The organism is Aliidongia dinghuensis, assembly GCF_014643535.1.
Taxonomy (GTDB): domain Bacteria; phylum Pseudomonadota; class Alphaproteobacteria; order ATCC43930; family CGMCC-115725; genus Aliidongia; species Aliidongia dinghuensis.
This window is the reverse complement of record NZ_BMJQ01000021.1, coordinates 57,031-113,938: the sequence shown is the minus strand read 5'-3', so window position 1 is coordinate 113,938 and position 56,908 is coordinate 57,031. Positions and strand designations below refer to the sequence as shown.

Here is a 56,908-nt window from a genome sequence, read left to right as displayed (position 1 = left end):
CAGCTCGGCGCCGCGGCACTCGACCAGCTCGGGGCGGGGAGCCTGCTGATCGGCGGCACCAGGAGCCCGACCAGCACGGGCGAGACGATCCATGCCACGGCGAACAGCGTCGTGGTCGCGAACGACGTCGCCGCACCGCTGACCGGTCCGGAAGTGATCCTGGTCACCAAGGCCGACTCCACCGGCACCGACCCCACCGGCACCGATCCGAACGCCGCGACCGGCCTCCTGGTCAAGAGCGGCAGCGTGATCACGGCCGCGGGCGGTTCGCCGGGCAAGCCGGTCGCGATCACGATCGGCCAGAACGCCGACAGCACGACCGCGAACAGCACGACCGGGGCGGCGGCGGTCAGCGGCGACGGCGCGCTGCTCGCGGTCTCCAACGGCGGCCCCCTGCAGATCAGCCGCAACGACCTGCCCGCCGCGGCGCAAGGGCTGCTGACGGTCGAGGGCGGCGTGACGCTCGCGGGCGGCCAAGGGCTGACGCTCGATGCCGCGGGCAACACGCGGGTCGACCCGAGCGCGACCTTGAGCGGCCAGGCGATCGTGGCGGACAGCGGGCTCATCACCTTCGTCGCCGGCAGCGCGGCGCCCAGTCTCTCCGGCCCCAGTCTCTCCGGCCCCAGTCTCTCCGGCATGGTGATCGGCGCCGCGACGCTCGCCCAGTTCGCGACCGCGAGCCAGGTGATCCTGCGCAGCTACGGGGCCATCGACTTCGAGGGCGGCATCGCCATCGACGTGCCGAACAGGCTGACCTTGAGCGCCGGGGCGTTCACGAGCGGGGCGGCGGGCCATGCCGGCAACGTCTCGATCCATGCCGGGGTGCTGACGCTGTCGAACGACCTCAGCGCACCGGCGCCGGCAGCACCCGTCGCCGGGGCGAGCGGCCTGACGCTCACCGCGGACGAGATCGACTTCGGCACGGTCGGGCAGGGTGCCGGCACGGCGGCGTTCTCCGGTTTCGGCACGGTCAAGGCCACGGCCGCGAACGGCATCGTCGGGCAGGGCGCCGGCACGTTCGACTTCGGCGCCCTGCCGGTGACGCTGACCGCACCGGTGATCGTGGCCGGGGCGGGCGGCAACGCGACGCTGAAGACGACCGGGGCGCTGGTGCTGAACGCCGCCCCTGCGGCGGGTGCCACCTCGGCGGCGGGCGCCTTCGGCGGCGCCATCACGCTGATCGGCGGCGCGGTCGCCGACAACACGCTGATCCAGGTGCCGGCCGGCAATGTGACGCTGGACGCGACCACGGGCGATCTCGCCGTGAATGCCAATGTCGACGTGTCCGGGTTCGCAAAGCAGTTCTTCGACACGGCGGCCTACGCGCCGGCGGGGAACATCGTGCTGAAGGCGGATGCGGGCACGGTGACCGTCGCCTCCGGCGTGGTGCTGGACTTCGCGGGCGCCGCGGCGGGCGGCACGGCCGGTGCGGTGACGTTGAGCGCGCCCAAGGGGGCGGTGAACCTGGCGGGCACGCTCGAGGGCGGGGCGCTGCCCGGCTATCAGGGCGGCTCGTTCACGCTCGATACCGGTGGTGCGGTCAACCTCGATACGCTCGCGGCGACGCTCGCGTCCAGCGGCGTGAACACGCTGATTTCCGTCACCACCGGAACCGGCAATCTGGTGCTGTCCGCGGGCAATACGCTGCGCGCGGCCAATGTTTTGCTGACCGCCAATGGCGGGGCCAGCCCGAATGCCGGCAACGGCAATCTGGTCATCGACGGCGTGATCGACGTCTCCGGCCCTGCGGCGGGCGAGATCGCGCTCTACGGCAGGAGCGGCGTCGATATCGAGGGCAGCTTGCTCGCGCGCAGCGCGACGCCGGCGCAAGCGGGCGGCGTCGTGGTCATCGGCACGACCGGCACACCGGACGGCACGCTGAACGCGACCTACGGCTATGAGAATGTGCAGGCTGCCGACAGCGGCACGATCCATGTCGGGCCCGCGGCGGTGATCGACGTCTCGGGCGGCGCCGGCGCGCTCTATGGCGGCACGATCAGCTTCCGGGCGCCACTGCTGGCGAATGGCGACGTAAAGATCGGCATCGACAGTGGTGCCACGCTGACCGGAGCCCGCACCGTCACGATCGAGCCTTATGCAGTGTGGAGCACCACCGACGCCTCCACCGATGCCGCCAAGCACTTCGACGGCATCATCGATCCCTCGGGCTATTACCAGGACGGCAATGGCGGGGCGCCGCAATATGTCTCCGGCACCTGGGTCGACGCGTCGGGCAATATCCTGCAGGCACCCACCGACGCGGCGACGCTCGCGAGCTATCAGAGCAACGATTACTTCGTGCCCGATACGGCCAATGCCGATCATCAGACCTTCTATGGCTATGTCGGCGGGAATTCGGCGAACGGCCCCGGCACGCTGATGGCCTATGTCGAAACCCCCGGCTATAGCTTCGGCAACCGCTATGCCGGCATCGCCAATGCGCAGGTGGCACCCGGGATCGTGCTCGAGAACCCCGATCTCAATAACAACAAGGGCGCCATCTCGGTGCTCACCAACTGGAACCTCGGCGCGGGGACCGACGACGGCCAGGGCCATGTCACGCAGGTCTTCCGCTACAACGGTGCGGCCCCGGTCCTCTCCGTCCTCGCCGCCGGAAATCTCAACATAAAGGCGTCCATCACCGATGGCTTCTATCAGCAGAACGGCGGCGTCGGCCTGGCCGATCCGATCGCTGCGCCAACGTCCAGCTATAATGCGGCCTTGGATGCCTATAACGGGGTCATCAATTATCTTGTGAACGGCGCGTTCTATTCGGGAGATATCTTGTGGACTGGCACTATCTATGACCAGAACGCCAATCTTCTGGCGGATATTTCATCGAACGGCGATCCCTATTTTCAACAGGTGCAAGCGCCTCTGCAGAACCAGGCGCAGGCCTATTATAACAACTACATGAAGTACATGGCCGACTTCGGCTCCGGTCAGAACGGCACGTTCGCTTATCTTTACAACTGGGGCGACGAATTCGGCTTCAAGGGCTATACCAATCCCGCGACGGAGGCGGTGACTGCCACCGCGCCGCAGCCCTCGAATTTCGCCTCCTATGCCCAATATGCCAGAGCCTATCAGACTTGGCTGGCGGCGAACTTCAACGCGACGACGACAAACACGCCGCCGCCGCTGCTGCAGCCCACTCTCAACGGAAGTTACTACACGGCCTATTCGTCGGATTACGCGGTCTATGCGGGCGACTATCTCACCTATATCAACTATGTCGCGTTCCAGACCGGCAACATCACGCAACAGGGCGTGGGCTCGCAGCTCTTCTACGCGCCGTTCGCGCCCTATGCCGAGCCTGGCAAACTGCCCGGCAACTCGGCGTATGACCAAGCGCTGCAAAATTACAATGCGGCATTGGGGCTGATTGCCCAATACAACATCAATCTTACCGGCTTGGTGATCAATCTTAACGGGGGCGGTACCGCGAATATCGCGGCCGATCCTTATTACAAACCGCTCCAGGCGCCGCTCGAAAATCAGTCATCTGCGTATTACGCAAATTATGAGGGTTACATTACCCAATGGGGTCAGCCCAGCAACACTGGTTGGATAGGTATCTTCAACCGACAAGACCAACCTTTTGGCCAATATTATGGTTGGCTGGGCTACAAACCGACGGATTCGGATCCCAATGTTCCAGTTGCGCCGCAGCCTATCAATTATCCGAGCTACGCAGCTTATGCCGCAGCCTATTATAATTGGCTGCAGGGCGTTTACGGCTACACGATCCTTCTTAATACACAAGGCCATCCCGATACGCCGTCACCCCTGTTGCTGCCGCTCGACAATGGCACTTATGCCAATTACTCGTCGGACTATGCTCAGTATATTACGGATTGGGGCACATATTATTCGGGCTATGTGAGCAGTGAGAGATGGAACAGCACATTCCCGTTCATCTATCCGCCATACGCTCCAGCCAGCAATCCCGCCACCGTTATCCTCCCCAATCTCGGCACTTTGCCGGTCGTGGATTTCGGTCCCAACAACAATCCGGACAATCAGCCGGTCGCGGGCAATCCGATCCCGCTCTACGCCGCGACGCTGCTCGGCGGTTCCAGCTCCAGCTATCGGCTGGTCGCCGGCGCGAATTTCACGAGCGCCGATCCGCTTGCGGTGAATCCCGGCTCGACCGGCAGCGTCAACCTCGACGGGCATCTCACGGTCGCCGACACGGCGACCAAGGACTTGGACGGCAATCCGCTTTCGTCCGATTTCATCAGCGGCAGGACGCTGCTCTTCCCGACGACGGTGCGGACAGGCACGGGTTCGATTGACATCGCGGCGGCGGGCGATGTCGACTGGCTTGATACGGCGGCGCCTGCGGCGGTCTATACGGCAGGCGAGCCGGCGCCCGGAACGACCGCCGACACCTCGGCGTCGGTGCTCCGGCCGTCCACGAGCAGTGCCTACCAGGGCGAACTGCTCGTCACCGGCCCCGTGCAGCCGGTGAATGCGGGCAACATCACGATCAGCGCGGGCAGGAACATCAACGGCATCGAACAGGTCTACGACACGACCGGCAATGTGACCGGAACCGCGGGCACCTATGTCGCCCAGTTCTGGTGGCAATGGATGGAAACCAACAATGTCACCAATAGCTCCGGCCAAGTCACGCAAAGCTCGATCAATTTCGCGGCGTTCGACCAAGGGGTGATGTCGGCCGGCGGCAACGTGAGCGTGACGGCGAAGGGCGATATTAGAGAGCTGTCCGTCGCGCTGCCGACGACCTGGAACATTTCCAATGGCGCGGTGAATACATTGGGCGGCGGCAATCTCGCGGTCAGCGCCGGCGGCGACATTCTAGGCGGCGCCTATTTCGTCGCGAACGGCGCCGGATCATTGACCGCCGGCGGCGAAATCGGCTCCGCCTTCACCCTCTCGACCACCACGAGCGGGATAGCCGGGGCCGTCAGCGTCTCGACACCGATGGCGCCGCTGCTCGGCTACCAGAATACGAACTGGACGGTGACCGCGCGTCAGGACGCCAATATTGGCGGCGTCTATGACCCATCTTACTTCAGTCTCTTCGGGATAGGCGCGGGCGATTCCCAGAGCCCCAGCAGCACCTCGTCCTTGTCGATCCTCTCGACGGTCGGCAACGCGAAGCTCGGCACCATGACCGCGTCGAACGCCCCGTTCTTGGGTTCGACCGATAGCGGTACCCTTCTGCCCGCCTCGCTCAGCATGACGGCGCTCGGCGGCGGCATCGAGATCGACAATGCCGGGGAACTCTATCCCTCCGTGAACGGACAGCTCACCCTGCTCGCCGATCAATCGATCAGCTTTGCAGATGATGTCGCGGGCGGTTCCTTCTTCAGCAGATATTTCGGTCTGCTCGACGTCGACCCGTCGCTGCTGCCCTCGCCGCTCAATCAGCAATCGCAGTTCTATGCAGGCATCGGTGCTACGGACCCGCTGCAGCCGACCTCAAGCGGCCTTCCGCGCTACGAGCACACGATTTCTCACGCGCAGAATGCCAATCCGGTGCGGGTCTACGCACTGAACGGCAATATCACCGACGGAGCCCAGGACAGTCTCGGCTTCTATTACGACGAGCTCGTTCTGGAGCCCAACAAGCCCGCCTTCATCCAGGCCGGGAATGACATCGTCAACCTGTCCTTCCTGGGCGAGAATTTCTATGCCTCGGATGTCACGCGGATCGTCGCCGGGCACGACATCTACGATCCGGTGCTGGGTACGGCGCCGCTGACCGATCCGAGATGGGCGAACTATCTGACCCCGGCGCTGGAACTGGCCGGCCCCGGCTATTTCGACATCCAGGCGGGCCGCAACATCGGGCCGCTCACCTCGGCCAATCAATCCTATCTGGTCTTCCAGAATGGAGCCGGCGGTTCGAGCCTGAACGGCACGATTGCGACCGGCATCGAGACCATCGGCGACCTCGATAACGCCGCTCTGCCTGCAGAGAGCGCCCACATCTCGATCCTGTTCGGCGTCGGCAAGGGCATCAACGATACGGGCTTCGCCGCGACCTACATCGATCCGGCGGCCGCGCCGATCCCGGGCATCCCGAACCTGTCGCCGCAACTCGTCGCCTATGTCGAGCAGATCGCGGCGGACAGTCTCAAGCGGAGCGGCGGGAACGGTGGCATCGCGCCGCTGACGCCCGATGAAGCCTGGACCCTGTTCGAGACGCTGCCGCAGTATCAGCAGCAGGCCTTCATCGATCGGCAGTTCTTCGCGGTCCTGACCCAAGTCGGCGCCGACTACAACAATCCAGCGAGCCCCTACTACCACCAGTACATCCGTGGCTATCAGGCGATCAACACGCTGTTCCCGGCGAGCGACGGCTACACGCAGAACAACCTGGAGGGCGGCACCAACGGCGCCAATCAGCTGGTCGGCACGGGCTATTTCGACATGCGCGGCGCCACGGTGCAGACGCAGGAGGGCGGGAACATCGACATCCTCGGCCCCGGCGGCCGCATCCTGGTCGGCAGCGCGTCCGCACCGCCCTACGTCGTCGACAGCAATGGCGACACGGTCATCGGGCCGAACCAGCAGGGTATCCTCACGCTGGAGACGGGCAATGTCTCGATCTTCAGCGACCAGAGCCTGCTCCTGGCGCAAAGCCGCATCTTCACCGAGCAGGGCGGCGAGATGACGATCTGGAGCTCGAACGGCGACATCAACGCCGGCGAGGGCGCCAAGACGACATCGGACGTTCCGCCGCCCCTGTATAAGGAAGACCCGGACGGCTACTTCACGGTCGACGCGAAATCCGAGGTGACCGGCGCCGGCATCGCCACGCTGCAGACCATCCCCGGCGCCCCGCGCGGCAACGTCTACCTGATTGCGCCGCGCGGCACGGTCGATGCGGGGGCGGCCGGCATCCGCGTCTCGGGCGACCTCGCGATCGCAGCACTCCATGTCGAGAACGCCTTCAACATCCAGGTGCAGGGCACGGCGTTCGGCATCCCGACCGCGGTGGCGCCGAATCTGGGCGCGCTCACCACGGCGTCCAACGCCGCAGGGGCGGCCGCGACCGCGGCGGAGGCCGCCGGCCGGACCCGCAACCGGTCGACCGCCCAGGACTTGCCCTCCATCATCACGGTCGAGGTCCTCGGCTACGGCGGTGGCGATGCGACGCCAACGCAGCAGCCGCAGAAAGGAGATCAGCGGAAGAAAAACGTGCAGCAAAGCTACGACACGAACAGTGCAATCCAGGTCGTGGGGTATGGCGGACTGACGCCGCTGCAACGGCAAAGCCTGACGGATGAAGAGAAACGAAAGCTCTGGCAGCCGTAATTGCCCGGAAGGCGTGCGGCAAGACCGCAAGCGGGTGAGGCCGGGCGACACTGTGTTCGCGATCGCCCGGCGCCCCACTCTCCGAAGCGGCTGCCCAATGGGCATGGCGGCCTATATGGGGGCCGGGCCAAGTGCTATGTATAGTGCTGGGTGTTAGTGCGGGCCGTCGCTGCCTACGGCCAGTTCGCGGGCAAGACGGCCGCCGAATAACGGCACCGGCGCGGAGGGCGAGGCAATGCTTCGGACAACGGCGCTCTTCTGGCTCCTGTCCCTATCCCTGGCGGGCTTTGCCGCCTCCGCCGGCGACCTCACCCGCGCCGACGTCCAGTCGATCCTGGCCGCGGCGCAGCCAGGTGCGGGTGCCAATCTCGCCGGCAAATCGCTGGCCGGCCTCGATCTCCACGATCTGGATTTCAGCGGCGCCGACCTCTCCGGTGCCGATCTCTCGGATGCCGATCTGCGCGGCGCGAAATTCGTCAAGGCCAAGCTCGCCGGCGCCAAGCTCATGCGCGCGAAGCTGAACCTGGCCTGGATCATCAGCGCTGATTTTTCCCATGCCGACCTGTCGGACGCCGTGCTCGAGACGCTGGTCGTCTCGCGCGGCCTCGAGACCCAGCCGGCCGAGGCGGCGAGCTTCGTCGGCGCTAACCTCTCGGGTGCGAAGGTCACCGCGCGCTTCAGCCTCGACGACATGCAGGGTGCGAACCTGTCGCATCTGCGCGCCTCGGCGGATATGCGCAACCAGTCGATGGGCTTGATCCGCACGGACTTCTCGCGGGCGAACCTCGCAGGCGCGAATTTCGACGGCGCCGGGCTCGGGCGTGTCACCTTCGAGTTCGCCAAGCTACAGCATGCCCGGTTCACCGGGGCGGACCTGTCGAATGCCGATTTCGCCGGCGCCGATCTGACCGAGGCCGATTTCACGGGGGCGAACACGACGGCGGCGAGTTTTACGAGCGCCATCCTGACCGGGGTCAAGGGGCTGGCGCGGCCCTGACGGGTTCGGCCTCACTGCAGATGATCTTGAGCCGCTACGGATAGGCTTGTACCGTTTCACGACGGCTCCGCGAAACAAGAAGGAACGGCTCGTCGCGGGCGCGCGGTAGAAGGAGCAGGGGTGCCCATGGACCAGGCGCGCCGCGACACCTGCGCCCTGGCCGTGATGGCCAAGGCACCGCGGAACGGGGAAGTGAAGACCCGCCTCGTCCCGCCACTTCACGTGGCAGAAGCGGCAGCGCTCAGCGCCTGCTTTCTCAAGGACATTGCCGCCAATTTCATGGCGGCCGCCGAGACGGTGCCGATCGCGGGCTTCATCGCCTATTCGCCACCGGGCTCCGAGGCCCTGTTCCGCGATCTCGTCCCGCCGGAGATCGGGCTGCTGCCGCCGCGGAGCGTCGGCCTGGCCAACAGTCTGCCTGACGCGGTCGAGGACCTGCTCGGGGCGGGCTATGGCGGTGTCTGCCTCGTCAACGCCGACAGCCCGACGCTCCCGACGTCCGTGCTGGTCGAGGCCGTCCGGGCGTTGCAGGCACCGGGCGATCGCGTCGTGCTGGGCCCCGCTTTCGACGGCGGCTATTACCTTATCGGCTTGAAACGGCTGCATCGCCGTCTCTTCGAGGATATCGCCTGGAGCACGGAGCGGGTGTTCCGCCAGACGATGGAGCGGGCGCAAAGCATCGCGCTCGACACCGTGACGCTGCCGTCCTGGTACGATGTCGATGATGCGGCATCGCTGGAATGGCTCTGCCGCGAGATCCTCGGCGGCCGGCGCCCCCCGGGCTGCGCTCGTCCAGGCTATGCCGCCCCCGATACGAGCGCCTATCTGCAAAGCCTTGCGGCGGCGGGGTACGGCCGGCGCCTTGGTCTCGAGGCCCTGGGGATCGATGCCCTGGGGATCGATACCCTGGGAACCGAGCTGGGCGCGGTCGGGCACGTCCCGCCATGAAACTCGGCGCGCCGCGAGCCCCCCTCATGGTCGTGATCGGCGCGCTGATGCTGATCCTGACCGGGGTTGGACTCTGGCTGCAGCATGAGGACGCAGAAGACGGATTCATCGTCCTCGCGCTGTTGCAAGGGGCGCTCTACCTGGTTGCCGTCGCCTTGACGTGGCGCGGCGGATTTTCGCGCCGCGGTCTTGTCGCAATCCTTGTGGTCGCGGTTGCGATGCGTGCCGGCGTCCTGCTGGCGCCGCCCTATCTCTCGGACGATATCTACCGCTACGTCTGGGATGGCCGGGTCCAGGCCGCAGGCATCAATCCCTACCGCTACATCCCGATCGATCCGCATCTGGCGGTGCTGCGGGACGATGCGATTTTTCCCAACATCAATCGCCGCACCTACGCGCCCACGATCTATCCACCGGTCGCCGAGGTCATCTATTTCATCGCCACCCGGCTTCACGACTCTGTCACCGGGATGAAGGCGACACTGGTCGGTCTCGAGCTGGCAGGCGTCGTGCTGTTGCTTCGCCTGCTGGCACTCCTGCGTCTGCCGCGCGAGCGGATCCTCGCCTACGCGTGGCATCCGCTGGCACTCTGGGAATTCGCCGGCAGCGGCCATATCGATGCCGCCGTCGTGTGCTTCGTCGCACTCGCCCTCTGGGCGCGGCGGCGCGGGCTGGCCTGGCTCACGGGCGGTGCTATCGCCGCCGCCGCGCTCGTGAAATTCTACCCGGCGATCCTGCTGCCGGCGCTCTATCGCCGCTGGGACTGGAAGCTGCTCGTAGCCGCCGCCGTGACGGCGATCGTCGCCTACCTGCCGTTCCTCGGCGCCGGCAGCGCGGTCTTGGGCTACCTGCCCGACTATGTGAAGGGCGAGGAACTGGTGAGTGGCTCCGGCTTCTTCTTGTGGAGCCTGGTCGAGCACGTGGCCCCATCGCTCCGTACACTGGGCGCTACGCCTTATCTGGCGCTTGCCGCCGCAGCTCTGCTGGCGCTCGCGATCGATGCCATCCGGAAAGACCGGGCCGCCGACCATTACATCGCCTCGGCGACCGGGTTGACCGTGGTCGCGATGGTCCTGCTCTCGCCGCACTATCCCTGGTACTTCGCGTGGCTGGTACCGTTCCTCTGTTTCGCGCCCCGCCCGTCGGTCCTCTATCTGACGGTCGCCTGTCCGCTGCTCTATTTCGTGCCGGGCGGAGCCGATCCCGAAGGCACTCGAGCGCTCTATGAAGCCGCGATCTACTGTCCCTTCGCGGCGCTCGCCTGCCTGGAACTGTGGCGACGCCGCGGCGCGCGCACCGGCGCAAGCTGGATCGGAGCGCAATCATGAGCGCGAATAGCACCACCGCCGGAGGGCGCGCGCCGAACCCGGCGCGATACTTCGAGCATATCGAAGAGACCCGTGGTCCGGTGGTGGAGCTCGAGCCGGTGTGCCTCTATCTCGAGACGACGAACCGCTGCAATCTGCTCTGCACCACCTGTCCCCGGACTTTTGAGGATCTCGAGCCGCCGGCCGACATGAGCTGGGAGCTCTTCACGGCGATCGTCGATCAGTTTCCGCGGATCGCGCGCGTGGTCCTCCATGGCGTCGGCGAGCCGATGATGGTGCGCGAGCTGCCGCGCATGATCCATTATCTCAAGGACCGCGGCACCTACGTGCTGTTCAACACGAACGGCACGCTGCTCACGAGCCGCAAGGGCAGGGCGCTCATCGATTCAGGACTGGACGAGCTCCGCGTCTCGCTCGACGCGGCCGAGCCCGGATCCTTCGAGCGGGTGCGCGGCCGCGACATGTTCGACCGGATCGTGCGCAATGTCCGCGCGTTCACCCGCCTGCAAGACGAGTTGAAGGCCCGGACGCCGCGGGTCTCGCTCTGGCTCACGGGGCTGAAGGAGACGCTCGCCGAGCTGCCGGCATTCGTGCGGCTCGCTGTCGAGATCGGCGTCCGCGAGGTCTATCTGCAGCGCCTCGTCTATTTCCCCGAAGGCCAGGGCTTGGCGCGGCCTGAATCGGCGTTGTTCGAGCGCCTCGATGCGGCGGAGGGCGCGCTCATCCGCGAGGCCGAGGAGCTCGCCCAGTCCCTCGGCATCACCTTCAACGCCTCGGGCGCCACCGAGCCCGGCACGAGCCTCAAGCGTGAGCGCGAGACCCAGCCCTGGTCGCTCTGCCGCCGCCCCTGGACGCTTATGTATTTCACTGCCCACGGCAAGGCGCTGCCCTGCTGCATCGCGCCCTTCTCGATGCGTGGCTACGAAAGCTTCACGCTCGGCGATGCCACCCAGCAGAGCCTGCGCGAAATCTGGAATGGCGAGCGCTATCAGGAATTCCGCCGCGCGCTGCTGAGCGACCGCCCGTCACCCGCCTGCGCGCGCTGCGGCCTGCGCTGGAGCCTGTGATGCCGGCGGCGGAACAAATGCTGAGCTCGGGCTCTGCCGCGCCGCCTCGGCGTCCGCGCGTCGCCGTGGTCATTCCGACGCTCGACGAGGAGGCGCCGATCGGCGAGGTGATCCGCGCCGTTCCGCGCGATGTCGTGGATGAAATCATCGTCGCCGACAGCGGCAGCCGGGACCGCACCGTCGAGCGGGCACGGGCTGCCGGCGCGCGCGTCGTCGAGGAGAGGCAGAAGGGCTATGGCCGGGCCTGCGCCGCCGGCGCACAGGCGGCCCGCGATTGCGACATTATTGTCTTCCTCGACGGCGACGGCAGCGACCGGCCGGAAGTCGTCCCGGTGCTGCTTGCGCCGATACTGGCGGGGACCCACGATTTCGTCATCGGATCCCGGACACGTGGCGAGCGGGAGCCCGGCAGCATGAATGCCTTGCAGATCGCAGCCGGCTACCTTGCGGGCGCGCTGACGCGGCTGCTCTACGGTGTCGCTTATACCGACATGTGCGCCTTTCGCGCGATCCGGCGGGATGTGCTCGATCGGCTCCGCATGCGCGAGATGACCTACGGCTGGAACCTGGAAATGCAGATGCGCGCCGCCCGGGCCGGCTTGCGCATCGTCGAGATCCCGGTGCCGCATCGCCGCCGCATCGGCGGTGCCTCCAAGGTGTCGGGTACCGTCATGGGGACGTTGAAAGCCGGCTTGCGCCTGGGTCTAGCCTTCGCGCGGGTCGCGTTCGAGCGGTCGGACCGGGCAAATCCGGCCAACGCGCGAGATTAGGCGCCCGAGCAGTCGGGCGCGGCATACACTTCGTTACACTTCTGACCGATCAGGACATATGCCGGATACGTCCTTCTGGTCCTATGCCGCCGTCATTGGTCTTCGGCACTTGGACCCCAGCGCCATCAAGTGTCTCGAAGGGCACGACACGATGGCCCAAATGCGCGAGACTGAGTTCGCGGAGGAGCAGACCCATGCCAAACCCGCTGTCCGATGTTCTGAATTTCCTGCTCGATCCGGCCTGGATGACCGGCGTGTTCTGGCTGTTGATCCTGGGCAGCTTCGCCATCGCGGCCTATGCCTGGGCCACCATCGAGGGCCAGCGCACGCCGCGCCATCTGGCCGATTGGATCTTGCGGTTTCTGATCGGTTCGATGTGGTGGCAGCAAACGCTGTGGAAGCTCCCGCCCTATTACACCGATCACCCGGACCAGCCGACCACGACCGGCCTCTATTACTGGATGACGACGTTGGGGAAATCAGCGTCGGTCCCGCTGCAGGGCGACTTCGTCAATAACATCGTCCTGCCGCACTTCTACCTGTTCGCGCCGATCGTCTACGTGCTTGAGGTGCTGACCGCCGTATCGCTCCTGCTCGGCCTCTTCGTCCGCTTCTGGGGCGCGATTGGCGCGCTGCAGGTGCTCAATCTGTGGCTCGGCCTCTACAATGCCTACGGCGAGTGGCCGTGGACCTATTTCTTCCTGCTCGTGCTGCAGCTGATCTTCACGTTCCACCAGTACGGCAGGAGCCTCGGGCTCGATGCGATCATCGTGGAGCGTTATGCGCGCGCGAACGGGCGTGGCGTCGTCTCCAACTTCGTGCTCCGCGCTCTCACCTAGCGCGATGAACCGGACCGGGACGCGGCGTGCCGCCCGTTCACTCGGGCGTCTCGACCACCAGCAGGACGAGCGGCTCCGCGCCAGGCGCCGTTTCGAAGCCATGGACCACATGCTTGGGCACGGTCAGGATATCCCCGACCTTGACCCGGCGCGATCGGCCGGCGAAGCGGAAGATGCCCTTGCCGCGCGCGACATAGATGCGATGGACCGTGTCTTCGTGCGTGTGAAGGCCGATCTTCCGCGCCACGACGATCTGCAACTCGCTGGCACCCACGTGCTGTGCTGCGACGATGTCGGCCGTGGCCCCTTCGGGCAACAGCGGCTTCTGCTTCAGCACGCTGTCGAGATCGGTGAAGGTGACCGCTTCCTCGGCGCGCGCAGCACCAACCAGCGCGCCGCTCGCCATCGCAAGAGCCAGCATGCCGCCGGCCATGAAGCGCCGCCCGTCCATCGCGCCCTCCTCTTGTCGCTCGTCATACCCCGTGCGATGCTCATGTTACGCCGCGAGCGCGGGCATCAGAGAAGGCGTTGCATCCTGCCTTCCAGCGATCCGAGGGCGTCATGAATCATGACACGGCGGTTTCGAGTGCCAAGGACATAGCTGATCGCGTGCTGGCTCCGGCAGCCCGGCAGAACGACAAGGAGGGCCGCTTCTCCGCCGAAGCGGTCGCAGCACTCGGCCAGGCCGGGCTGCTCGGACTGATGCTGCCCGGGGAGGTCGGCGGATCGGGCTTGGGACCACGGAGCTTCGCGGCCGTCATGGCGACGCTCGCCGAAGCGGACGCATCGGTCGCCATGGTCTATCTGATGCACGCGTGCGCGAGTGCGACCATCGCCGCGGCTCGGCCGGGCGCCGCGGTCGCGCCTGCCTTGAAGGAGATCGCCGCCGGGCGGCATCTCTCCACCCTGGCCTTCAGCGAGGCCGGGTCTCGCAGTCACTTCTGGGCCCCGATCTCGCGCGCCCGACGGAACGCCGCAGGGGTTCATCTCACCGCGCGAAAATCGTGGGTGACGAGTGCCGGCCAGGCCCAGAGCTACGTCGTCTCCTCGCTGGCGCCCGAAGGGCAGGACCCCACCCAGTCGACGCTCTACCTGGTTCCCGCGGACGCTCCCGGCCTCACGGTCGCGGGGCCCTGGGATGGTCTCGGCTTGCGCGCCAATGCCTCGGCGCCCATGGCGCTCGAGGACTGCACGGTCGCACCGGAGCATCAGCTGACGGAAGACGGCGCGGGCTTCCAGGCGATGCTTCAGGTCGTGCTGCCGCTGTTCAATCTCGGCAGCGCGGCCGTTGCCTTGGGCCTCTGCCGCGCGACTGTCTCTGGCACCACCAACCATCTGAAGACCGCCCGGTTCGAGCATCTGGGGCAGAGCCTCGGCGAGAGCCTGCCGACGCTCCGCGCCCAGTTGGCGGCGATGCAGATCGAGACCGCCGGCCTCGCCGCGCGCATCGACGGTGTCGTGGATCACCTGGAGCGGCCGCGGGACGACACGATGCTGCGCGTGCTCGAATGCAAGGCGGCGGCCGGCGACGCGGCGATCAGCGTCACCTCCACCGCGATGCGCGTCTGCGGCGGCGCCGCCTTCTCGAAGCACATGAGCATCGAACGACTGTTCCGGGATGCCCATGCCGGCGCGGTGATGGCGCCGACCGGGGACGTGCTGCGCGAGTTCATCGCGAAGGCGCTTCTGGGCATGCCGCTCTTCTGAGTGCTCTTACTATTTGATTCGAGCCAGCGGGAAGCGAGCCATGACGCGAACGATCTGGGTGGGGGCCGTCGCTTACGATCCAAAGGTGGTCACGATCTGGGAGGGAATGCGGCGCTACTTTCACGAGGAGGCGCGGCTCCCGGTCGAGGTCGTCCTGTTCCAGAGCTACGAAGCGCAGGTGGGGGCGCTCTTGGCTGAGCCCGTCGCGCCGGCGCCTCGTATCGACATCGCCTGGAACACGAATCTCGCCTATCTGCAGGCCGAGGCATGGAGCGAGCGCCGCTGCCGCCCGGTCGCGATGCGCGACACCGATCTCGGCTGGATGACCAAGATCGTCGCCGTCGCCGGCGGGCCGGTGTCGTCGCTTGCCGACCTCGAGAACCGCACGCTGGCACTCGGCAGCCGCGACAGCGGCCATGCCGCCATTCTGCCGGTTCACTTCCTCGAGCGCGCAGGCCTCATCGAGGGCCGCACCTATCGCACGCTCCGCTTCAACAGCGATCTGGGCAAGCATGGCGATACCGGAGCCAGCGAGGCGGAGGTGATCCGCGCGGTGCTTGACGGCAGCGCCGACGCGGGTGCCATCGGCAGCCCGTTCTGGCAGGCGCTACAGAGCGGCCGGCTGGTGCCCGAGGGCGCCCTGGTCGAGATCTGGACCTCCGAGCCCTACAACCACTGCATGTTCACGGCGCGACCGGATCTCGATCGATCCCTGGAACAGCGCTTCGCGCAGGCCCTCTCGCAGATGAGCTACGACAATCCCGATCACCGGGCCGTGCTCGAGGCCGAGGGGCTCAAGCGATGGCTGGTGCCCCACCTCGACGGCTACGACGCGCTCCGCCAAGCCGCGGCGCGCCAGGGGTTCTTCACGCGCAATTGAAGATGGTCGCCAGCCGGCGCCCATGGTCGGTCTCCCGCTCGAAAGCGTCGCGCACGGCGGCGAAGGCCCGTGCAAGCGGAAAGATCTCCGGCGTCAGGAACAGGTCGGCATCCTCGGCCCCGACCGGATGCCAGTAGATGCCTTCGGCGGTGATGGTGATCTCGGGCATCAGGTCCGCGCGTGCCAGCGCCAATCCCTCCGCCGCCGTGCCGCGCAGTGCGATACGGCGGATCACGCGATCTTCCTTGGCGATCTGCTCAGCGTCGAGGAAGCGGCGGAACTCCTCCGCCTCGGCATCCGTCGAGACGGTCGCCGCCAGGCGCACACGAAATCCGTCCGCCCGGGCGCGCTCGATGCCCTGCCAGGCGCGCGCCCAAGTGCCGGCGCCGCGATGGCGGTCGTGCCGCTCCGGCGTCGGGCTGTCGAGACTGATCTGCAGCGTCACGCGCTCGCGCGGCAAAGCCCGGAGCGTTTCGCGTCGCCGCCCGACCAGCAGCATCCCGTTCGTGAGCACGGTCGTGGGGGCCGCCGCTGCGCAAGCGGCCAGAATCTCGCCGATATCCGGCAGCAGAAACGGCTCGCCGCCGGTGACGAAGATTTCTCCGACGCCGAGTTCGGCAGCCTCCGCCGCGATCCGTTTCACCCGCTCGAGCCCGAGCGCCCGGCGCGGCGCCTTGGGCGAGGAGCGGACGCAGCAATAGTCGCAGCGCAGGTTGCAGTCGAAATTCGTATAGAGCCAGAGCCGCGATCCGATCGGGCGCACGCTCTCGGGCGGCGAGGGCGCCTCGCCGCACCGGACGACCCAGCGATGGCGCCCGGCCGCGACGTCCGTATCTACCAAGCTGTTACGGGTGAAGCGGCACCAGGTTTCGAGGTCGGTGCCCAGACTTGCCTCGCTGCCGACCACGGCGATGAGATCGCCCGGGCGCGCCTGGCGCAGGGCGGCAATCAGGTCCGGCAGCAGGCCGGAGGCAAAGGTCTTTGTCCCGGCATCGAGCTCGAAATCGGCCTTCATCGGCATGATCGACGCCTATCTCGCCGGCCGTTTGCTATTTCGCCTTCAGCCAAGTGTCCGACCCCACGAGCTTGATGGACACATCCGAAAAGCCGAATTGTAGCGGCTTGCCGTCCGCCGTCCCGCGACGGTCCGTTGAGACAAGGAGCGGGCCAGCCTTCTTGTAGCCGGCCCAGCTCGCTACGACGAGCTTCGGCGGATTGGCTCCGCCGCGATGATAGGCGAACGCTTTGACGCGGTTGTCGGGCCCGACGTAGAGATCCCAAGTATCTCCAGGCGTATAACCGCCGTCCGAGGCGTATTTCACGACGACCAGTTTCGCGGATCCCTTCCCGATGGGCAATTTCTGCATGCCCATGTCCTGCACATCGGCGCCGTCCCAATAAACATGCAAGGGGAATAGCAGATTATATTCGTCATTGACGAAGGCAGGCTCGATTTCGTCCTTCACATTGGCAGGCGCGCTGTCGAGCTGAGACCGGTCATAGGTCACCTTGACCGGCTTGCCGTCCTTGTCTTTGCCCTCGTAGGAGACCTGGTTCGTCTTGGGCTGCCAGACCCAGGAGCGGGAGATATTCACTCCCGGGAGCTTAAGGCCGAACGAATACCGGATCGCTTCAATTTTCTCAAAAGAATCAAGGCCATAGGCCTTGGCAATTTGTTCGGCGATGGTGGGGCGCGTCCCAGCCCAGGCGCTTGCCGGGAGGATCAGCGCCGCAAGAAACAGGCACCCGATCGTTGTGGCACGGCCGAAGTCTGTCATGGAGGTCCTCCTCAGCGTGGCTGCCGAGCGCTTCAATCCGGCGTCGTGATGGCCCCCCGCCGCAAGTGCGGCCCGGGACGGATAATACCACCAATGATCACATCGGTTCACTGATGCCGTTGCTCCGGCATTTCGGCGGCAGCCGCACAGAAGCCGTCCCGGCGATGACGGATCCGGCGGTGTGGCCGATCAGGCAGGGACGTACGCCAGCCTCACCGCGTCCTCGCCGACGGGCTCGGTCGCGACAAGGCGGAGCGGCGGCCGGGCATCGGCGAAGTACGGCTTGCCGCCGCCCAGCACGAACGGGCGGAGGTAGAGGCGATACTCGTCGATCAGGCCGAGGCCGGTAAGGCTTCCTGCGAGCTCCGGCCCGGCAACGTCGATGTCGCCCGCAACGTCTGCCTTCAGCCTGCGCGCGAACGCCCCGATGTCGTCGGCGACCAGCGTGGCGTTCGCGCCGACCGACTTCAGCGAGCGTGACGCGACCCATTTCGGCTGGGCCCGCCATGCCGCCGCGAAGTCGTGCTCGAGCGCGCCCCACTCGGGCCGATCCTCGTCCCAGTAGCGCATCACCTCGTAGATCCGACGGCCATAGAGACAGCCGGCCAGGCTGCGGACATGGTCGTTGAAGTGACGATGGAGTGCTGCGCCGGGTGGCGGCAGTTGCGGCCCGCCCGCCACGCCGGCGACGTAGCCGTCGAGGGACTGCATCATGCCGAAGATGAGCTTCCCCATGCCCTGATCCCTCCGCCGGTATCCGTCCGGCGAGGGTTGGCCTCAGCCGGCTTCCTGCGCCTGAACGGCGAGGCGTCGCTGGATTCGCTGCTGCAGCTGATCCAGCACCACGGCCGCGATGATCACGACGCCCTTGATGACCATCTGCCAGAACGAGCTCACGCCCAGCATCACGAGTCCGTCGCCCAGGATGCCGATGACGAACGCGCCGATGATCGTACCCCAGATGGTGCCGCGTCCACCCGCAAGCGAGGTGCCGCCGAGTACGGTCGCGGCGATCGCGTTCAACTCGAAACTTTCGCCGCTCGCCGGATGTGCCGCAACCAGTTCGGAAGCGACGATCAGGCCCGCGAGTGCCGCACAGGCGCCGGAGATCATGTAGACGGCAAGCTTCACGCGATGCACCGGCACACCGGACAGGAGGGCCGCCCGCTCGTTGCCGCCGACCGCATAGACCCGGCGCCCGAAGATCGTGCGGCCCGCCGCGTAGGCGGCGACCAGGCCGCTCGCGACCAGCAGCAGCACCGAGACCGGCACGCCGCCGACCATGCCCGCGCCGAGCAAGGGAAAGCCGGTGTTATGGAACGCGGGCCGGCCGACCAGATTGGCGAAGGTCTCGCCGTTGGAGAGCAGGAGTGCCGCACCGCGCGCGGCGTAGAGTGTGCCGAGCGTGGCGATGAACGGCGCCACGTTGAGCGCGGTCACCAGAAACCCGTTTATCGTGCCGACCAGGGTGCCGGCCGCGAGTGTCACGAGGATCACCGTCGGCACGTCCGGAAACAGCGTGACCTGCCAGGGTCCGAGCGGAATGCCGTAGTTGATCAGGCCGCCGGCGATCATGCCGGCCAGGCCGACGATCGAGCCGACCGACAGATCGATGCCGCCCGTCAGCACGACGAAGGTCATGCCGATCGCCAGGATCGCATTGATCGAGACATGTTTTGCCAAGAGGACGAGCGTGCCGACGTCGAGGAAGTTGGGCGTGGTCAGGCCGAAGAAGACGAGCACGGCGAAGAGCGCGATCAGGGTCCGGAAGCTCAGCAGAAGCAGCAGCGGCGATCTCGGCCGCCTCGGCTTCGCAGCGATGGCTGCCGCGTAGTCGCTCATCTGGCATCCTCCTCGCATCTGGCCTCGACGGCCGTCCGGTTGGCCGCGGCGACCAGCTGTTCCTCCGTCACCGTGGCGCGCGGGAAATCGCCCGTCACCCGCCCGTCCGCCATGACCAGGATGCGGTCCGCCATCGCCATCACCTCCTTGAGGTCCGAGGTCGCGAACACCACGCCCAGGCCATCGCGGGCGAGCCGGCGTACGGTTCTGAAGACCTCGGCCCGCGCGCCGACGTCGATGCCGCGGCTCGGCTCGTCGAGCAGCAAGACCTTGGGCTGGGTCAGCAAGGCCTTGCCGATCACCACCTTCTGCTGATTGCCGCCGCTGAGTGCCGTCACCTCGACCAGGGGTGAGGAGACCCGGATGAGCAGATCGCGAATGGTTTGCGTGACCGCGCTCCGCTCCTGCCCGGGGTCGATCGACGTGCCGCGCAGGAACCGGTGCAGGCTCGCCAGCGTGAGGTTCATGCCGACCGACAGGCACTGCACCAGCCCCTCGCGCTGGCGATCTTCCGGGACCAGGGCCAACCCGCGTCGGATACGCGCGGCGATCGGCAGACCGGCCAACTCCTCGCCGGCCAGCCGTACCCGGCCGACCGCGTCCGGTTGCGCGCCGATCAGGATCTCGAACAGTTCCGAGCGGCCGGCGCCGAGCAACCCGTAGAGCCCGACCACCTCGCCCGCCCGGAGCCGGAGCGAGACACGCTCGACGAAGAACCCGCCGTGGGGATTCCTCAGGCTGACCTCCTCGATTTCCAGGACCGGCGGGCCGAGTGGCAAGGGGTCGGCCTGCGGCTCGAACGCGGCGGCGCGACCGACCATCTCGGCGATCAGCCAGGGGATGTCGACGTCCCGCATCTCGGCACGCGCCTTGACCTGGCCGTCGCGCAGCACCGTCACCCGATCGCCGATGCGTACCACCTCGTCGAGCCGGTGGGAGATATAGACGATGCCGACGCCGGCGGCCTTCAGATCGCCGATGAGGCGGAACAGGATTTCCACCTCCGTCGCCGAGAGGGCGGAGGTCGGCTCGTCCATGATGAGGACGCGCACATTGCGCGCCAGCGCCTTGGCGATCTCGACGATCTGCTGCTCAGCGAGCCGGAGATCGCCGACCAGCGCCTCAGGATCGATGTCGTGCTCGAGCCGGCTGAGCAGCTTGCGCGCCTCCGCCACGTGGCGCTTCTTGTCGACATCGATGCCGAAACGAAGCGCCGGATGACCCAGGAAGATATTCTCCGCGACGCTCAGGTTCGGGCAGAGATTGAGCTCCTGGAAGATGATGCCGATGCCGAGCGCCGCGGCGTCGTTGACCGAGTCGAACGCGACTTCCCGCCCGTCCAGATAGAGCCGGCCGGAGCTTGGGCGCTCCGCACCGGCCAGGATCTTCATCAGGGTCGACTTGCCGGCGCCGTTCTCGCCGAGCAGCACGGTCACCGTGCCGGCGCACACCTCGAAGTCGACGCCCTGCAGCGCTGTGGTGCCGGGATAGGCCTTGCCGACCTGCTCGGCACGCAGGACGACATCGTCCTCGGCGGGCTCGTGGGGTTCCAGCTCGGGGGACGGGGCCATCACGGCGCGTCCGGCAGAAGCTGCAGCTGCACGGCTGTCACCTGCGGTGGTGCCGCCGTCATCATGCCGGCGAAGCGCACGCGCCGGCCGGGCACGAGGGCGGCCGCGTCGGGTCCGACACGGGCCGCCGCAGCGGCGCGATCGTTCAGTTCGTGCGACAGCTGGGCGAACTGGATCTGGTTGGCAACGCTGTCGAACGACAGGAACGGCAGGCCGTCGCGCAGCGCGGTCCCGTAGATGACCGGCCCGATCTGCAGGACCGCTTCATGGCCGGCCACGTCGACCGTCACGGTCGCATGCCGCAGCCCCGTGTCGGCCGCGACGATGCGTCCCTCGCCATGGACCGCGAACACCCAGGGCCCGTCGCTCGATCGGGCGCGGTAGCCGTAGCGCGGTCCCGCCTGGTCGGGCTGATCGGCGAGGGCGACCAACACAGGGGCGGCGTCGCCCGACTTGTCCTTGAGGTAGGGCAGGACACGCGCGTCCCAAATGGAGGCGACATAGGCCTTGGGCTCGAAGACCGGATTGCCGTTCGCGTCGGTCGTGGCGAGCTCACCATCCGGCACGACGGTGATGCCGCGCACGATGAAGGCGATGCAGGCGGCCGCGAGGCCCAGCCGCCACAGCCACCATCGCCGCCGACGTGCTACGTCCGGCATCGGCGTTCCGGGGATGGCGGCCGGCGGCGGAGGGAACGAGGCCGCCATGGGCTATTTGGCCAGGGCGAAGTTGTTCAGCTTCGCCGCGTTGGCCTTGGTGATGAGCACGCAGTCGACGAGCTGCTTCTCCGGTTTTCCGGTCGAGCCGGTGCGCAGATACTGGTCCGCCTCATCCACCGCCAGGATAGTGATCTGCGTGATCGGCTGCAGCACGGTCGCGGCGATCTTGCCGGACTGGACGGCATCGCGGGCATCATTGCTGCCGTCGAGCCCGACCACAATCACGCCGGTCTTGCCGGCCGCCTGCAGGGCGGCGGAGGCGCCCATCGCCATCGTGTCGTTGCCGGCGATGACGCCCTGCAGGTCGGGATGGGCCTGCAGGATCGACTCCATCTTGGCGTAGGCCTCGGTCTGGATCCAATTGGCGCTCTGCCGGTCGAGCATCTTCATGTCGGGATATTGGTCGAGCACGTCGTGGTAGCCCTTGGAGCGCACGCCGGCATTGAGGTCCGCCTCGCGGCCGACCAGCTCGACATAGCGCCCTTTCTCGCCCAGCACGCGCACGAACTCCTCGGCGCCGAGTGTGGCACCCTGGTAGTTGTTGGAGACGATCTGCGCCGTGGCGACGCCCGTCTTGTTGATCTCCCGATCGACGAGGAAGGACGGGATGCCGGCCTCTTTGGCCTTCTCCACGGCCGCGATGCTGGCGTCGGAGCCGGCATTGTCGAGGATGATCGCCGCCGCCTTGCGGGCGATCACCGTGTCGATCTGCTGGCTCTGCTTGTTGGCGTCGTCGTCGTGGGACAGCACCAGCGTGTCGTAGCCGAGGCGCTTCGCCTCAGCCTCGGCCGCGGCGGAGACCTGCACGAAATAGGGATTGTTGAGCGAAGCCGTGACGATGGCGATGAGCTTGCGGTCCGCCGCTCCGGCCGGACTACCGGACGTGACGGTCAAGCCTGCGACCGCCGCGGCGATCAGGAAAATCGACCTCATGACGCGCTTCCTCCCGTTCTCTTGGTTGTTATGCGAACGCAGTCAGCCCAAACGCAGTCAGTCTAGGCGATGAATATGTCATCACCTCATTATACCAGATGGTCACCGTAGCCTGCAGCTGCTGTCAAGAGCGCTCATGCAACCGGCGGATCCCATGGTGTTATCCGTCGTGCCCGCCTGCCTTGATCTGCAGGAAATAATCGGGAGCACCCATCTGGCCGCCCTTGAGTGCGATCTCGAGATCGACGAGGGCCGGATCGTCGCCATGGGCCTTGAACAGGGCGGCGCCGGGAACCGTCGGTGCCAGGGCGGTGAGGGCGTGAATGCCGAGCACGCTCGCGGCATGGCCGGACGTATCGCCCCCGGCGATGACGGCGCGTTTCAGCCGCGCGCAGCGGATCACGCGATCGAGCGCCGTGCCGAGGCCGCCGCCGATCCGCTCGTTGACGGCAACCGGGTCGGCGCCGGACGCGGCGAGCGCTTCGTTGAGCGCGCCGATCGCCGGGTCGTCCGGCCCGCGCGCGGTGAAGAGCAGGGGATCCCGCCCGGCCGACAGGGCATCCAGCGCCGCGGCGGCCAGACGCTCGATCTCGCCGGCCCAGGCGCGCGCGTCGATGGCGCGTGTCGCATCCACCGCCAGAGGCGCGAAGCCCTCAGCAAGCGCGCAGTCGATTTGCGCCGCCGTCTGCGGCGCGCAGGAGCCGGAGGCGACGGCGATCCGGGAAACGGCCCCGGCCGAGCGCCTGGGCGGTGGCGGTGCGATCAGGCCCTCGCGCCGCCAATAGGTTATGAGCGCATATTCCAGCCCTTGCGACCCGATCGCGAACAGGCGTCGGCCGCGGTTCTGCCAGACGACCTCGCCGACCGCCGCCAGATCTGCCTCGTCCAGGAGGTCGAGGGCCACGACCTCGGCACCGGCGGCGGTGGCTTCGGCCAGCGCCGCCGTCCCTCGGCCGGCCCTGAGCGCCGGGAGATCGATGAGGCCGATGCGCCGCTCGGTCTGGCGCGCCAGATGGCGGCGCACGTCCGCCTCATTCATGGGCGTCACCGGGTGGCGGCTCATCGTCGGATGGCGGTCGAGCCGATGAACCGTGCCGTCGGACGCGGCGGCGAACAGCGTGCCAAACGCCTGATAGCGGCCGATCGCCGGTGCCGCCACGACGAACGGATGCCAGGCGCCGCCCAGCATCGGGACGGCGAGGTCGATGGCTTGGCCGATCGAGCCGATATGAGGGGCGGAGTCCAGCGTGGAGCAGATCTTGTACTGCGCGATGGGCGCGCCGATGGCGGCGAGCGTGCGGAAGATCGGTGGGAGGGCGGCCGCCATCCAGGCCGGGTCCTTCGCGCGCGCGATGCCGGCGATGCCGATGCCGCGGTAGCCGGCAAACGCGGCGAGACGCTCTGGCGTCGGCGGCGCGAGGAACAGCACGGCGGGCACGCCGCCGAAGGTCAGCGCCTCCATGACGGCGGCAGCGCCGGTGAAATCGTCGCCGTACCAGGAGACGAGCGGGCCTTCCGGCAGCGGTATGGCGGGCAGCGGCATGGGTTACGCCCCGAGTGCTGCCGCGAGCGCCGGATGCGACGCCGCATAGTCGGCGAGCGGGACGCCCTCGACCGCGGCTTCCCAGGCTTCGCGCAGGCTCGCGACGCCGGCCGCCGGCCCATGCGGATGGGCCATGATGCCGCCGCCGGCGGCGAAGATCAGGTCGACCGATCCCAGCGCCCGGAACGTGTCCGGCGCTTGCCGTGCCGTCTGGCCGGACGAGAAGACGGGCATGATCGGTGCCGGCCGTTCGGCGGTGAGCGGTGCGAGGCACGCGCGTGCCGAGGCGATGACGGACGCGTCGTCCTCGGAAAACTTGTTGGCGAGGCCGTTCACATGGATATGGTCCGCCCCGGCCAGGCGCCAGAACTTGTGCCAGGCGGTGAACGTAAAGCCCAAGAGCGGGTGGCGTGAAAGATAGCCCCAGCCGTTGCGGTGCGCGTGCAAGGGCAGCTGGCTGTGGCGCCCGAGCGCGATCATGCCGGCAAGCCCGACCGAATTGACGCTGGCCATGACGCAGGTGCCACCGCAGGCGAGCACCAGATCGTGGCGCCGCCGCATCTCGTCCACCTCGCCCGTGAGGTTGAACGCGACCATGACCTTGCGGCCCCGGCGGTCGGCCACGTCATTGACGACGCGCATGACCGCGCGCACCCGCGCCTCGAACGGGCAGGCCGGGCCGTCGGCCTGCAGTTCGTCGTCCTTGATGAAATCGATGTCGGCCTCGGCCAGCACACGCACCAGGTCTGCCGTCTCCTCCGGTCCAAGACCGACGCTCGGCTTGATGATGGTGCCGATCAGCGGCCGGCCCTCGACGCCGGCCAGGCGCCGGGTGCCGGCGACGCCGAAGCGCGGGCCGGGGTAGGCGGCGGTGAAGCCGGGCGGCAGGCGCACGTCCAAGAGCTTGAGGCCGGACAATTGCCGGAGCTCGAACAGGTTGCCGGCGATCGTCGCCATGAGGTTGGGCAGCGACGGCCCGAAATTCGCGAGCGGCCAGGACAGGGTCAGGAGCGCGCGCTGGATGACCGCACCGGCGACCGGCCGGCCGGCACCGGGCAGGGCGGGTGCCTCGGCGGTCTCCAGGATCTGCATGGCCTCGACCCGTGCCGCCGCCCGTGCCTTGAGCTCAGGCGTTTCGCCCGGCACGGGGACGAAAGTGCCGGAAGACTGCTCGCCGGCGATCGCCTCGGCCGCGGCGCGCGGGTCATAGGCGGTCTCCATCAGATAATCGGCTTCGACGCGCTCGTCGGTCACGCCATTCCCCCCACTGTTCGTCAGGCCAACATGATCGACGGCTGTGATGTGATCATTGACTCATTATACCAGTGATTTTAGGCTGCCCGTCAATGAGGTGTCCCGACGAACCTGGGGAAGGAAAGCTGATGACGTCGATTGCGCTGTTCGGTGCCGGCGGCAAAATGGGGCAACGCCTGTCCCGCAATCTCAAATCCTCCCGTTTCGACGTGCGCCACGTCGAGGTGAGCGAGGCGGGACGGAACGCGCTGAAGGCGGCGCTCGACATCGACTGTGTTGCGCCCGAGCAGGCACTCGACGGGGCCGAGGCGGTGATCCTCGCCGTGCCGGACACGCTGATCGGCAAGGTCGCGGCCGGCATCGCGCCGCAGCTCAGGCCTGGCACGATGGTGATCGCCCTCGATGCGGCGGCGCCCTTCGCGGGTCATCTGCCCGCGCGGGACGACCTCGTCTATTTCATCACCCATCCCTGCCATCCGCCGATCTTCAACGACGAGACCGATCCGGAGGCGAAGCGGGACCATTTCGGCGGAGTCGCGGCCAAGCAGCATATCGTGAGCTCGCTGATGCAGGGGCCGGAGAGCGCCTATGCCTTGGGCGAGGAGATTGCCCGGGTGATCTGGGCGCCGGTCATGCGCTCGCACCGGGTCACGGTCGAGCAGATGGCCCTGCTCGAACCCGGCCTGTCGGAGACGGTCTGCGCCACGCTGCTCGTCGTCATGCGCGAGGCGCTGGACGAGACGGTGCGGCGCGGCGTGCCGCCCGAGGCGGCGCGGGACTTCCTCCTCGGCCACATGAACGTGCTGGGCGCCGTGATCTTCGGCGAACGCGAGGGCGTGTTCTCCGACGCCTGCAACAAGGCGATCGAGTTCGGCAAGCCGGCACTGATGCGGACCGACTGGAAGCGCGTGTTCGAACCCGAGGAGATCGCCGCCAGCATCCGCCGGATCACCTGAGGCGGCCGATGCTGCGCGGCGCCTTGATCGGCTGCGGCTTCTTCGCCGTCAATCAGCTCCATGCCTGGCGGGACGTGGCGGGCGCCCGGATCGTGGCCCTGTGCGACCGGGATGGCGAGCGCCTGCAGGGGGCCGGGCGCCGCTTCGGCATCGACCGGCTCTATGACGATGCGGCGGCGCTGTTCGCGGGCGAGCGGCTCGATTTCGTCGATATCGCAACCACCGTGCCGAGCCATCGGCCGCTCGTGGAACTCGCTGCCCGGCACAGCGTGCCGGTCATCTGCCAGAAGCCTCTGGCGGCGACGCTCGAGGATGCGGCAGCCATGACGGCCGCCTGCGCCGCTGCCGGCATTCCGATGATGGTGCACGAGAATTTCCGCTGGCAGACGCCCATCCAGGCGGTCGGCCGGATCATCGCGTCGGGCCGGATCGGCGAGGTGTTCTGGGGGCGCGTCTCGTTCCGCTCGGCCTATGACGTGTTCTCCGGGCAGCCCTATCTCGCGACCGGCGAGCGGTTCATCATCGAGGATCTGGGCATCCATATGCTCGATATTGCCCGCTTCCTGTTCGGCGAAGTCGACCGCCTGACCGCGCGCACTCGGCGCGTCAACCCGGCGATCCGTGGCGAGGATGTCGCCACGATCCTGCTGGGTCACAGCAGCGGTGCGACCTCGATCGTCGACTGCTCCTATGCGACCCGGCTCGAGACCGAGCCGTTCCCGGAAACCGTGATCGAGGTCGACGGCAGCCACGGCACGATCCGGCTGCAGCAGGGATATCGGATGATCGTCACCGACCGGTCGGGGACGGAGCGGTACGACGCCGCCCCGCGCCTGCTGCCGTGGGCGGAGCCGCCCTGGCATGCCATCCAGGAGAGCGTCCTCGCCATCCAGCAGCATTGGGCCGATTGCCTGCGTACCGGCCACGAGCCGGCGACGTCGGGACGCGACAACCTCAAGACGCTGGCGCTGGTCGACGCCGCCTATCGCAGTGCCGAGACCGGGTGGGCGATAACCCCGGAGCCGCCGGCACCATGACTACGCCCGCGGCTTTGCTGGCCTATTACGGCACGGACGAGCCGCCGGCGGAGCCCCGACTGCTCGCCGCCGGCTTGCTCAGCGCGAAACTGATCGACGGCAATCTCAGGGACATCCGCTATGGCGGCCGTGAGATCCTACGCGCCATCGCCTATGTCGTGCGCGACGAGGATTGGGGCACCTATCGGCCGGTGATCGAGGCTCTCGAGATCGACGAGCGTCCGGACGCATTCGCCGTCCGCTACCGTGCCCGCTGCGAGAGCCCGTCCGGCGCGCGCCTGAGCTATCGTACGTCGATCGCCGGCCGGGCCGACGGCAGCCTCGTCTTCGAGGTCGAGGCGACGCCGCTGACAGATTTCCCGACCAACCGCTGCGGCTTTACCGTGCTGCATCCGATCGTCGGGCTGGCGGGCACGCCGGTCGCGGTCGAGCATGTCGACGGCACGGTGACCGACGGCATGCTGCCTGACCTGATCGACCCGGCCCAGCCGTTCAAGGAGATCCGCGCGATCACCCATCAGGCTGGCACCGGCCTCACGGCGACCTGCCGGATGGAGGGCGACGTTTTCGAAATGGAGGACCAGAGAAACTGGTCGGATGCGTCCTACAAGACCTATGTCCGTCCGCTGGCACTGCCCTGGCCCTATGTTCTCCCGGCCGCCGGCGTGGCAGAGACCCAGCGGGTGTCCCTCGAAATTGCGGCTCCGGCTCCGGTGGAGGTCCGGCGGAGCGACGAGCGGCCGGTTGCCCTCTCGCTCGGGGCGCCCGAGGGGGCGATGCCGTGCATCGGCCTGGTGCTGACGCCCGAGGAGACCGCGCCGACGCTCGCCGCGTCCGAGCATCTGGCGGCCATCGCGCCCCAGACGCTGCTCTGCCATTTCGATCCGACCGCGGGGCACGGCGCGGCAGCGCTCGCGGGCTTCGCGGCGGTTGCGCAAGCCCATGCCGGGGAAATCGTTCTCGAATGCGTCTTGCCGTGCCGGATGGCGCCGGCGGAGGAACTGGCGAATATCGCAGCACTTGTGGATACGGCCGGGCTCCGCCTCGATGCGATCGCCGTCAGCCCGGCGGTCGATCGGCAGTCGACGCCGCCGGGCAGCCGTTGGCCCGCGTGCCCGCCGCTGGCGGAGATCTATCAGGCCGCACGCGCGGCCTTTCCCGGACTGCGCCTCGGCGGCGGCACCTTCGCCTATTTCACCGAGCTCAATCGCAAGCGCCCGCCGGTCGAACTCGTCGACTTCGTCACGCACTGCACCTGTCCGATCGTCCATGCCGCGGATGACGAGAGCGTCATGCAGTCGCTGGAGGCGCTGCCCTTCATCACGCGCTCCGTCAGGGCCATTGCTGGGGCCGGCAAGCCCTATCGCGTCGGGCCTTCGACCATCGCCATGCGGCACAACCCCTATGGCTCGCGCACCATGCCGAACCCGGACAGGCGCCGTGTCGCGATGGCCGACGCCGACCCGCGCCAGTCCGGCCTGTTCGGCGCCGCCTGGCTCGTCGGCTATGCCGCGCGCATGGCCGCCGCCGGGGTCGAAGCCCTGACCCTCGGTTCTTTGACGGGGCCGCGCGGCCTCCTGCAGGGCGACGGCAACGTCGTGCCCGCGTTTCACGTCGCGCGCGACCTGGCATCGCTCGCGAGTTGCCGCTACGTGCCCTGCCGGTCGGATCGGGAGGACGAGGTCCTGGCGTTCGCCGCCCGCTCGGCGCCGGGCGAAACGACGCTGCTCATCGCGAATTTGACGGCGGCGCAGCGCCGGATCGAACTTCCAGCGACTGTCGACCGGCCCTGGACGGTCGCGATGCTCGATGAGACGGGCTCGACGCCGACAACCTCATCGACTGGTACGCTGGTGCTCAAACCCTTCGCGGTGGCGCGGCTCGACCAACCCTGAGGCCCGCGTTCTTGGATGACGCGGTGCCGGCTTGGTATAGTGAGGTGATCAGCACCTGCGGAGCAATAAATTGTCCGATTCAGCCTCGCCGGAGACGATCGTCCGCCGGAAATTGTCGCACGAAGTGTTCGATCGCCTGAGAGCGATGATCACGTCAGGCGACCTGGCTCCGGGCGATGCCATGCCGTCCGAACGCGATCTGATGGACCGGTTCGGGGTCGGCAGGCCGGCGATTCGCGAGGCGATGCAGGCGCTCGCCAACATGGGCCTGATCACGATCACCCATGGCGAGCGGGCGCGTGTCCGGCTGCTGACGGCGAAGTCGATCTTCCAGCAGGTCGATCTGTCCGCCCACATGCTGCTGTCCGCCTCGCCGGACAGTCTCGAGCATCTGAAGCAGGCGCGCAGCTTCTTCGAACGCGGCATGGTGCGCGAGGCGGCGATGAAGGCGACCGAGGCGGATATCGAGCGCCTCGGGGAGGCGCTGGAGCGGCAGCGTGCCAGTGTCGAGGATGTCGCCGCCTTCGTCAGCGCCGACATGCGATTCCACACGTGCATCGCGGCAATCTCGCGCAATCCGATATTCGAAGCCGTGAGCGAGGCCATGCTGGGCTGGCTCAGGGAATATCGCACCGATCTGCTGATCTGGTCCGGCAAGCAGGATCGCACGCTCGCCGAGCATCAGGAAATCCTCGATCACATTCGCGAACATGATCCGGACGGCGCCGAAGCGGCCATGATCCGACACCTCGATCGATCGAGCGCCCTCTATTCCCATCGCGGATAGAGCATCCCGTCATCTCGCCCAACCGGGCGCGCGGTCGCCGCGCCCGGCTCTCATGTCCCCGGTTCTCGTGCCCCCGGTTCTCGTGTCTCAGTAGCGCTGGGGCACGAAAAGTTCGGGCGGCAGCGTATGGCGCTCGTAGTTCGGGTTGAACACCCGGTTCGGCAGCGCGACGGGCTCGTGCGGCACCTCCTCGTAGGGGATCACGGAGAGCAGGTGCGAGATAAGGTTGAGGCGCGCCCGCTTCTTGTCATTGCCTTGAACGATGAGCCAAGGCGCCTCGGGAATGTTCGTGCGTGCGAACATCTCCTCCTTGGCGATGGTGTACTGCTCCCATCGTATGCGGGACTGCAGGTCCATGGGCGAAAGTTTCCACTGCTTGATGGGGTCGTGGATGCGCGTGAGGAAGCGCAGTTGCTGCTCCTCGTCGGTGATGGAGAACCAGTACTTCACGAGGATGATGCCGGAGCGCACCAGCATGCGCTCGAACTCCGGCACGTCGCGGAAGAATTCCTCCACCTGGGCCTCGTTGGCGAAGCCCATGACGCGCTCGACGCCGGCGCGGTTGTACCAGCTGCGGTCGAACAGCACGATCTCGCCGGCGGCCGGCAGGTGCGGCACGTAGCGCTGGAAATACCACTGGGTCTTCTCGCGATCGCTGGGTGCCGGCAGCGCCACCACCCGGCAAATGCGCGGATTGACGCGCTGGGTGACGCGCTTGATGGCGCCGCCCTTGCCGGCGCTGTCGCGGCCCTCGAACAGGACCACCATCTTGAGGCCGTTATACTGCACCCAGTCCTGCAGCTTCACGAGCTCGCCCTGAAGGCGCATCAGCTCTTTGAAATAGGTGTGGCGGTCGATGGTGCTCTTCTCGTGCTTCTCGAGCAGGGCGCGCAGCTCGGGCGGCACCCGGGCGTCGTCGACCGCCTGCTCGAGTTCCTCGTCCATGTCGTCTTCAAGTTCGATCTCGAGCCAGCTGCGAGTCTCGGTCCGGTTCTGCTCAGTCATGGGTCAGCCTCCTGCTGCTCAAACGCTAACTCGGAAGCTTTTGCGATTTGGTGACAGCGGTCGGTGATCGGGCCGGTGACGGCGATGACGCCAAGCACGATGAGCAACATTCCGGCGAGCATCGACCAGGTGAAGCTCTCGCCGAGGAAGAGCACGCCGAGCGCCATGGCGAACCCCGCGCGAAGGTAGCTGCCGCTCGTCGTGCCGAGCGCGCCGAGCGTGCGGATCAGACGGAAATAGATCACCATCGCCAGTGCGGTGCAGACCACCGAAAGGACGAGCACGGCGACGATCGCCTCCGACGTCGGCGCGAGCGTCCAGGGCCGCTCGATGATGGCGGCCGCAGGCAACATCAGGGCGGCGGCTGAGCTCATGGCGCCGGCCGCCGTGACTGTGGCCGGAAGGCCGGCGAAGCGCCGCCCCCATAGGGGTGCCAGCGCATAGCAGAGGCTGGCGCCGAGCACCGCCACCTGCGCCAGCGGCGCCGCTGTGCCGACGCCCTTGAGTGCGGCGAAACCGATCGTCATGACCACGCCGGCGAGCCCGAGGCCGACGCCTGCGATCTTCCGTCCGTCGATGTGGCGGCGTCCGCGGGCGGTCATCATCGCGATCAGGAGCACGAACAGAGGCGGCGTCGCGTTCAGCACACCGGCAAGCCCGCTCGCGATATGCTTCTCGCCCCAGCTGATGAGCGTAAACGGCGCCGCACTCTGAAGCAGCCCCTGGACGGAGAAGGCCGCCCATGTCGCGCGCTCGCGCGGCAGGGGCAGCCCTTGCGCTCTTGCCATGACGATCAGCACGGTGGCAGCGATCGTCACGCGCACGGCGACGAGGGTAAGGGGCGGTACGGTGCCGATCGCTACCTTGATGAGCGTAAACGAGCCGCCCCAGATCAATGACAAGAGCATCAGAAGCCCGATTTCGAGCGTGAGGTTGGCGTGTCTGGACGCTGCCGGTGCTGCTTGCGGGCTCATGGATCCTCCGTCGGATCGAGAAGATGAACCACGGCATGCAGGCGGGCTCGCCGGAATCGGACCTTGTCGTCCGATAGTGTCCGATTCCGGCTACTCCCAGGGCGGCGCCGGAACTAGCATTTCGTCATGGCTACGGCTTCGACGCGCCCGCAGACGCTGCCGCCGCATCTCGATCGGGAGGCTTGCGACCGGGCACGGCTGGCGCGCGACCCTGCCTTCGACGGGCTTTTCTTCTCGGGCGTGCGTTCGACGCGCATCTATTGCCGCCCGATCTGTCCGGTTCGTCCGGCGCGCTCCGAGAACGTGACGTTCTATGCGACGGCCGCCGCGGCGGAGCGGGCGGGCTTTCGCCCCTGCCTCCGCTGTCGGCCGGAAACGGCGCCGGGATCGCCGGCCTGGATGGGAACTGCCACGACCGTGGCCCGCGGGATACGCATGATCGAGGATGGTTTTCTCGATCGGGCGTCCGTGACGGATCTTTCGGACGCGCTGGGCGTCGGACCGCGCCATCTGCACCGCCTGTTCCTGCGTCATGCCGGCGCGAGCCCGAGCGAAATCGCCGCAACGCGGCGCGTGCAGCAGGCGAAGCGCCTGATCGACGAGACCGACATGGCGCTGGCGGAAATCGCCTTCGCGGCCGGGTTCGGCAGCGTCCGCCGGTTCAACGATGCCTTTCTGGCCACTTACAAGCGGCCGCCCTCGTCATTCCGTCTTTCGAAATAGCGCGCCTGCAGTTCGAGCGACAGTCTTCGCCGGCTCAACCTCCGCACCCTTGAGAAGCGAGGTCGGATACCCCACCACCTCGAAACGGAGGAGAGTCACATGTCGACGCAGATCACGACCGGCGACGCGATATGCCGCGATCCCTGGCTCCCCCGAGCCGATGGGCGTGTGCCTCCGCCGGGGGAGATGTCGAGCAATGCTTTCAACAGAAGCTTCAGCCAGTGAGTGCCCTGCCCAAGACGACGGCAGGTAGCCGTTGCCATCGGCTCGTCTGCCATCCGTTCGTCTTGACGTGTCTATGAAGGAAAAGTCCCATGAGTGAGTCACCTGATCTCGTTTCGCCGGTCGAAACGGACCTGTCCGGTTTCGATCTGGTCAACAAGCCCATGCTCAACAAGGGCACCGCGTTCACCGATGTGGAACGCGACACGTTCCATCTGCATGGCTTGTTGCCGCCGCACGTCGGCACGCTTGAGGAGCAGGTCGAACGCCGGTGGAAAGTCCTGTGCGCTTTCGCCACCGATTTCGAGCGCTATGCCTTCTTGCGCGATTTGCAGGACACCAACGAAACGCTGTTCTATGCCGTGCTCGCTCGCGATCTCGAGCAGACGCTGCCGCTGGTCTATACGCCGACTGTCGGCGAAGGCTGCCAGCGCTTCAGTGAGATCTGGCGCAAGCCGCGCGGCGTCTTCATCAGCTATCCGAACAAGCACCGCATCCGGGAGATCCTGGCCGACGCCCGTTTCGATCGGGTGCGCATCATCGTCGTCAGCGATGGCGAGCGTATCCTCGGCCTTGGCGACCAGGGCGCCGGCGGCATGGGCATCTCCATCGGCAAGCTCGCGCTCTACACGGCCTGCGCCGGCATCCATCCGGACGAGACGCTGCCGGTCCTGCTCGATGTCGGCACGAACAACCAGGAACGGCTCAACGACCCGCTCTATGTCGGCTGGCGGCACGAGCGCATCCGCGGCGACGAGTACGATGCGTTCATCGAGGAATTCGTCACCGCCGTGACGGAGCGCTGGCCCGACGTGCTGCTCCATTGGGAGGATTTCGCCGGCTCCAACGCCGCCCGCCTGCTCGCGCGCTATCGCGACCGGCTGTGCACCTTCAACGACGATATCCAGGGCACCGCCGCCATCGCCGCGAGCACGCTGCTCGCCGCGGTCAACGTGACGGGCGTGCCGCTGACCGAGCAGCGCATCGCCGTGCTGGGCGCGGGCTCGGCCGGCTGCGGCATCGCCTCCCTCCTGCTCCAGGCGATGATCGACGCCGGTGCGAGCGAAGCGGACGCGCGTAGCCGCTTCTTCCTGGTCGACCGCTATGGCCTGTTGGTCGAGGGCATGGCGGACATCACGCCGGCGCAGCAGCCGTTCCTCAAGCGCCCGGCCGACGTCGAGGGCTGGCAACTGCAGAAGCCCGGCACGGTCGGACTGTTCGACGTGGCGACCAACGCGCGGCCGACCGTGCTGATCGGCGTGTCCGGCCAAGGCGGCGCCTTCACCGAGCCGGTCGTGCGCGCCATGGCCGAGGCGGTCGAGCGGCCGGTGATCTTTCCGCTGTCCAACCCGACCTCGCGCTCGGAAGCGACGCCGGAGCAGCTCATGACCTGGACCGGCGGCCGCGCGCTCATCGGCACCGGCAGCCCGTTCCCGCCGCTGCAGTGGAACGGCCGGGCCGCCAAGGTCAACCAGACGAACAATTCCTACATCTTCCCGGGCATCGGCCTGGGTGTGCTGGCCGCGGGTGCCAGGCGCATCACCGACGCCATGTTCATGGTGGCCGGCAAGAAGGTGGCCGAGCTGTCGCCCACCGTCACCGACAAGGAAGGCCAGCTGCTGCCGCCGGTGACCGAGCTCCGCTCGGTCGCGATCGCGGTTGCTCAGGTCGTGGCGCGCCAGGCCCAGGCCGACGGTGTGGCGGACCCGTGCGACGCGGCGACGCTCGACACCCGCATCGCGGCCCGGGTCTGGGAACCGAAGTACCGGCCCTATCGAAAGGTCGGCTGAAAGCCAGGTCTGGGCGGCGCCGATGCGGGCGCCACCCAGACCGGGAGCCCACGCGTTGATCCTGCCTCTAAGCCCAATCGGGTCCTGGCTCGTGAACCGCCCGATATCCAGATCGTAGTGCCGGAACCTATGGCAGTTTTTCAACAGTCTGTTAGATATCTATCTGAGTCTCGCTGCCATCAAATATCATATGAAAATACTTATTAATAGAATCTACGTTTTCTTTTGATGGTTCAAATTCAATTATTATCTCATCGACACCAACATATGTTCTCTTTCTCTCGTTAATCTTTATCTTGATAAAATTATCCTTCAGTTCAATGGAAGCTATCGCAGAAGAACTCTCAATTTCAGACAAATTCGTCTGAATCCCAATCGGCCCCTCGCCCTCGGAATAATTCTCTTCCTCATCATCGAAACGTGTGATGATGGTATACGCCTTTGGCGCATAATCATCATCGCCGAATCCTACCGTGATAACATCATCTTCGACATAACAGCGGACTACATTTGCAAAGAATTTAAGGATTTTAGCCATCATGCGCCTCCCTTTTTAGCCACAACCACCTCGGCGCGGGCCCTTATTTTTCCACGTCCTAACTTCGCCATTTTCATCTGTCCACGTATAAACGGTTTTTGCTCCAGTCTTTTCAGAGAACGCGTTCATCTTTCCTTTGCAGGAATTGCATGGGGGGTATTGTCCCTCTATCAGCAAGGTATCTCCTGGTTCGGCTACAGTACTACGTGTGATTCTCGCTTCTGTGTGCGTCGCAAGCGTATTCTGCGGAAAACCGAGTGCCGCTTCGTCTGGCGTCATGTTTCCACTTTGCCATTGGCCGGTCGATTTTATATTGCCGTCCTTGTCGAATAGCGTGCTCGTCGCATAGTGCGTTCCTTGACCAGACCCAAATGCCCAGCCCCACGGGTCGATCCAGTTCAGCGGATCCGGCGCATATTGATATAGATTGAGTCCGCCCCGGAGCCCGATCGGGTCCTGGCTCGTGAACCGGCCGATCTCGGGATCGTAATAGCGGAACGTGTTGTAGTGTAGCCCCGTCTCCGCGTCGTGGTACTGGCCTTGGAAGCGCAGGTTCTGCGCCCGGCGGTGGGCCGCTTCGTCCCATTGCTCGTCGCGGTCCCACTCCTCGAGCGCGAGCGCGCCCCAGGTTCGGTAGCGCGCCCGCCAGGCGACCCGGCCGTCGTGGGTCGTGAGCTCCTCCGGCGCGCCATTGATGTCGGTGTGGAAATGGAAGATCCACTCGGGCCCGACCGTCTCTTCCCAGGTGCCTAGCTCGGCCCGTGCCAGCGGCACATAGCTGCCGGTATCCTCGTAGAGGGTGGTGAGGCAGCGCTCGCCCGCGACCTCCTGCACCAGCCGCAGCCCGTCCCACACGAACCAGACCGTCTCCGCCGCCCGGGCGCCCTCGTGCCGCCGCTTGGCGATGCGCCGGCCGAGCGCGTCGTAATGATAGCTCCAGTCGCCGCCGCGCGCCGACCAGCTGCCGACCAGCTGGTGCTCGTCGTTCCACGCGAAGCTGATCGCCCCGCCCGCCGCCGTGCGCTTGGTCACGAGCCGGCCCTGGAGGTCATAGTCGTAGCGCATCCCGCTCCAGCGCACGACCCGGTTCAGCTCGACCGCGCCCGCGATCACCCGAAGCGTGCGGTCGACCGGCACCGCGTTCGATGCCTGGTCCCAGGCGAAGCGCTCGTCGAGCGGACCCGGCGACGGGTCCGAGAACGGCGCGGCCGTCTCGCCCGGCGCCGTGCGCAGCGTCTCATTCGCGACGATCCGCCCGGCGCGGTCATAGCCGTAGCGGCGCTCGGCCATGCCCCGCTCGCGTCGCTGTGCCAGCAGGCCCAGGTCGTTATAGCCGTAGTCCTTCGCAAGACCCCCACCGAACGCGGCCGGCGCCGCCGCGACCGCGAGCCGCCGGCCCATCGGGTCGAGCGCGAATTGGCTCTCCAGCGCGCCCTGGCTGCGCCCGACCTCCCGATGCAGGTCGTCGCGCGTCAGTTCCGAAACCACTGTGTCGCCGAGATTGACCTGCAACAGGTGGCCGCTGCCGTAGCGCAGATAGCGTACGTCCGGCCCGTGGGGCAGGGCGGTTGCGACGATGTTGCCGAGCGCATCGCGCGTATGGCGGATCGCCGTCCGGCTCGGCTCCGGCAGCGCCTCCCACGTCCAGGTGCCCGGCTGGCCCGGCACGGCGGCCGCCCGCTGCCGGCCCAGTCGACGGATCTCCGTCGTCTCCTCGACGAGCCGGCCGGCCGCATCGTAACCGAAGGTCGCCATATCGACGGACGTCTCGCCGTCGGCCGCGAAGCGCCGCACCCGCGTCACCCGGCCAGCCGGATCGTAGTCGTAGCGCGTCACCGACTCCGCCGCGCGCTTGCCGATGAGGCGGCCCAGGAGGTCGCGCTCCAGGCTGAGCACGCTCGCCGCGGGCGTGCCCGCCCCGCGCACGACCTTGACCGGCAGGTCGCGCGCGTCGAGCCCGTATTCGGTGCGCAACCCATCGATCCCGGTTTCGGCCACCAGCCGGTCGGCCACGTCATACTCGAATCGCGTCTCCTGGCCCGCCCCGTCGACCAGCAACGCAAGCCGCCCGGCCGCGTCGTAGCGCCGCCCGACCAACGCGCCCGCTGGATCGACCGTGCTCATCAGCCGCCCGGCCGCATCCCAGGAATAATGCGTGATCGACCCTGACCGCTCCACCCGGCCGAGATAGCCGCCCGGCAGCCAGTGCCACGCGGTCGCGATCCCGTCCGGCGTCAGGCGCGTCGCCGGCTGGCCGGCCGCGTCCCAGACCTGGATCGTCGCGTGCCCCGCTGCGTCGGTCTCGCGGATCGGCAGGCCCTCGGCGTTGTAATCCCAACGCGTCTCCTTGCCGGAGCAATCCCGGTAGGCCGACGCCTGGCCGTCCGGTCGCCGCTCCCATCGGCTGAGGCCGCCGCGCTCATCGCGCCGCTCGATCACGGCCCCCCGCACGTCCCGGGTGAATGCGATCTGTCCGCCTGGATGCCCGAGCGCCGTCAGGTTGCCTCGTCCGTCGTACTCGAACCGCGTCTCGGCCCCGTCCGGCCCCGCTTCCAGCACCGGCAGCGTCGGATCGACATGCCACCAGTCGATCCGGGTGCGCCCGCCGAGCGGGTCGGCCGCCTCGACCAGATTGCCGCGCTCGTCATACTGCTGGGTCCAGGTCGCCCCGTCCGGCTCGATGCACGCGACCGGCAGCAGGTTCGCGTCATATTCCCAGCGCCAGGTCCGGCCGAGCGGGTCGGTATAGGCCGTGATCTGATAGGGTCCGATCCAGTCCCACGCCTGTTTCCGGCCCAGATGGTCGGTCACGACCGTCGCGCCGCTCTTCCCGTCGGCGCCCAAGCGATACTCGGTCTGCCAGGCTTCGCCCTGGCTCGTCCAGTGCCGCACCACCCGCGGGTGGTCCCCCGCCTGGGCCCAGTCGTAATGGGCGGTGAGCCCCGTTGGCAGCGTCTGCGTCGCCATCAGGTTCCGGCCCGGCCCCGTGTCGTGCCAGCCGAAGCGCCGCACCACCGCGCCCGCGCGGTCCGTTACCGTCGTGAGCCGCCCGGCGGCATCGTAGCCGTAGCGCACCAGCACCACGGCCGCCTCCGGCGCCTCGGCCGTCGCCGGCGACCTGATCCAGGCAACCTTGGCAATGCGGCGCGGGTGGGGTTCGTCATAGTCCAGCCGGTAGCACCGGCCGACACTATCGGTCAGCGCCGTCAGCCGCCCCGCCTCGTCATAGTCGAGGACAATCGTGTTGCCGTTGCGGTCTTCGATGTGCCGCAGGGGCAGATCGCGCCCCGGCCGGTCCGGCCCGAAGTCGTAGCAAAGCCCGTCCGGGTCGCGCGCCAGCCAGCGCCCGGAGACGCGGCCCAAGGTCCAGCCGTAGAGGATGTTGGCCGTGGCGGCGCCGGATCCGATCGGACCGAACGGCATTTCGATGCCTTGCGCGTCGGTCAGCGTCGCCTCGATCAGCCCATCGAGCGACACCGATGTGGTTGCGCTCAGCGTCACCGTGACCGGCAGGCGCCAGCCGGGGCCGAGCGGCCCGTCGGTCGTGTCCAGGCTGTTATAGGTTCGGACCCAATTGAGCGGCAGGCGGCCCGGCAGCGCGAAGTCGGTGTCCTGAGACCCGTCCAGGAACTTCGCCCCGGTCGGCGCGTGCACCGGGCGGCCGAAGCTTGCGGTCAGCACCTTGTCGGTAACGTAGCCGGCGGCCATGCCGACGCCGAGGCAGGCAAGCTTGCCGGGAATCGACTTCCAGTTCCGCGTGCAGACTGCGAGCGCGATGCCGGCGATCATGCTGACGGTACCGAGCCAGCCCGGCATGCCGGACTCGATCTCGCGCGTCGCAATCGGCGGGCTGCCGATGAAAACGTTCGGCGAGCCCTTCGACGTCTTGCCGCCGCAATCGGTCTGGTCGCCGACCCGATGCGCCGGCGCCCCATTGATAAAGACGGTCGAGGCGCCTTCCGCGACATGCTGCTTCTTTGTGTGCCGGTCGCATTCCACCCGATTGTCGTCGTCCTGCTCGCCGCCCGGCATGGCGCGGGCTGCCGGCAGGTTGTTGATAAAGACGTTGGGCGAGCCCTGGACGATATGGCCCATCACTTCGGGCGGAAACACGGAGTCGAGCGCGCCGCCAACGAAGTTGCTGACGTCGCCCGGCAGGTCGCCGGGGCCGTGCAGCCCGGCCGCGTGCATCGCCTTGTCGGCGCCGAACTCCATGCCGGCCGCGACGACGGCGCCCAGAACGACGGCACCGAGCCCGCCGGTGCCGACCACGAACGCGGCTGCCAGGCCGAACACGGCGCCGACCGCGATGCCGGTCAGCAAGCCGGCGCCGACCTGGCCGATCTCGGACAGCAACGACTCATGTTCGATCGGGTCGCCCAGCCGCGCCGCGGCCGGGCCATCCGGCGAAGACGCCGCGTCCGTCACGTCGGCCGGACCTCGACAGGCCCCTCCGGCGGCGCGAACCGGAAGCTGCAGATCGACCGCAAGAGCGCCTCTCGCGTCTCGACATCGGCAGCGTCACGGGGCACAGAGGCGGTGAAATTGAGGAGGCGGCGCTCACGGAGCACGATCACCACGGCCTGGAAGAAGGACGTGCCCCGGTTGTTCCAATGGAACTCCAGCAGGTGCGACGGATGCGCGTCCAGCTCGCCGGGCGTGTCCTGCAACAGGGTGAAGCCGGGCAGCTCTTGCTGGAACAGCAGCCGCTGCCGGGCCACGTGCTCGTCGAGGCTCATGTTCGCCGGCAGCGTGTCCCGCGTCACGACGATGCTGGCGCCGCCATCGGCGCCGATCGGGCGCAGCATGGTGACGGTCCGGTCTTCCCAGATGCCAGACAACGGGCCGCCGGACAAAGGACCGTCGGACAAAGGACCGTCGGGCAGGCGCAATGCGCCCTCGTGCATCCGGCAGAGCGGCGAAGGCTTGTCGTTCGCAGCAGCGGGCGGGTTCGACGGATCGAGATCGTGAGCTGGCGGCACTGGCGATCTTCCCTGCACGGATGAGAAGATGCTGCAGTGCCGAACACTCTCAGGTTTAATCTGATACAACCCCCGCGCGGCCGGTTCAAGAGGTCTCAGGCGTGCGGCTGCAAGGGGGCAGAGTAAAATGCCGGCGACCATCGGCCGCCGGCGATAAGAGCGCCGCGGAATCCGGATGGATCATCCATCATCGCGCTTCCATTCGGCTGCTCGGCCGGCACCTGTCGCCGGATGATCGGCGCGCGGGGTGGCGCCGCCGCCCGCTACGCCCCCGCTAACCGAGGAAGCCGATCGAGATCCAGGGCACGGCCGCGACGATGATGAGCGCCACGATCAAGGTCGCCATGTAGGGCCAGATCCGGCTGAACGCTTCGTCGCTCGAGACCTTGCCGATCAAGCAGGTCTGGTAGAAGCCGACGCCGAACGGTGGCGAGAACAGGCCGATGCCCATGGCCAGGATGGCAACGATGCCATACTGGACCAGGTGGATGCCCAGCTGCTGGGCCGCCGGAAACAGCAGGGGGCCGAACAGCACCATGGCCGGCAGGCCCTCAAGCACGCTGCCCAGCACGACGAAGAGGACGACCGACACGGCGAGGAAGCCGGCGCTACCGCCGGGCAGGCTGGTCATCAACTCGGCCAATGTCTGGGCGAAGCCGGCCTGGGTCAGCGACCAGGCCATGGCGCTCGCTGAGCCGATGATGAGCAGGATGGCGCCCGACAGCGCCGCCGTTTCGACCAGGATCGGGAACAGGCGGCGCCAGTCGAAGCAGCGATAGACGAAGAGCCCGACCAGGATCGAATAAACGACGCCGACGGTCGCAACCTCGGTCGCTGTCGTGATGCCGGCCAGCACCACATAGCGGATGAGAAACGGCAGGATCAGCGCCGGCAGGGCGATCAGGAACAGCCGGCCGACCTCGGCAGCGGTCGCGTGCGTGCGCTCCGGACGGTCCCCACGGGTACGGAAGAACACGAGCAGCGCCAGGCCCGCGGCGGCGATCGCCGCCGGCAGCAGCCCGCCGGTGAAGAGTGCTGCGATCGAGACGCCGGTGACGGCGCCGACGATGATCAGCACCAGGCTCGGCGGGATCGTCTCGGACATGGCGGCGGAGGCCGCGAGCAGGGCCGCAAGCTCGCCCGGCGGCACGCCGCGCCGGCGCATCTCGGGCAGCAGCACCGGTGCCACCGCCGCCTGGTCGGCGGCCTTCGAGCCGGAAATGCCCGAGATCAGGTACATGGCGGCGATCAGCACGTAGGACAGGCCGCCGCGCCGGTGGCCGACGAGCGCCGCCAGGAAATTCACCATGGCGCGGGCGATGCCGGTCATCTCCAACAGCAGCCCCAGCACCACGAACATCGGCACGGCCAGGAGCTCGATCGACGACATGCCCTGGTCCATCTGGCTGATGACGACCGAGAGCGGGATGTTGCTGGTGAAATGGATGTAGCTGAACGTCGAGATCGCGAAGCTGAAGGCGATCGGCACGCCCAGGAAGATGCAGAAGCCGACCATGCCGATGAAATAGATCAGCAGGTCGCCGTTACCGAAATCGAAGGCGTCCTCGAGCCGGTCGAGCCCGAGCCACACGACTGCGGCGAAGCCCAGTACCAGTGCGATCTCGAGCCAGCTCGCCTCGCCCAGCAGCTGGCGCAGCGCCACATAGAGCAGCAGCACCAGGGCGGCGAGCTGCCCCAGGATCTCCCAGGAGCCAGGCATCTGCAGCACGGGCGTCAGGATTGCCGCCTGCTGCTCCGCGTAGGTCAGGCCCGGCACGATCAGGCAGAGCGCCACGATCACGACCAGCATGGCCGAAAGACAGGCGGCAAGCCGCCGGGCGCGCGGCCCCAGGCGGCCCACGATGACGGTCATGCGCATATGCTCGGTGCGGCGGAGGGCGACCACCGCACCGAGGCTGACCAGCCAGAGGAACAGAATGCCCGCGACCTCGTCGGCCCAGACCAGCGGGTGGTTGAACGCATAGCGTCCGACCACCCCTGCGAACAGGAGGACGACCTCGATGGCGACGAGACTGGCGGCCACGCCTTGGCTCAGCCAGTCGACGGCCCGATCGAGGCCGCGGAAGATGCTGCTCACCGGCTGCCGGGGCGTCAGGCGAGCGGACCGGTGAAGCTTTCGAGCGCCGTCCAGAGCGGGGCGCCGAACTTGTCCTTCCACGTCTTGTAGAAGCCGGACTGGGTCAGCACCTTCTGGAACGCCGTATTATCGGGCTTGGCGAATTCCATGCCCTGCTTCTTCAGCGTCTCTTCGAGCGAGGCGTCGAGCGCTTGGTTGGCCTTGCGTTGCTCGAGCGCCTGCGCGTCGAACGTGTCGGCGATGATTTTCTTGTGATCGTCCGGCAGTCCGGCCCAGAACTGCCCGTTCATCAGCAGCCAGTATCCGACCCACATGTGATTGGTGAGCGAGCAGTATTTCTGCACCTGGTCGAGCTTCATGGTCTCGATGTTGCCGAGCGGGTTCTCCTGGCCATCGACCACGTGGGTCTGCAGCGAGGTGTAGAGTTCGGCCGCGTTGATCGTGGTTGCCGAGGCACCCAGCGATTGGAAGATCGAGAGCGAGATCGGGCTCGGCGGGACGCGGATCTTGAAGCCCTGCAGGTCGGCCGGGCTGTTGATCTGCTTGGTGCTGGACGTGATCTCGCGGAAGCCCTCGTCCCAGATGCGGTGCATCGGATGGAGCCCGACCTTCTCGATGTCCGCGCGCACCAGGTCGCCGACGCTGCCGTCGAGCGCCTTCCACGCCATCTCCGGGGTCTTGAAGGCGAAGCCGACATTGTCGATCGCGGCAGTCGGCACCAGGGTCGCCAGGATATTGTCGCCGATCGCCATCATCTGCATGGCGCCGGAGCGCAGGTTCGACAGCATGTGCGTGTCGTCGCCAAGCTGGCTGCTCGGGAACACCTGCACCTCGACCTCGCCCTTGGTCGCGTCCTTGATCTTCTGGGCGGCGGTGGTGAGGTTCACCGTCGTTGGATGGTCGGTCGTGAGGTCAAGCCCGAACTTGATGACCGTCCGGCGTGCGGCGAAGGCCGGCCGGATCGCCACCGTGGCCGCAGCCGCCGTGGCCCCCATCAGAAATTGCTTGCGCGTCATTGCCATCTTCATGGCCGTCCCTCCCGTTTGTTAGTGGTTGTCGAATGTAGCCTGCCAAGCTTTCACTGGGCTTTCGGCCTTACCCGTCGCCGAGTGCCGCCAGGATCTCCTGCTCGTGCTCGCCCAGGGCCGGCGCCGGGCGGCGAAGCGCGCCCGGGGTTTCGGACAGGCGCGGAACCACGGCATGCATGGGCAGGCTGCCCAGGTCCGCGTCCGCCATCTCGACCAGCACGCCGCGGCCCTGGACATGCGGATCCGCCTCGAAGCCCTGGGCGTCGTAGACCGGACCGACCGTCACCTCGGCCGCCTCGAAGAACGCCAGGTTCTCGGCGAGCGAGCGGGCGCCGATGAAGGCGGCGACGACGGCGTCCACGTCCTCGACATGGGCGAGCCGGTCCGCATTGGTGCGGAACCGCGGATCGTCGATCATGTCCGCCCGGCCGATCGCGCGGAACAGGCGCTCCGTCATCGCCTGGGTCGAGGCGGATAGGGCGACCCAGCCGCCGTCGGCCGTCGCGTAGATGTTGCGCGGCGCCGTGATGGACGCTCGGTTGCCCGAGCGCGGCGGGATGCTGCCGGTGATGCGCCAGGCGGCGGCCTCGGGGCCAAGCGTCGCATGCAGCGGTTCCAGCAGGGAGAGATCGATCACCTGGCCCTTGCCGCCGGGCCGCTCGGCCTCGCGCACCGCCACCATGGCGGCAAAGGCGCCCTGGATGCCGGCCACCATGTCGGCCAGCGCGAAATTCGGAAGCGCCGGCGGCTTGTCGGCGAAGCCGTTCTTGGCGGCGAAGCCGCTCATCGCCTCGACCAGGCTGCCGAAGCCCGGCCGCTCGGCATAGGGACCGGTCTGGCCGAAGCCGGAGATGCGCACGAAGACAAGCTTGGGATTGAGGCGTGCGACCGCCTCGGGGCCGAATCCCGCCGCCTCCATGCTGCCGGGGCGGAAGCTTTCGACCAGCACGTGGGCGGTCGGGATCAGCCGGGCGAGCAGCGCCTTGCCCTCGGCGCTGCGCAGGTCGAGCCGGATGCTCTTCTTGTTGCGGCCATAGACCTTCCAGTAGGCCGCAACACCATCCTCGCGCCAGGCGCGGAGCGGGTCGCCCGAGGCCGGCTCGAGCTTGATCACCTCGGCACCGAAGTCGGCGAGCTGTAGGGTCAGCATGTTGCCGGCGACCAGGCGGGAGAAATCGAGCACGCGCAGCCCGTCGAGCGGGCAGGACTGCTCGGGCCGGTAGGGTTGGGCCGGGGGGATCTCTGTCGTCATCTCAGCGCCCCCGAGCCGCGGCCAGCATGCGCCGCGCCTTCTCGACGACCGGATAGTCGACCATGGCGCCGCCGACCGAGACGGCGGCAGCCCCCGCGGCCTCGGCTGCCTCGAAGGCAGCGACGATCTCGCGCGCCCGGGCGAGCTCGGCTTCGCTCGGCGAGAACACCTCGTTGATCGTCGCGATCTGCGCCGGGTGGATGCAGGCCTTGCCGCCGAAGCCCATGGCGCGCGCCCGGGCGGAGGCAGCGCGCAGGCCGTCCGGATCGCGGATGCCGACGAACACGGAGTCGATCGGCGCCGCGAGGCCGGCCTGGCGCGAGGCGAGGGCCACCGCGAAGCGCGCATGCGCCATGGTGCCGGTTTCGTCGGTAATATCGACGTCGAGGTCGAGCGCGAAATCGACCGCGCCAAACATCAGCCGCTGCACGCGCTCGGAGGCGCGGGCGATCTTGGCCGCGGCGGCGACGCCGCGGGCCGTCTCCAGGATCGGCAGGATCGCGATGCTGCCGGCCGGCTTGCCGGCCCTGGCCTCGAACTGGGAAAGCACCCAGTCGGCCGTGGCGAGCTCGCTTGGCGATTCGGCCTTGGGCAGCACGATGCCGTCGAGCGCCGCCGCCGCGGCCGCCTCGAGATCGTCGAAGCAGAACGGCGTCGCGAGCGCGTTCACGCGCAGGAAGACCTGCGTCGACCGGCGTGCCTGCAGCAGCCGCGCGGCGCTCGCGCGCGCCTCAGCCTTTTCCGCGATCGCGACAGCATCTTCGAGATCGAGGATGACGCCGTCCGCAGCACTCGCGAACGCCTTCTCGGCCTTGTCCGGGCTTGTCGCCGGCACGAACAGCAGGGAGCGCGGGGCGTGGACGGTCTCGGACATGGCGGGGCGACCTTCGACAGGGGGCATAACTACAGGATCTCGCCGGGGCGCGAACCGGCGCGCGCGATCAGCCGCCGAGCGCGCTCGACGATCGGCAGATCGACCATCTGGCCGTCGAACACGAAGGCGCCGCGGCCCTGGGCTTCGGCTTCGTCGAACGCGGCCACCAGCCGGCGCGCCTTGTCGAGCGCCGCGGGTGAGGGCGAGAAGGCCTCGTTCAGGATCGGCACCACGGCCGGATGGATGCAGGAGGCGCCGTCGAATCCCAGCGACCGTGCATCCCGCGCGCTCGCCGCGATCGCATCGGTGTCGCTGTAGTCGGCGACCGAGCGCAGCAGTCCGAAGGAGCGAACGCCGGCCGCCTTGGCCGCCAGATGGACGAGTAGCTTCGGCAGCCGCAGCATGTCGGCGGTTGGCTCGGCATCCATCTCGGTCGCAAGATCCTCGCCGCCGGTGGCGATCGCGAACACGCGCGGCCCCGCGGCGATGCTACGCGCATCGAGCACGGCGCCCGGGTCCTCGACGAGCGGCACGAAGCAGAGCGGCGGCCGCGCCATCTGCCGCTCGATCGGTGCCAGCCGGTTGGCTAGCGCCTCGAGCGTCGCGGGCGACTTGGTCTTGGGCACGAACAGGCCTTGGGCGCCGGCCCGGCAGGCCGCGGCCGCATCGAGATCGCGCAGCTCCGGCTGGCTGTTGATGCGCACGAACACGGCGGCGCCGGACTGGCCGACCTGTGGCACCGCGTCGGCAAGCGCGTCGCGCGCCTTGTCCTTGCCCTCCGCCGGAATGGCATCCTCCAGGTCGAGGATGATCGCGTCCGCGCCGCGCTGATGCGCCTTGGCGACGAAGCGCTCGGCGCTTGCCGGGACGTAGAGCAGCGAGCGGATCATGCGCAGGCTCCTTCGGCGCGCATCGCCGCGATCGCCGTGGCGTCGAAGCCGAGCGCCGTGAGGATTTCATCCGTGTGCTGACCCAGAGCGGGCGCCGGGCGGCGCCAAACGCCGGGCGTCGCAGACAGGCGCGGCACGATATTGTGCATGGGGAGCGAACCGAGCTCCGGATCCTCGACCTCGACCAGCACTTGCCGCTCGCGGAAATGCGGGTCGGCGACGGCGTCGGCGATGTTGTAGACCGGCCCGGCGGTGACCCCCGCTTCGCGCATCAGCGCCAGTGCCTCGCTGCGCGGCCGGCCGGCGAACCAGCCGCCGACCATCTCGTCGACCAGCGCCCGATGGCGCACCCGGTCCGAATTGGTGCGGAAGCGCGGGTCCTCGATCATCCGGCCCTGGCCGATCACCTCGAAGACGCGCTTCGCCATGGCCTGGGTCGAGCCGGACAGCGCCACATAGCCGCCGTCGGCGCAGCGATAGATGTTGCGCGGCGCCGAGGTGTTGGAGCCGTTGCCGACGCGCTCTTTGACCTTGCCGGTCCGCCGATAGATCGCGGCCTCAGGCCCGAGCGTGGAGAAGATCGGCTCCAAGAGCGAGAGGTCGATGACCTGGCCGCCCGAGCCGTTGCGCTCGCGCGCCAGGAGCGCGGTCACGGTCGCCATGGCACCCGACAGGCCGGCGATCATGTCGGCGAGCGCCAAGGGTGGCAGCACCGGCTCGCGGTCTGGAAAACCGGTCCGGTCGGCAAAGCCGCTCATCGCCTCGACCAGCGTGCCGAAGCCAGGCAACTGGGCATAAGGGCCGGTCTGGCCGAAGCCGGAGATGCGCACGACGACGAGGCGCGGGTTGCGCTTCAGCAGCAGTTCGGGGGCGAGCCCCATGGTCTCGAGCGTGCCGGGCCGGTAGTTCTCGACGAACACGTCGGCCGTCTCGACCAGCCGCAGCAGGGCCTCGCGCGCCGTCTCATGGCGGAGGTTCATCACCACCGACATCTTGTTGCGGCTGTAGGTCTTCCAATAGAGCTGCTCGCCGCCGTCGCGCCAAGCGCGCAGCGGATCGCCCTCCGGCGGCTCGATCTTGATCACGTCGGCGCCAAAGTCGCCCAGCTGCAGCGACAGCATGTTGCCGGCGACCAGGCGCGACAGGTCGAGCACGCGCATGCCGCTGAGCGGTCCCTGCGCGCCAAGATCGAATGCGCGCGGCGTTTCCGGTGATTGGGTCAAGATGGCGATCCCTCGCGTTCGGTGCGGCCGGCGGTGCCGCTGATCGGCGTCCGTCGGGCGAGTGCCCGTTCGATTCCGGCTGCCGCCTCGCGCGCGGCGCGCTCCAGGACCGGCAGCCCCTCTTTCACGCGGTCGACCGGACCGGCGAGATTGACCGCCGCCAACGGCCGTCCCCGCGGGTCGCGGATGACGACGGCGACGCCGGCCGCACCCTCGACCCGGCCGTGCAGATTGACCGCGATGCCGCTCGCCCGCGCCGCCAGGATGGCCGTCCGCACGGTGGCCGGCCGGTCGGGGCCGTCGGCGTCGGGTGGCAGGGCAGCGAGATAGGCTTCGATCTCGTCGTCGGACTGGGCCGAGAGCAGCGCCAGTCCGCTCGCGACGTGATGGGCGACCCGGTCGATCGAGATGTCGCGGTCGTATTTCAGCTCGCGCGCGGCCGGCAGGATCTTGTTGAGGTAGCGGACATGGTTGCCGTCGCTCAGCACGGCGATGAAGCCGCTTTCCCGCGCTGTCGCGACGGCTTCGGTCAGCCAGGGTGTGGCGATCCGGACCAGGGTGCCCCAGGCGGGGCGGTTGACGGCGTCCTCGCCGGGCAGGCGGGTCAACCGATAATCGCCGATGCCGTCGCGCGTGACATAACCGCGCTGCTCCAACGTCCGGACGAGCATGAGGGTGCTGCTCTTCGGCAGGTTCATCACGCGATGCAGCTCGGCGAGCGAAATGGCCGTGCTGCGCTGGGCCATCACCTCCAGCAGCTCCAAAACTCGCTCGGCGCTACGAACCGTCATGATCGTTCAGCATTATGAACGCGGACGTTATTATGAACGACGGCGGCCATGAGAAACCTCGGCCCGTCCCAAGTCAACGGCCTCGAGGGCCATGTGCGGTTTCGTCGCGCGGAGGGGGCGAGAAGGCGATCGGTGCGCCGGCCTCACCACAGGCCGGGAAGCAAGCGGAAGCGGACCTTGCCGGCATAGGCGCGATAGCCTGAGAGCCCGTCGATGAGGATGGCTTCCTCGCCGAGCGCGCGGGCGGCCAGCAGCGGGATGAACAGGGCGAGGCCGGCGAGGCCCCAGAGCGAGCCCAGCATGAGCGGCGTGCCGGCCATGAACAGGAGCGCGTAGGCGTACATCGGATGGCGCACGACCGCATAAGGGCCGGTCGTGATGACGGTCTGGTGCCGTTCCGCCTGCACCCGCACGGTGACCGCCGCGAAATGGTTTGCGCGCAGGACCTGGGCCCAGCCCGCGAAGGCGACGACGATCAGCACAGCGCCCAGCGCCTCGGCCCAGACCGGCGCCGTCGACCAGCCGAATCGCCGTGCATCGAGCGCCATGAAGATGAACCAGCTCCAGAAGAGCAGCAGGATCGTGGCCATCAAGACCCGGTCGCGCGGCCGCTGGCTGGCATCGACCGGCGACTTCAGGCGTTCGGCCAGCAAGTCCGGATCGGTCTTCCAGAGCCAGACGCCGGTCGCGCCGCCGAGGCCGATGAAGAGCGCGATGAACAGCCAGGCCTCGGGCCAGGCGAGCGTGCCGGCGGGCAGGAACAGCACCAGGCCGAGCAGCACGGCGCCCAGAAGCGACCGGACGATCATCTTTGCCAGCATGAGGCGTTCTCCCGAATCACCGCCGCCGAATCATGGCCCGCCAGCCTAGCGCAACCGGCGGGCCGGCCCAAACGGATGCCGTCCAGAGGAGTGCGGTGCTCCAGTACCAAAAATGCCACGGCCGGTTCCGGGCATATGTCCGCCCGGACCCGCGTTCTCACGGTGAGAGGACGCTAGCGCCCCCATCCCCGGCGAGGCGGCGGCGGACCGAGTGCGAGGAAGAAATGGCGATCAAATCGCTTTGCATTGTTTTGCTCAGCATGACTCTGCTCGCGGGCTGCGATCACCTGAGCCATCAGCAGCAGCGCGCGCTCAGCGGCGGTGCGATCGGCGCGGCGGGCGGCGTTGCCGTCAGCGCGATCACGGGCGGCAGCCTGTTGACCGGCGGGCTCATCGGCGGCGCCGGCGGTGCCGCGATCGGCGCCCTTACGAAGTAAGGCGGGCCAGGTGAACCCGACCAAGTAACGCCGGCGAAACAGACCGGCACCCCAGAACGAACGGATGATGAAGATGACCTTTCTTACGGTGCCACGCGGCGGCCTGCGCTTCGCTCTGTCCCTGGCGGCACTCGCCGCCATCGCGCTGAGCGCGCCGGTCGCCGCCCATGCGGACGACGACGATCAAGGCTGGCACGAACATCATGACCACGGCTGGCATCGCGGCTGGTACAAGCACCATGACGACGATGATGACGGTCCGCGGGTCTACTACGCCCCGGCCCCGGTCTACGTCGCTCCGCCGCCGCCGGTCGTGGTGGCCCCGGCGCCGGTCTATGTCGCCCCGCCGCCGGCGGCGCTCAACGTGGTCGTGCCGCTGCATTTCCACTGACGTCAAAGCAGGGCTCGGCGGCAGAGCCGGAACAGCAGGGTAATTGGGACGGCGAGGCCGACGATCGCCGCCCCACCGATGACGAGGCCGGCCAGATGCGCCATCAGCATCTGGGCCGGTCTTCGTTTGTCGGGTCTTCGTTTGTCGGGCCTTTGTTGATGGGCGGGCATCTAGCGCAGCTCGGCGCAAGCGCGTGCGATGCGGCGGGCGGCCTCCTCGAGCGTCGCCATCGGCTGGCCGAAGCTCACGCGAACATGATTTGAAAGCCCGCAATCCTCGCCCGCCAGCACCGCGACACCGGCAGTCTCGAGCAGATGGGCGGCGAAGTCGCGGCCGGTCTCGATCGGCTTGCCCGCGACGGTGCGCCGGCCGATGACGCCGGCGCATGAGACGATGAGATAGAAGGTGCCTTCCGGCAGCGGGCAGGCGAGCCCGGCGCAGCCGTCCAGCAGGGCGGCGAAACGGTCGCGCCGGCGCTGCAGCTCGGCCGCGCGTTCGGCCAGCAGCGTCTGCGGCCCGGTGAGCGCGGCAACGGCCGCCGCCTGGCTGATCGACGAGGGGCAGCCGGTCGTGAGCGACTGGACCTTGGCCATGGCGCGCACGAGCGGCGCCGGGCCGCCGGCATAGCCGATGCGCCAGCCCTCCATCCCATAGGCCTTGGCGACACCCGAGACGGTGAGGGTGCGAGGCTTGAGCTGCTGCTCGACCTCGGCCATGGTCGGCGCGCGCTGGCCGTCGAACACGATATGCTCGTAGAGCCCGTCGGCCAGGACCCGGATGCCGGGAAAATCCAGGAGCACGCGGGCCAGCGCCGACAGGTCGGCTGCGTCATAGACTGCACCCGTTGGATTGACCGGATTGTTCAGCACGACCCAGCGGGTCCGGTCGGTGATCGCGCGGTTGAGGTCGGCCGGCCGCAGCTTGAAGCCGTTGTCCGGCGGGCAGGCGACCGGCACGGGCACGCCACCCGCAAGCCGCACCTGGTTCAGGTAAGGTGCCCAGCACGGCTGCGGCACGATCACCTCGTCGCCCGGCTCGAGCGTCGCGGCAAACGCGCTGAACAGCACCTGGGTCGAGCCGGTCGAGACGATGATCTCGTCCGGACCGTAGCTGAGGCCGTTCTGCCGGGCGAAGGCGGCACGGACGGCGTCCTTGAGCGCCGGCGTGCCGTCGGTGTCGGTATAGCCGGTCTCCTGCGCGAGGGCCGCGCGATGAGCAGCGGCGACGACATGGTCGGGCGTCGGGAAATCGAGATCGCCTGCGGACAGTTCGATGACGTCGCGGCCTTCCGCCCGAAGCTCGCGCGCCCGGCGGCGCAGGATTGAGGCGGGTGAGGCGGCAATGCGACCCATCCGCGCCGCGAGGCCGTCGGCAGGGGCGTCGAGGGTCGGTGAGACCAGTGTCATGGCTCGGCTCCGGATCGTCGAAAGGATGCGAAAACCTTAGCTGAGCCTTGATCATGGGAAAATCATATGGCTCAATATTTCAATGATTGAGTTATGAAATGAATGAGCCATGAAAACGCTCGATGTCGAAGCGGTGCAGGCCTTCGTGCTGGTGGCCGATCTCAAGAGCTTCACCCGCGCAGCCGAGGCGATGGACACGACCCAGTCCGCGGTCAGCCTCAAGATCAAGCGCCTGGAGCAGGGGCTCGGACGCCGGCTGATCGAGCGGACGCCGCGGCTCGTCCGGCTCTCGGCCGAGGGCGGCGCCTTTCTCGAGCCGGCGCGGGCGCTCGTCGCGGCCCATCGGGATGCGATCGCGGCCTTCACGCTCGAACGGCGCCGGCTCGTGGTCGGCATCAGCCATCACATCGTCGGGGCCGAGCTGCCGATGCTGCTGCGCCGGGTGAGCGGCCAGGAGCCGGGCCTGGTCATGGAGATGCGCGTCTCGACCTCCCGCGACGTGCTCGACGCGTTCGAGCGCGGCGCGCTCGATGCCGCGGTGGTCCTGCGTCACGACAACCGGCGGCAGGACGGCGAAATGGTCATCGAGGAGCCTTTCGGCTGGATGGCGGCGCCCGATTTCGAGCATCGGCCGGGCGAGCCGCTGCGGCTCGCGACCCAGGCGGAGCCGTGCAGCGTGCGCACCATGGCGATCTCCGCCCTCGACGACGCGGGCATCGCCTGGACCGAGGCGTTCGTCGGCGGCGGCATCTCTACGATCGGGGCTGCGGTTTCGGCCGGGCTCGCGGTCGCCGCCCTCGGCCGCCGGGTGGCGCCGCCCGGCACGATTGATCTCGGGCCGCGGCTGGGTCTGCCGCCGCTGCCCGCGCGCGACATCGTGCTCTATTCGGGCGTTTTCGATCGCCAGGCGCGCGGCGCGCTCCGGACGCTGGCGGCCGCGATCCGCTCGACCGCGGCGGCGTAGTTTCTATACCCATGACAGGAAGGACCACGATGCGACGGACCCTGACCCAAGACCTGGCGGCGGAATTCGCGCGGATCGCCCTCGGGCACGTGACCCGCGAATATCCGAACAAGCCGGACCACGTGCTGGCCGGGCCGGCCGACGCGCGGACGCCGAGCGAACTGCACCCGGTGTTCTACGGCAGCTACGACTGGCATTCCTGCGTCCACAGTTATTGGATGCTGGCCCACCTCTTGCGCCGCTTTCCCGACTTCGCGCCGGCTGCCGAAATCCGCGCGCTGTTCGACCGGCAGTTCGTGGTGGAGAAGATCGCGGTCGAGTGCGCCTATCTCGCGGCACCGACCGCGCGCGGCTTCAAGCGACCCTATGGCTGGGCCTGGCTCTTGAAGCTCGCGGCGGAACTCGTGGGCCACGAGGACCCGCGCTGGGCCGTGGAATTGGCGCCGCTCGCCCGCATCTTTGCCCAGCGCTTCCGGGATTTCCTGCCGCTCGCGACGTTCCCGGTGCGCGTCGGCACGCATTTCAACACGGCCTTCGGCCTGCGCATGGCGGCTGACTATGCCGCGGCGACGGCCGATGCCGAGCTCGCGGCGCTGCTCCTCGCGACCGGTCGCCGCTGGTATGGCGAGGATGCCGACTGCCCGGCCTGGGGCGAACCCAGCGGCGACGACTTCCAGTCCTCCGCCCTGATCGAGGCCGAATGCATGCGGCGCCTGCTGCCGGCCGAGGAATTCCTGCCTTGGTTCGACCGCTTCCTGCCGCGCATCGCCACGGGCGAGCCCCGCACCCTGTTCCAACCAGCGACCGTCTCCGACCGGACCGATGGCAAGACCGCCCATCTCGATGGCCTGAACCTGAGCCGTGCCTGGTGCTGGCGCTCGCTTGCGGCGGCGCTGCCGGCGGGCGACGAGCGCCGGCCGGTGGCGGAGGAGGCGGCCGAGATCCATCTGGCCGCCGGCCTGCCGCATCTCGCCGGCGACTACATGGGCGAGCACTGGCTCGCGAGCTTTGCGGTGCTGGCGCTTGAGGCTTAAGCGAGCGTGCGATAGCGGCCGGCGTGGTAGAGCAGCGGCTCGCCCGCGCCGGTCGCGATCTCCAGCACCTCGCCGATGAACAGCGAGTGGGTGCCGAGCCGGCTCTGCTGGACGACCCGGCAGTCGAACACGGCGAGCGCGTCGGCGAGGGCTGGGACGCCGGACGGCAAGTCGATCCAGCCGCCGGCGAAACGCTCCTCGGCGGAGAGCTTCGATTGCGCGAAGCGGCGGGCGGCGTCCTCGTGCGCCGGCGTCAGGATATTGACGGCGAAGCGCCCGGCGCCGTCGATCAGCGGCTCGGCACTCGCCTGCCGATTGACGCAGATGAGCAACTGCGGCGGCTCGGCGCTGACGGAAGTGACGGCCGTCGCGGTCAGGCCGTTGCGGAGCGCGCCATGGCGGGCGGTGATGATCGTCACGGCGGCCGGGACCAGGCCCATCGCTGCGCGATACTGTGCCGGCGAGACAAGACAAGGCCGGTCAATTGAATCAGGCATGAAGCTTCCTTGGGCTTGGGCGGTGCTATTGCGAGAGGGCCGGCGTGTCGAAGCTGCGGTCGATCGCGGCGGCGACATCGACCCGCCGCAGCAGAATGCCGTAGCGGGTCGAGCGGTCGGCCGCCTGCTGCACCTCGGCGATCACGGCATCGTCGATCGCGAGCGGGGTGCGGTGATCATCTTCGTAAGCGCGTGCCACGATCGGCGCCGACAGGCCGGTGAGGCCGGCATTATAGGCGGCATACTCGGGGATATGCTCGAGCCCCCAGGCCCAGGCGGCATAGAGCCGGCGGCGGAAATCGGCGAGCGCCGCGCGGCGGCTCGCGATCGCCTGCTGGTTCGCGACCAGGAAGGTGATGGTCGGCGTGAGCCCCGTGCCGTCGGCAATGACGCGGGCGCCGTCTTGCATGATGGCGGTCGAGACATAGGGTTCCCAGATCGCCCAGCCGTCGACCGCGCCGGAGAGGAGCGCCGCCCGCGCGTCGATCGGGCCGAGATAGCTCCATTTCACCTGGTCGGCGGGAATGCCCGCCTGCTCCAGCACGGCCAGGATCAGGAACTGGCCCCAGCCGCCCTTGTTGCCGGCGAGCCGCTTGCCCTTGAGGTCGGCGATCGTGCGGGCGGGCGAGTCCTTCGGCACCAGGATCGCCTGGGACCGGGCGGCCGAGCGCGTGCCGCCGATCGCCCGGATGGGGGCGCCTGCCGAATAGACCGTGAGGAACGCAAGGTCGCCCGTATAGCCGACGTCCAGTGCCCCCGTGTTGAGCGCCTCCAGGATCGGTGCCGCGGCCGGGAACTCGGACCATTGCACCTTGTAGGGCAGGTCCTTGGCGAGGCCGGATACTTCGAGCAGTGCTTTCAAGCCCGCCTTCTGATCGCCGACCCGGAGCGAGATGTCCTCAGCCCGGGCGAGGCCGGTCGCGGCGAGCAGCGCCACGAGTGCGCCGAGCAGGATGAGGGAGACGACATGTTTCATGGGCGGGATCTCCTCGGGCTCAAGGTGACGCGGTCTGCTTCACCGGCGCGGTGAAGCTGCGGTCGAAGGTCGGCGCGACGTCCAGGCGGGCATGGATAATGCCGGCCTCGGCATAAGTGTCGGCGACCTGCTGCTGCGCCGCGACGACGGCATCGTCGATCGGGATCCAGGTCTGCTGGCGGCGGACGAGCGAACGGCGCGCCGCCTCCTCCGGCACGCCGGTGAGCGCTGCCAATTGCCGCGCGTACTCGTCCTCGTGAGCGAGCGACCAGCGCTGCGCGCGATCCAATCGGTGCAACAGGTCATCGAGCGCTGCGTGCTTGTCGCGGATCGCGGCGACCGTCGCCGCCTGGTAGCTCAGGCCTGAAGACAGGCCGCGGCCGTCGACGACGAGCTTCGCATGGTCGGTCAGCTCCTCGACCGAGGTATAGGGCTCCCAGGTCGACCAGGCGTCGACCGACCCGGTCGCAAGCGCGGTCTTGGCGTCGCTCGGGCTGAGGAACAGCAGCGTCACGTCGGCGGGCGAGAGGTGGGCGCTCTTCAGCGCCGCCAGCACGAGGTAATGGCCGATCGAGCCGCGCCCCGTCGCGATGCGCCGGCCCTTGAGGCTCGCGGCGCCGGCGAGCGGACTGGTGGCCAGCGAACTGGAGGGCAGTGCCACGATCGCCGTGCCGGTCGGGTCCGAGCGGTTGACGCCGATCGCCCGGATCCGGGCGCCGGCGGCGAGCGCGAAGACGAGCGGCGCGTCGCCGATCGGGCCGCTGTCGACGGCGCCGGCGTTGAGCGCCTCGGCCAGAGGGGCGGCCGCCGGAAATTCGTGCCAGTCGATCCGGTAGGGCAGGTCCTTGAGCTCGCCGGCCGCGTCCAGCAGCGCATGCTCGCCGCCCTTCTGGTCGGCAAGCTCGAGTGTCACCTCCGCGCGGGCGACGGTCGCGAGGCCCAGGAGGACCAAGCCGAGCAGGAGAGGGCGCATGGGCGGCTACTCCAAGAGGTCGGGCTCGTCGGCGACGAGGCCTTGCCACAGCGCCTCGAAGGCGTAATGGGCCGAGCGCAGCTGGCCGACCTGCGCCGCTGTCACGGTCGCGATCTCATGGTCGAGCGCGCGCGGCGTGCCCGCGGCCTCGGCCAGCAGCTGCGCGTGGGCGGCATTGTCGGCAGCGATGAACCACCAGGCCGCCGCCTCGACGCTGGGTCCCGCCGTCAGCAGGCCGTGGTTGCGCAGGATGACGAGCTTGTGGGTCCCGAGGGCCGCCGCGATGCGGTCGCCCTCGCTCGTGTCGTAGACGACGCCGGTAAAGTCGTCGAACAGGCCCTGGTCGCCGTAGAAGGCGCAGGCGTCCTGGGTGATGGGGGCGAGCGGCCGGCCGAGGCTCGACCAGGCCTTGCCGTAGAGCGAGTGCGCGTGGGCGGCCGCGACCACGTCGGGCCGTGCCTTGTGGATTGCCGAGTGGATCGCGAAGGCGGCGCGGTTGACCGGCCGGTCGCCCTCGACGATGTCGCCTTGATCGTTGACCAGCAGCAGGTCGGACACGCGGATGCGGCTGAAATGCAGGCCCAGCGGATTGACCCAGAAATGATCGGGCAGGCCGGGATCGCGCGCCGTGATATGGCCGGCGAGCCCCTGGTCGAAGCCATAGCGGGTGAACAGCCGGAACGCGCCGGCGAGCCGCTCCTGGCGGTGGCGCCGCTCCGCCGCGATCGAGGGGCGGATCGGCGGGTCTTCGAGCGCGAAACGGCGCTGCGGTTGCTGGCTCATGGCGTCACCCTGCCTTCGCCGGGCGCTGGGCCAGGCGCCGCTCGACCAGTTCGCGTGTGTGCGGGATCAGCGCCCGGCCGTAGTCGATCGCA

48 protein-coding genes (1 of these 48 cut by a window edge) are annotated in these 56,908 nt (G+C 67.9%); 19 read left to right on the top strand and 29 right to left on the bottom strand.

Translation table 11 applies throughout. The features are described 5' to 3' along the window. The first annotated feature begins 111 nt into the window (after positions 1 to 111). The 7 genes from IEY58_RS29750 to IEY58_RS29720 all read left to right on the top strand — a co-directional run bounded on the left by IEY58_RS29750 (position 112) and on the right by IEY58_RS29720 (position 13,242). Positions 112 to 7,293 (top strand): filamentous haemagglutinin family protein, encoded by a 7,182-nt coding sequence (locus IEY58_RS29750; RefSeq protein WP_229744056.1) that lies wholly within the window; start codon positions 112 to 114, stop codon positions 7,291 to 7,293. A 235-nt stretch (positions 7,294 to 7,528) separates the two neighbouring features. Next, positions 7,529 to 8,290 carry a pentapeptide repeat-containing protein gene (locus IEY58_RS29745; RefSeq protein ID WP_189051800.1) on the top strand — a complete coding sequence of 254 codons (762 nt, stop codon included), beginning with the start codon at positions 7,529 to 7,531 and terminating at the stop codon, positions 8,288 to 8,290. A gap of 126 nt (positions 8,291 to 8,416) precedes the next feature. Further along, complete coding sequence (locus tag IEY58_RS29740) at positions 8,417 to 9,238, top strand: TIGR04282 family arsenosugar biosynthesis glycosyltransferase (RefSeq protein ID WP_189051799.1); 822 nt, start codon at positions 8,417 to 8,419, stop codon at positions 9,236 to 9,238. Between the two features lie 26 nt (positions 9,239 to 9,264). Continuing rightward, entirely contained in the window at positions 9,265 to 10,566 is a 1,302-nt protein-coding gene (locus tag IEY58_RS29735; protein WP_189051798.1) for a glycosyltransferase 87 family protein, read from the top strand. Further along, positions 10,563 to 11,633 (top strand): radical SAM protein, encoded by a 1,071-nt coding sequence (locus tag IEY58_RS29730; protein WP_189051797.1) that lies wholly within the window; start codon positions 10,563 to 10,565, stop codon positions 11,631 to 11,633. Before IEY58_RS29735 ends, IEY58_RS29730 begins: the two co-directional genes overlap by 4 nt. Then, a complete protein-coding gene (locus IEY58_RS29725) occupies positions 11,633 to 12,403 on the top strand; it encodes a glycosyltransferase family 2 protein (protein WP_229744055.1) in 771 nt (256 codons plus the stop codon). Before IEY58_RS29730 ends, IEY58_RS29725 begins: the two co-directional genes overlap by 1 nt. Positions 12,404 to 12,597: 194 nt before the next feature. After that, positions 12,598 to 13,242, top strand: coding sequence for a DoxX family protein (locus IEY58_RS29720; RefSeq protein WP_189051796.1), 645 nt, complete (start codon positions 12,598 to 12,600; stop codon positions 13,240 to 13,242). Between the two features lie 37 nt (positions 13,243 to 13,279). On the opposite strand, the gene IEY58_RS29715 is transcribed toward IEY58_RS29720, so the two are convergent. After that, positions 13,280 to 13,693, bottom strand: a complete 414-nt coding sequence (locus IEY58_RS29715; RefSeq protein ID WP_189051795.1) for a cupin domain-containing protein — start codon at positions 13,691 to 13,693, stop codon at positions 13,280 to 13,282. Positions 13,694 to 13,803: 110 nt separating this feature from the next. On the opposite strand from IEY58_RS29715, the gene IEY58_RS29710 reads away from it, so the two are divergent. Further along, entirely contained in the window at positions 13,804 to 14,949 is a 1,146-nt protein-coding gene (locus tag IEY58_RS29710) for an acyl-CoA dehydrogenase family protein (RefSeq protein WP_189051794.1), read from the top strand. Positions 14,950 to 14,989: 40 nt separating this feature from the next. Then, on the top strand, positions 14,990 to 15,829 hold the full coding sequence (locus IEY58_RS29705) for a phosphate/phosphite/phosphonate ABC transporter substrate-binding protein (RefSeq protein ID WP_189051793.1): 840 nt from the start codon (positions 14,990 to 14,992) through the stop codon (positions 15,827 to 15,829). On the opposite strand, the gene IEY58_RS29700 is transcribed toward IEY58_RS29705, so the two are convergent. From IEY58_RS29700 to IEY58_RS29660, 9 genes are all read right to left on the bottom strand, one after another. After that, positions 15,816 to 16,850, bottom strand: coding sequence for an Rv1681 family radical SAM protein (locus IEY58_RS29700; RefSeq protein ID WP_229744054.1), 1,035 nt, complete (start codon positions 16,848 to 16,850; stop codon positions 15,816 to 15,818). The two genes, IEY58_RS29705 and IEY58_RS29700, sit on opposite strands and share 14 nt — an antisense overlap. Positions 16,851 to 16,878: 28 nt before the next feature. Further along, entirely contained in the window at positions 16,879 to 17,607 is a 729-nt protein-coding gene (locus IEY58_RS29695) for a hypothetical protein (RefSeq protein WP_189051792.1), read from the bottom strand. 189 nt (positions 17,608 to 17,796) lie between these two features. Continuing rightward, positions 17,797 to 18,342, bottom strand: a complete 546-nt coding sequence (locus tag IEY58_RS29690; protein WP_189051791.1) for a dihydrofolate reductase family protein — start codon at positions 18,340 to 18,342, stop codon at positions 17,797 to 17,799. 42 nt (positions 18,343 to 18,384) lie between these two features. Further along, positions 18,385 to 19,449: an ABC transporter permease gene (locus IEY58_RS29685; RefSeq protein WP_189051790.1), complete on the bottom strand. Its 1,065-nt coding sequence runs from the start codon at positions 19,447 to 19,449 to the stop codon at positions 18,385 to 18,387. Beyond that, positions 19,446 to 21,020: a sugar ABC transporter ATP-binding protein gene (locus IEY58_RS29680; RefSeq protein WP_189051789.1), complete on the bottom strand. Its 1,575-nt coding sequence runs from the start codon at positions 21,018 to 21,020 to the stop codon at positions 19,446 to 19,448. The genes IEY58_RS29685 and IEY58_RS29680 overlap by 4 nt, the downstream gene beginning before the upstream one ends. Next, positions 21,020 to 21,679, bottom strand: a complete 660-nt coding sequence (locus IEY58_RS29675; RefSeq protein ID WP_189051788.1) for a DUF2291 family protein — start codon at positions 21,677 to 21,679, stop codon at positions 21,020 to 21,022. The genes IEY58_RS29680 and IEY58_RS29675 overlap by 1 nt, the downstream gene beginning before the upstream one ends. Positions 21,680 to 21,730: 51 nt before the next feature. Next, positions 21,731 to 22,672 (bottom strand): D-ribose ABC transporter substrate-binding protein, encoded by a 942-nt coding sequence (locus IEY58_RS29670; protein WP_189051787.1) that lies wholly within the window; start codon positions 22,670 to 22,672, stop codon positions 21,731 to 21,733. A 160-nt stretch (positions 22,673 to 22,832) separates the two neighbouring features. After that, positions 22,833 to 24,215: a four-carbon acid sugar kinase family protein gene (locus IEY58_RS29665; protein ID WP_189051786.1), complete on the bottom strand. Its 1,383-nt coding sequence runs from the start codon at positions 24,213 to 24,215 to the stop codon at positions 22,833 to 22,835. A gap of 3 nt (positions 24,216 to 24,218) precedes the next feature. Further along, positions 24,219 to 25,469, bottom strand: coding sequence for a ribulose-bisphosphate carboxylase large subunit family protein (locus IEY58_RS29660; protein ID WP_229744053.1), 1,251 nt, complete (start codon positions 25,467 to 25,469; stop codon positions 24,219 to 24,221). A gap of 128 nt (positions 25,470 to 25,597) precedes the next feature. Between IEY58_RS29660 and IEY58_RS29655 the strand changes: the two genes are divergently transcribed. From IEY58_RS29655 to IEY58_RS29640, 4 genes are all read left to right on the top strand, one after another. Continuing rightward, positions 25,598 to 26,425: a phosphogluconate dehydrogenase C-terminal domain-containing protein gene (locus tag IEY58_RS29655; RefSeq protein ID WP_189051785.1), complete on the top strand. Its 828-nt coding sequence runs from the start codon at positions 25,598 to 25,600 to the stop codon at positions 26,423 to 26,425. A gap of 8 nt (positions 26,426 to 26,433) precedes the next feature. Then, on the top strand, positions 26,434 to 27,462 hold the full coding sequence (locus IEY58_RS29650) for a Gfo/Idh/MocA family protein (RefSeq protein WP_189051784.1): 1,029 nt from the start codon (positions 26,434 to 26,436) through the stop codon (positions 27,460 to 27,462). Next, a complete protein-coding gene (gene apnL / locus IEY58_RS29645) occupies positions 27,459 to 29,357 on the top strand; it encodes a D-apionate lactonase (protein ID WP_189051783.1) in 1,899 nt (632 codons plus the stop codon). The genes IEY58_RS29650 and apnL overlap by 4 nt, the downstream gene beginning before the upstream one ends. Positions 29,358 to 29,427: 70 nt before the next feature. Then, entirely contained in the window at positions 29,428 to 30,144 is a 717-nt protein-coding gene (locus IEY58_RS29640) for a transcriptional regulator NanR (protein ID WP_189051782.1), read from the top strand. 87 nt (positions 30,145 to 30,231) lie between these two features. Here IEY58_RS29640 and ppk2 read toward each other — a convergent pair whose 3' ends face one another. Together ppk2 and IEY58_RS29630 are read right to left on the bottom strand one after the other, a co-directional pair. After that, a complete protein-coding gene (gene ppk2, locus IEY58_RS29635; RefSeq protein WP_189051781.1) occupies positions 30,232 to 31,149 on the bottom strand; it encodes a polyphosphate kinase 2 in 918 nt (305 codons plus the stop codon). Continuing rightward, entirely contained in the window at positions 31,146 to 32,123 is a 978-nt protein-coding gene (locus IEY58_RS29630) for a DMT family transporter (RefSeq protein ID WP_189051780.1), read from the bottom strand. Before IEY58_RS29630 ends, ppk2 begins: the two co-directional genes overlap by 4 nt. Before the next feature lie 126 nt (positions 32,124 to 32,249). Here IEY58_RS29630 and IEY58_RS29625 point away from each other — a divergent pair, with 126 nt between their 5' ends. After that, positions 32,250 to 32,846 carry a bifunctional transcriptional activator/DNA repair enzyme AdaA gene (locus tag IEY58_RS29625; RefSeq protein WP_189051779.1) on the top strand — a complete coding sequence of 199 codons (597 nt, stop codon included), beginning with the start codon at positions 32,250 to 32,252 and terminating at the stop codon, positions 32,844 to 32,846. Between the two features lie 314 nt (positions 32,847 to 33,160). After that, positions 33,161 to 34,858 (top strand): NAD-dependent malic enzyme, encoded by a 1,698-nt coding sequence (locus IEY58_RS29620; RefSeq protein WP_189051778.1) that lies wholly within the window; start codon positions 33,161 to 33,163, stop codon positions 34,856 to 34,858. Positions 34,859 to 35,009: 151 nt separating this feature from the next. On the opposite strand, the gene IEY58_RS29615 is transcribed toward IEY58_RS29620, so the two are convergent. The 11 genes from IEY58_RS29615 to IEY58_RS29565 all read right to left on the bottom strand — a co-directional run bounded on the left by IEY58_RS29615 (position 35,010) and on the right by IEY58_RS29565 (position 49,355). Beyond that, positions 35,010 to 35,399: a hypothetical protein gene (locus tag IEY58_RS29615; protein WP_189051777.1), complete on the bottom strand. Its 390-nt coding sequence runs from the start codon at positions 35,397 to 35,399 to the stop codon at positions 35,010 to 35,012. A 12-nt stretch (positions 35,400 to 35,411) separates the two neighbouring features. Next, on the bottom strand, positions 35,412 to 39,824 hold the full coding sequence (locus IEY58_RS29610; protein ID WP_189051776.1) for an RHS repeat-associated core domain-containing protein: 4,413 nt from the start codon (positions 39,822 to 39,824) through the stop codon (positions 35,412 to 35,414). Then, a complete protein-coding gene (locus IEY58_RS29605; protein ID WP_189051775.1) occupies positions 39,821 to 40,378 on the bottom strand; it encodes a DUF1795 domain-containing protein in 558 nt (185 codons plus the stop codon). Before IEY58_RS29605 ends, IEY58_RS29610 begins: the two co-directional genes overlap by 4 nt. Before the next feature lie 274 nt (positions 40,379 to 40,652). Next, positions 40,653 to 42,476 carry a TRAP transporter large permease gene (locus tag IEY58_RS29600; protein ID WP_189051774.1) on the bottom strand — a complete coding sequence of 608 codons (1,824 nt, stop codon included), beginning with the start codon at positions 42,474 to 42,476 and terminating at the stop codon, positions 40,653 to 40,655. Positions 42,477 to 42,490: 14 nt separating this feature from the next. Next, the gene (locus IEY58_RS29595; protein ID WP_189051773.1) at positions 42,491 to 43,504 is read right to left on the bottom strand and encodes a TRAP transporter substrate-binding protein; all 1,014 of its coding nucleotides are present in this window, start codon (positions 43,502 to 43,504) and stop codon (positions 42,491 to 42,493) included. A gap of 67 nt (positions 43,505 to 43,571) precedes the next feature. Further along, positions 43,572 to 44,756, bottom strand: coding sequence for a CaiB/BaiF CoA transferase family protein (locus IEY58_RS29590; RefSeq protein ID WP_189051772.1), 1,185 nt, complete (start codon positions 44,754 to 44,756; stop codon positions 43,572 to 43,574). A 1-nt stretch (position 44,757) separates the two neighbouring features. Next, on the bottom strand, positions 44,758 to 45,630 hold the full coding sequence (locus IEY58_RS29585) for an HpcH/HpaI aldolase/citrate lyase family protein (RefSeq protein WP_189051771.1): 873 nt from the start codon (positions 45,628 to 45,630) through the stop codon (positions 44,758 to 44,760). A 29-nt stretch (positions 45,631 to 45,659) separates the two neighbouring features. After that, positions 45,660 to 46,520 (bottom strand): HpcH/HpaI aldolase/citrate lyase family protein, encoded by an 861-nt coding sequence (locus tag IEY58_RS29580; RefSeq protein ID WP_189051770.1) that lies wholly within the window; start codon positions 46,518 to 46,520, stop codon positions 45,660 to 45,662. Further along, positions 46,517 to 47,743 carry a CaiB/BaiF CoA transferase family protein gene (locus tag IEY58_RS29575; protein ID WP_229744052.1) on the bottom strand — a complete coding sequence of 409 codons (1,227 nt, stop codon included), beginning with the start codon at positions 47,741 to 47,743 and terminating at the stop codon, positions 46,517 to 46,519. Before IEY58_RS29575 ends, IEY58_RS29580 begins: the two co-directional genes overlap by 4 nt. Further along, positions 47,740 to 48,534, bottom strand: a complete 795-nt coding sequence (locus tag IEY58_RS29570) for an IclR family transcriptional regulator (RefSeq protein ID WP_189051769.1) — start codon at positions 48,532 to 48,534, stop codon at positions 47,740 to 47,742. Before IEY58_RS29570 ends, IEY58_RS29575 begins: the two co-directional genes overlap by 4 nt. A gap of 143 nt (positions 48,535 to 48,677) precedes the next feature. Then, positions 48,678 to 49,355 (bottom strand): methyltransferase family protein, encoded by a 678-nt coding sequence (locus IEY58_RS29565; protein ID WP_189051768.1) that lies wholly within the window; start codon positions 49,353 to 49,355, stop codon positions 48,678 to 48,680. A gap of 260 nt (positions 49,356 to 49,615) precedes the next feature. Here IEY58_RS29565 and IEY58_RS29560 point away from each other — a divergent pair, with 260 nt between their 5' ends. Beyond that, positions 49,616 to 49,792 (top strand): hypothetical protein, encoded by a 177-nt coding sequence (locus tag IEY58_RS29560; RefSeq protein ID WP_229744051.1) that lies wholly within the window; start codon positions 49,616 to 49,618, stop codon positions 49,790 to 49,792. Between the two features lie 73 nt (positions 49,793 to 49,865). Further along, the gene (locus IEY58_RS29555) at positions 49,866 to 50,183 is read left to right on the top strand and encodes a hypothetical protein (RefSeq protein WP_229744050.1); all 318 of its coding nucleotides are present in this window, start codon (positions 49,866 to 49,868) and stop codon (positions 50,181 to 50,183) included. Positions 50,184 to 50,353: 170 nt separating this feature from the next. Here the strand turns inward: IEY58_RS29555 and IEY58_RS29550 are convergent, their stop codons facing one another. Further along, positions 50,354 to 51,589, bottom strand: a complete 1,236-nt coding sequence (locus IEY58_RS29550; protein ID WP_229744049.1) for a pyridoxal phosphate-dependent aminotransferase — start codon at positions 51,587 to 51,589, stop codon at positions 50,354 to 50,356. A gap of 109 nt (positions 51,590 to 51,698) precedes the next feature. Between IEY58_RS29550 and IEY58_RS29545 the strand changes: the two genes are divergently transcribed. Further along, positions 51,699 to 52,553 (top strand): LysR family transcriptional regulator, encoded by an 855-nt coding sequence (locus IEY58_RS29545; protein ID WP_189051766.1) that lies wholly within the window; start codon positions 51,699 to 51,701, stop codon positions 52,551 to 52,553. A 29-nt stretch (positions 52,554 to 52,582) separates the two neighbouring features. Beyond that, a complete protein-coding gene (locus tag IEY58_RS29540) occupies positions 52,583 to 53,587 on the top strand; it encodes a DUF2891 domain-containing protein (RefSeq protein WP_189051765.1) in 1,005 nt (334 codons plus the stop codon). Here the strand turns inward: IEY58_RS29540 and IEY58_RS29535 are convergent. The 5 genes in view from IEY58_RS29535 to IEY58_RS29515 are tightly spaced (at most 25 nt apart) and all read right to left on the bottom strand, a layout consistent with a single transcriptional unit that may run on beyond the window. Continuing rightward, a complete protein-coding gene (locus tag IEY58_RS29535) occupies positions 53,584 to 54,084 on the bottom strand; it encodes a flavin reductase family protein (protein WP_189051764.1) in 501 nt (166 codons plus the stop codon). The genes IEY58_RS29540 and IEY58_RS29535 overlap by 4 nt on opposite strands. Before the next feature lie 25 nt (positions 54,085 to 54,109). Then, positions 54,110 to 55,060, bottom strand: a complete 951-nt coding sequence (locus IEY58_RS29530; RefSeq protein WP_189051763.1) for an ABC transporter substrate-binding protein — start codon at positions 55,058 to 55,060, stop codon at positions 54,110 to 54,112. A 19-nt stretch (positions 55,061 to 55,079) separates the two neighbouring features. After that, positions 55,080 to 56,033 (bottom strand): ABC transporter substrate-binding protein, encoded by a 954-nt coding sequence (locus tag IEY58_RS29525; RefSeq protein ID WP_189051762.1) that lies wholly within the window; start codon positions 56,031 to 56,033, stop codon positions 55,080 to 55,082. A gap of 6 nt (positions 56,034 to 56,039) precedes the next feature. Further along, a complete protein-coding gene (locus IEY58_RS29520; protein WP_189051761.1) occupies positions 56,040 to 56,816 on the bottom strand; it encodes a class II aldolase/adducin family protein in 777 nt (258 codons plus the stop codon). Positions 56,817 to 56,820: 4 nt separating this feature from the next. Next, positions 56,821 to 56,908, bottom strand: partial view of an LLM class flavin-dependent oxidoreductase gene (locus IEY58_RS29515; RefSeq protein ID WP_189051760.1) — the final stretch only. Its footprint extends 1,004 nt past the window's final position; 88 of the gene's 1,092 nt are visible here — the last part of the coding sequence; its start codon lies beyond the right edge, outside the window; its stop codon occupies positions 56,821 to 56,823.

Excerpts from the sequence above, each read along its gene's own strand:
- IEY58_RS29745 (WP_189051800.1), top strand. The coding sequence starts at position 7,529 with ATGCTTCGGACAACGGCGCTCTTCTGGCTCCTGTCCCTATCCCTGGCG.
- IEY58_RS29740 (WP_189051799.1), top strand. The coding sequence starts at position 8,417 with ATGGACCAGGCGCGCCGCGACACCTGCGCCCTGGCCGTGATGGCCAAG.
- IEY58_RS29735 (WP_189051798.1), top strand. The coding sequence starts at position 9,265 with ATGGTCGTGATCGGCGCGCTGATGCTGATCCTGACCGGGGTTGGACTC.
- IEY58_RS29730 (WP_189051797.1), top strand. The coding sequence starts at position 10,563 with ATGAGCGCGAATAGCACCACCGCCGGAGGGCGCGCGCCGAACCCGGCG.
- IEY58_RS29725 (WP_229744055.1), top strand. The coding sequence starts at position 11,633 with ATGCCGGCGGCGGAACAAATGCTGAGCTCGGGCTCTGCCGCGCCGCCT.
- IEY58_RS29720 (WP_189051796.1), top strand. The coding sequence starts at position 12,598 with ATGCCAAACCCGCTGTCCGATGTTCTGAATTTCCTGCTCGATCCGGCC.
- IEY58_RS29715 (WP_189051795.1), bottom strand. The coding sequence starts at position 13,693 with ATGGACGGGCGGCGCTTCATGGCCGGCGGCATGCTGGCTCTTGCGATG.
- IEY58_RS29710 (WP_189051794.1), top strand. The coding sequence starts at position 13,804 with ATGAATCATGACACGGCGGTTTCGAGTGCCAAGGACATAGCTGATCGC.
- IEY58_RS29705 (WP_189051793.1), top strand. The coding sequence starts at position 14,990 with ATGACGCGAACGATCTGGGTGGGGGCCGTCGCTTACGATCCAAAGGTG.
- IEY58_RS29700 (WP_229744054.1), bottom strand. The coding sequence starts at position 16,850 with ATGCCGATGAAGGCCGATTTCGAGCTCGATGCCGGGACAAAGACCTTT.
- IEY58_RS29695 (WP_189051792.1), bottom strand. The coding sequence starts at position 17,607 with ATGACAGACTTCGGCCGTGCCACAACGATCGGGTGCCTGTTTCTTGCG.
- IEY58_RS29690 (WP_189051791.1), bottom strand. The coding sequence starts at position 18,342 with ATGGGGAAGCTCATCTTCGGCATGATGCAGTCCCTCGACGGCTACGTC.
- IEY58_RS29685 (WP_189051790.1), bottom strand. The coding sequence starts at position 19,449 with ATGAGCGACTACGCGGCAGCCATCGCTGCGAAGCCGAGGCGGCCGAGA.
- IEY58_RS29680 (WP_189051789.1), bottom strand. The coding sequence starts at position 21,020 with ATGGCCCCGTCCCCCGAGCTGGAACCCCACGAGCCCGCCGAGGACGAT.
- IEY58_RS29675 (WP_189051788.1), bottom strand. The coding sequence starts at position 21,679 with ATGCCGGACGTAGCACGTCGGCGGCGATGGTGGCTGTGGCGGCTGGGC.
- IEY58_RS29670 (WP_189051787.1), bottom strand. The coding sequence starts at position 22,672 with ATGAGGTCGATTTTCCTGATCGCCGCGGCGGTCGCAGGCTTGACCGTC.
- IEY58_RS29665 (WP_189051786.1), bottom strand. The coding sequence starts at position 24,215 with ATGCCGCTGCCCGCCATACCGCTGCCGGAAGGCCCGCTCGTCTCCTGG.
- IEY58_RS29655 (WP_189051785.1), top strand. The coding sequence starts at position 25,598 with ATGACGTCGATTGCGCTGTTCGGTGCCGGCGGCAAAATGGGGCAACGC.
- IEY58_RS29650 (WP_189051784.1), top strand. The coding sequence starts at position 26,434 with ATGCTGCGCGGCGCCTTGATCGGCTGCGGCTTCTTCGCCGTCAATCAG.
- apnL (WP_189051783.1), top strand. The coding sequence starts at position 27,459 with ATGACTACGCCCGCGGCTTTGCTGGCCTATTACGGCACGGACGAGCCG.
- ppk2 (WP_189051781.1), bottom strand. The coding sequence starts at position 31,149 with ATGACTGAGCAGAACCGGACCGAGACTCGCAGCTGGCTCGAGATCGAA.
- IEY58_RS29630 (WP_189051780.1), bottom strand. The coding sequence starts at position 32,123 with ATGAGCCCGCAAGCAGCACCGGCAGCGTCCAGACACGCCAACCTCACG.
- IEY58_RS29625 (WP_189051779.1), top strand. The coding sequence starts at position 32,250 with ATGGCTACGGCTTCGACGCGCCCGCAGACGCTGCCGCCGCATCTCGAT.
- IEY58_RS29620 (WP_189051778.1), top strand. The coding sequence starts at position 33,161 with ATGAGTGAGTCACCTGATCTCGTTTCGCCGGTCGAAACGGACCTGTCC.
- IEY58_RS29615 (WP_189051777.1), bottom strand. The coding sequence starts at position 35,399 with ATGATGGCTAAAATCCTTAAATTCTTTGCAAATGTAGTCCGCTGTTAT.
- IEY58_RS29595 (WP_189051773.1), bottom strand. The coding sequence starts at position 43,504 with ATGAAGATGGCAATGACGCGCAAGCAATTTCTGATGGGGGCCACGGCG.
- IEY58_RS29590 (WP_189051772.1), bottom strand. The coding sequence starts at position 44,756 with ATGACGACAGAGATCCCCCCGGCCCAACCCTACCGGCCCGAGCAGTCC.
- IEY58_RS29585 (WP_189051771.1), bottom strand. The coding sequence starts at position 45,630 with ATGTCCGAGACCGTCCACGCCCCGCGCTCCCTGCTGTTCGTGCCGGCG.
- IEY58_RS29580 (WP_189051770.1), bottom strand. The coding sequence starts at position 46,520 with ATGATCCGCTCGCTGCTCTACGTCCCGGCAAGCGCCGAGCGCTTCGTC.
- IEY58_RS29570 (WP_189051769.1), bottom strand. The coding sequence starts at position 48,534 with ATGACGGTTCGTAGCGCCGAGCGAGTTTTGGAGCTGCTGGAGGTGATG.
- IEY58_RS29565 (WP_189051768.1), bottom strand. The coding sequence starts at position 49,355 with ATGCTGGCAAAGATGATCGTCCGGTCGCTTCTGGGCGCCGTGCTGCTC.
- IEY58_RS29560 (WP_229744051.1), top strand. The coding sequence starts at position 49,616 with ATGACTCTGCTCGCGGGCTGCGATCACCTGAGCCATCAGCAGCAGCGC.
- IEY58_RS29555 (WP_229744050.1), top strand. The coding sequence starts at position 49,866 with ATGACCTTTCTTACGGTGCCACGCGGCGGCCTGCGCTTCGCTCTGTCC.
- IEY58_RS29550 (WP_229744049.1), bottom strand. The coding sequence starts at position 51,589 with ATGACACTGGTCTCACCGACCCTCGACGCCCCTGCCGACGGCCTCGCG.
- IEY58_RS29545 (WP_189051766.1), top strand. The coding sequence starts at position 51,699 with ATGAAAACGCTCGATGTCGAAGCGGTGCAGGCCTTCGTGCTGGTGGCC.
- IEY58_RS29540 (WP_189051765.1), top strand. The coding sequence starts at position 52,583 with ATGCGACGGACCCTGACCCAAGACCTGGCGGCGGAATTCGCGCGGATC.
- IEY58_RS29535 (WP_189051764.1), bottom strand. The coding sequence starts at position 54,084 with ATGCCTGATTCAATTGACCGGCCTTGTCTTGTCTCGCCGGCACAGTAT.
- IEY58_RS29530 (WP_189051763.1), bottom strand. The coding sequence starts at position 55,060 with ATGAAACATGTCGTCTCCCTCATCCTGCTCGGCGCACTCGTGGCGCTG.
- IEY58_RS29525 (WP_189051762.1), bottom strand. The coding sequence starts at position 56,033 with ATGCGCCCTCTCCTGCTCGGCTTGGTCCTCCTGGGCCTCGCGACCGTC.
- IEY58_RS29520 (WP_189051761.1), bottom strand. The coding sequence starts at position 56,816 with ATGAGCCAGCAACCGCAGCGCCGTTTCGCGCTCGAAGACCCGCCGATC.